Origin of the sequence: Ferroacidibacillus organovorans (genome assembly GCF_001642725.1) — a bacterium.
GTDB lineage: Bacteria > Bacillota > Bacilli > Alicyclobacillales > SLC66 > Ferroacidibacillus > Ferroacidibacillus organovorans.
The window spans coordinates 1-55329 of record NZ_LSUQ01000013.1 but is presented as its reverse complement, the minus strand read 5'-3'; the positions used below and the strand labels follow the sequence as shown (position 1 = coordinate 55329).

Sequence of the window (55329 nt, the reverse complement as noted above, 5' to 3'; positions counted from 1 at the left end):
TAATATATCACCCCTCGCGCATCATGTCAAACCTTTTATCCCACATTTTATACTGGAATTTGTATCCATTAACAAAAGTCTTTTTTAAAGCTTCTTCTGTGCGAAAACAGTGACTTGTCCAACCGATTGAAACCGCGCCGCCTGGCCTTCCCTCCGAAACGCTTCCAACGCATGATCATAACGCTCTGCATCCAAAAGGTCCCGCTCGATCACATCACTACGCACCTGTTCAAAACGCGCAACCGTCAGTTGCATGGAGAGATCAGAGAGTCGACCGTGATGCGCCTGATGGTCTACAAAAGTGCCAATGACTTCAAGCTCCCCAAATTCCGCGAGATAGTGCGCAAGTTTTCGCCCGACTTGACGATCACCGCCATTCTCCATCTGCAACGCTCGAAACGCACTATAAAGGAGTGTAAACGCAGAGGATTCTTCAGGATAAGATAGCGACAACGCCTCATCCACATCGACGAGACACGCCACACCCCCAACCTTTAAGACACGCGCAATTTCCTTTGCCGCGACAATAGGTTCGGATAAATGCTGAAAAACAAAGCGCGCCATGACCATGTCAAACGACCCATCAGGAAAAGGTAATTTTTGTGCATCCCCCAATTGAAACGAGAGCGTAGATCCAGGAATGAATCCATCTGCGCTGCGTATTTGTTCGCAGAGCACTGTCGCGTGGTCAATCATCTCTGGATTTTGATCGACGCCTACCACACGAACTGGATAAAGCGCCGCCACGTCAAACGCAAGCGCTCCAAATCCCACCCCGACGTCAAGAACGGCCGAACCTTCGACAAGCGGAATTCTTCGCAAAAGATTGCGTCGCTCGCTCCCCGTCGCAATCGTTTGTTCGAGCAACCAGCGATCCCCAGTAGCATCCATTCGCGCGCCGTGTTCTGTCATCACTGCATCCACCACGTGAAAGCGCCTTGTCACGGCGCGTTCACTCAGGAGTTCATTTCCAATCACAAATTCCCCTCCTCAGCATCCGTTTGCGAAGAGCGACGATGCAATTGCCATCGCAAATACGCATTCACAAACCCATCGAGATCGCCATCAACTACCCCTTGCGCGTTTCCTACCTCGTACCCTGTACGGTGATCTTTAACCATCGAATACGGATGAAATACATAGGAGCGAATCTGACTACCCCAGGCAATGTCCTTCTGTTCGCCTCGAATTGCAGCGAGTGCCGCCTCTTGTTCTTCGCGCTTACGCTCATAGAGGCGCGCCGCCAAGATCTTCATCGCAACCGCACGGTTTTGAATTTGCGAACGCTCACTCTGACACGTCACAACGACACCCGTTGGAAGGTGCGTAATGCGCACGGCAGAGTCTGTCGTATTCACGTGCTGTCCGCCAGCTCCCGTTGAGCGATACGTATCCACTTTGATCTCGTCCGTGCGAATATCAATTTCCACGCTGTCATCAAGCTCCGGCATCACATCAACCGACGCGAATGACGTGTGTCGCCGACCTGAGCTATCAAACGGAGAGATCCGCACCAACCGATGGACGCCTTTATCCGCTTTTAAGTATCCATACGCATTGTATCCCTTGATCATAAGGGTCACACTCTTTACGCCTGCCTCGTCACCAGGCTGATAGTCAAGCGTCTCGACTTTATAACCGCGACCTTCCGCCCACCGCGTGTACATTCGCAGCAAAATCGCTGCCCAGTCCTGCGACTCCGTCCCGCCAGCGCCAGGATGAAGCTCAAAGATGGCGTTGTTGTGGTCATACGGACCGTCGAGCAACAGCTCCAATTCGAACTCGTCCAACGCTAATTTAAATTCGTCCGCTTTTCTGTTCGCTTCCTTGAATAGTTCTCCGTCATCTTCTTCTTGCGCAAGCTCAAGCGTTAAAACAAGATCATCCATCCGTGTACGCATCTCGCCGAAATGCTCCGTGACACCTTTGATCTGATTCAACTCTGCGATGACTTGTTTAGCTCCATCCGCATCATCCCAAAACGTCGGGATCGACATTTGATGCTCAAGTTGTGCAATACGCGATGTTTTGGCAGGGACGTCAAAGAGACCTCCCAATGTCGACCAAGCGTTGGTCCATAATCGAAAGCTGTTGACGCAATTCACCAAACGTTTCTGCCATAAAAACCGCCTCCTGATTCTATTGAAAAGACCGCAAAATGCACGCGCACACTGCACGCGCATTGCGGTCTACCTAATTACTACCCCACGATTTTCACTTTGCAAAATCACGAAGAAGTATAAAGCGGCTCCGGCGTCTCAGGCGGCAAATCCGGCATGTTGACCTGCGCCTTAAACACATACGTAGCGACCTCTTCCTGAATGCTGTGAATCATATCCTCAAACATCTGGAAACCCTCTTGTTGATACGCCGTAAGCGGATCCAGCTGACCGTACGAGCGAAGATGAATGCCTTGTCTTAACGTCTCCATTGCATCGATGTGATCCATCCACTTCGAATCTACCGTGCGCAGCAGAACAATTCGCTCAAGCTCGCGAACGAACTCGCCCAGCGTTTCTTCGCGCAAGTTGTATTCAACGTCCACCTGATTGTACAAAAACTCCTGGAGTTCTTCTCGTTCAAAGCGCCGCAGTTCTTCTTCCGTCACTCTATGCGGCGTCAAGAAAGTGTGCTCCCCATATTCAAGAAGCCCCTTTAGATCCCAATCTTCGGGAACTTGATCTTGGAGGCAATACGTTTGAATCATAAAATCCCCCAGATCCCTGCACATCCCTTCAATAATAGGGCGCAGAACCTGCTCTTGCAGAATGCGGCGACGCTGCGTATAAATCACTTCGCGCTGCTTGTTCATCACATCATCGTATTTTAGAACGTGTTTGCGAACATCGTAATTGTTTGCCTCGACCTTCCGCTGCGCGCGTTCAATCGCTTTTGAGACCATTCCATTCTCAATCGGCTGGTCTTCCTCAATACCGAGCTTATCCATGAGCCCCATGATGTTATCCGATCCAAACAGTCGCATGAGATCGTCCTGCAGTGACAAATAAAATTGAGACGACCCTGGGTCACCTTGACGACCGGCGCGCCCGCGCAATTGGTTGTCAATTCGGCGGCTCTCATGCCGTTCCGTACCGATGATATGCATACCGCCTAATTCTGCGACACCTTCGCCAAGGTGAATGTCCGTTCCCCGTCCCGCCATGTTCGTGGCGATCGTCACCATGCCATGCCCGCCCGCGTGCGAGACAATCTCAGCCTCGCGCTCGTGGTGCTTTGCGTTGAGGACTTGATGAGGAATACCTTTGGCGCGAAGCATCCCGGAGAGTAACTCCGATTTTTCAATGGATGTCGTACCAACAAGAATCGGTTGACCCGTGCGATGTCTCGCTTCAATTTCAAGGACAGCCGCCTGAAATTTCCCTTTCACGGTCTTGTAGACAACATCTGACATATCTTTGCGCAGATTAGGGCGATTCGATGGAATCGTCACTACATCCATCGCATAGATATCGACAAATTCTTGCTGTTCCGTTTTGGCAGTCCCGGTCATACCAGACAGCTTTTCATACATGCGGAAATAATTCTGCAGCGTAATCGTCGCGAGCGTGCGCGACTCATTCTGTACCTTGACGCCTTCTTTTGCCTCAATCGCCTGATGCAATCCGTCACTATAACGCCTGCCCTGCATCATCCGCCCTGTAAACTCATCGACAATGACGACTTCCTCGCCGAGAACGACGTAATCCTTGTCCCGATGCATCAGTGCATGCGCCTTGAGCGCTTGCGTAATGTGATGATTTGTAGTGATGTGAAGTGGGTCAAACAAGTTTTCCAGACGGAAGTAGCGCTCCGCTTTATGCACACCTTGATCGGTGAGGTTCGCCGTGCGCGCTTTTTCATCAAACGTATAATCTTCTTCATGCACCAGCGAACGCACAAATAAATCCGCCATAAAATAGAGATCCGTTGATTTTTCGCCCGGCCCCGAGATGATCAAAGGCGTTCTTGCCTCATCGATCAAAATACTGTCCACTTCGTCAACAATTGCGTAGTGAAGCGGACGTTGAACCATCTCTTCTGTATTCATCACCATGTTGTCGCGCAGATAGTCAAACCCGAACTCTGCATTCGTACCATACGTCACATCAGCCAAATACGCTTCTTGCTTTTCAGCGTGCGAGAGACCATGCACATTCAACCCCACCGCGAGACCCAAAAAGCGGTGAATACGCCCCATCCATTCGCTGTCACGCCGTGCGAGATAGTCATTCACCGTAATGATGTGAACGCCTTTTCCCGTCAGCGCATTAAGGTAAGCGGGCAGCGTAGAAACGAGCGTCTTTCCTTCACCGGTCTTCATTTCAGCGACGCGACCTTGGTGAAGAACCATCCCCCCAAGCAACTGGACGTCGAAGTGGCGCATGCCGAGCACGCGTTTGCCCGCCTCGCGAACAACCGCAAACGCTTCGGGCAACATGGCGTCAAGTCGCTCACCTTGCTGGTAACGCGCTTTGAACAGATCCGTTTGCGAGCGCAACTCATCATCCGACATCGCTTCATAGGTCGGCTCCAGCCCGCGAACTTTGTCAACAATTTTAAGTAGTCTTTTGACTTCACGCTCATTTGTACTACCAACAACTCGTTTAATCAGCCCGATCACGTGGGCTTCACTCCCTCCGCTGCTGTCAGCGGCGATTTGCAAAACCGCAGTTGAGACATACGTCCCCTAATAATGCATTGTACCTTGTACGCCTAAGTGCGCGCAACCTAAAAGGGAGGGGCGCATGACCCCTCCCTTACCATCACACTGCATATCTAGGTCACGCGCTTCATCGTACTCACGGCGCCTCACGGTTCAACTCGTACTCTGCGTTACCGATTCCAAGAACAAACGCCGCAATCAACACGCCCGCCCAAACGGTGTGAAAGGCGTGAAACAGGATCACTGCCAACAACGCAATGCAAAACGTAACAAACATTGTCAAAAGCAGCGACCGAGAGCCAAGCAATTTACGCGCATTCCAATAAAGAAGATGAACAACCTTCCAGACGACGAGAAAAGCGATGATCTGCAAGATCCACACAAGCAGTCCCACGCCTCTCACTCCCTCACATTACACCGTCGATCACACGCGTCTCAACGACAAAGCCCCGTCGAAAAAACGCCCTGTTTTCTAGTTGTATGCAAGGAGCCTGTCAAGGTTTCACGCCTCTCGCGAAATCAAACTGCCCGGCAAATACCGTCTTACAGCGACTGGATCAATCCGAATTGTCCATCGCGTCGGCGATAGACGACACTCGTTTTCTCATCCTCTGCATTCGCGAAGACAAAAAAATCGTGACCGAGAAGATCCATTTGCAGAATCGCTTCAGAAACATACATCGGTTTCATATCAAAACGCTTCACGCGCACAACATCCGCTTCATCTTCTTCCAGTTGCTCATCCGTCACGCTTACGCGTGGACCTTCTTTTGCTTTGAAACCTTCTACTTTAAGGCGGTGCCCCACTTTCTGACCCGCGCGATGCCGATATTTCTCCAGTTGTTTTTCAAGTTTATCCATCACCAGATCGACTGACGCATACATATCGTCTGAGCGTTCTTCCGCCCTGAGCATAGCTTGTCCCAACGGAACCATGACCTCAACGGTATGAATACCGCGCGTGACACTCATCGTAACTGACACATCGTGCACTTGCGAAGCCTCAAGATAGCGCTCCATGCGCCCCACTTTTTTCTCAACATACTGCTTGAGAGCTTGCGTGACGTCCAAATGATGATCACCACGAATGTGAATGTTCATACGCTAGCCTCCCTGTGGAAGATGCACCTATTATACCACCGCACACCTCTCGCGCAACGATCGGCGGAATTTTTAGATATATATTATTGATTCCTTCAGACACTTCGTCCCCTTTTGTGATATGGTAAATCTTATAGTTTGCAATTCTATTGAAGCGGATCAACGGAGAGAACATCTATGGATCTATTTTCATTAACTGATGAACAAACCGCCTATATACGACGTTTATCGTACCGCTACACTCAGCTTCGCAAGAGTAGCATCATTGACGCGGACGACCTTATAGCGGTCGCAAAAAATCGTTGGTGGCAGTTTTGTGTGAGGCTAAATCAAGAAGGTAGTCCATGGGATTTTGACGCGCTGGCTATCATCTTCCGCCAACAAGTCAAATTTGCTATGCGCGACGCTGTGCGCAATTCGTATCCAGTAAAAGTCACACGCTCCTATCAACAAAAACTACAGGCTTATCAAATGCCAAATACGATCTCGATTGATCACGCGCTTGATATTACATCAGATGACGGAAACATTGATCAGGAACTGTGGATGGACGTTATGAATGCGTTAAAAGAATTGAGTCATGATGAACAACTCCTTTTATCTTTGCACATCAAGGATGGATACAATTTCACAGAAATTGCTTACGTTTTGGATGTGGCTGTCTCAACCATTACGCGTCGTTATCAAAAAACCATAGAAAAACTCAAAAAAAAATTGGATGTATCGCGATAAAGCGCAAAATCAGTCGAAATACGACCGATTATAGGAGTGAGGGGGTAGATCACCGATGACAAATTTTAATTCGTTATCAAAGTCGATCGCCACACCTGCTCAACACGGGACAAACAGCCAGACTAAAGCAGAACGTGGGAATCAAGTAAAACAGGAAAAGACAGCTCAAACTGTAGCGACTGAAAACTCAAAAAAGGTTTCGGCAACTCGTCAAAAAGAACTAGATCAATTAAAGCAGACGATCGCCCAAGGCGCCTATGTAATCGATTTGGGTCCACTCGCTCAAAAAATAATGAACACGAGCGAACTAACGAAATTCCAGATGTGAGGTTTTCACCATAATGACGGCGAATTTTGTAGAAAATAGCAACGCGATTGATTCGTGGATCGACAAATTGCGCACATCTTTGGAAAATGCGAAAGCTGCATTGATTGAAAACCGGCCAGATGTATTGCTGCATTACATTGCAGAACAATGCAGTTCCGTACGAATGATCGAATCACAAAACACGCAACTGACAGCATCTCAACGAGATGAACTTGGCAAACTTTATAAAATGTGTGATACCCAACAGCAGTTGCTTCAGCAGGCCGAAAAACTCTCAGAGAAAATGATGGGCACGATTATGGCATCCCGTTCCTTTCAAGAAAAAGCGTAGGAGGTGAAAAACGATGAACATATCAACATTTTACGCCCTAAATGTAGGAATGAGCGCGCTGAACAGCGCACAACAAACCGAAGATGTGATTGCAAATAACATCGCAAACGCTAATACCCCTGGCTACGTGCAGGAGACGGCTAACGCGACAGAAGCAACGCCTTTCCCGCCAGCATCCACACAGGTTGGATTGCTCATAGGCGGACAAATGGGACAAGGTTCCTCAATCACATCCGTATCGCGACAAATCAACGCTTTTTATAATGAGCAGGATCGAGCAAATCAAGGCACCTCTGCAATGTATAATGCGCATCAAACGATACTCACTCAAATTGAAGGTATACTCAATGAACCTAGTTCCATGAGTGTTCAAACATCGCTCGACCAATTTTTCGCATCTTGGCAAACACTCTCGACTGACCCTTCAAGCACAGCCGCGCGTCAATCTGTGATTACTCAAGGCCAAGGATTGGCGCAAACCTTGCAAACGATCACGAGCCAATTAGAAACCGTTCAAACCAACCTTCAGTCTCAAGTGACCCAGGAGTACACGCAGTTCAACCAGTATGCAACGCAAGTGGCAACACTAAACAATCAAATACTTGCAGTCCAAAAGAACTTACAGAGTCCAAACACGCTTCTTGATCAACGAGGCGCAATTCTCGATAAAATGGCTAAGCTCGCGAATATCACAATCACTCAATCCTCAAATGCATTCCCTTCTCCTTCCGGTACAGGAACGATACCAAGCGAAGCGGTTAACGTCATGATTGGCTCTGTAACCATCGTCAATTCGTCGACAGGGACGTCTACCACAACGATGATCAATTCGCCCACAACACCCGCTTCGGGGCAAACACCAGGTTCAGTAAACCTGTTGATCGGCAGCGGACAGATTGCCGGAGATAGTCAGGGATTGACGGATACAGGAAATTACTTATCGCAATTGAGCAGTATCGCAAATCAGATCAGTTCAACATTTACAAATCCAGGAACGACTTCGAGCGGAACAACGATTACAGGTTACCCCATCAATTCAGGCACACCGAGTCCGCAGTTCTTTACGGTCACAACAGACGCATTCGGCAATGCAATTCTTAGCGTAAATTCCGGAATTACACCTAACACAGTGCCGGCCTCTGACGCCCCACCTCCCGGCCAAACCGGGAACGGTAATTTTGCATCTTATTTAGCTTCACAACAAAATACGAGCTACACAATTTCTTACACGATCGCTTCTCCGAGTGGAACAAGCTCTTCAACAAGCGCAACAGGAACATTAGATCAACTCATTTCACAAATGACTTCTTCACTCGGAAACGAAACCGCAAATGTTCAGAATAACGCCCAGACCGCTCAGGCGCTCGCTCAACAGTCATCAACACTGCGTCAGTCCGTTTCTAGTGTTGATATAAACCAACAGGCGTCACTCATGGTTCAGTACCAAAACGCTTACGGAGCCGCCGCCAAATATATCACCGTGTTTAATGCGATGATGCAGACCTTGTTAGGAATCGTTCCATAAGGGAGGGAAAAAGATGCGAGTCACAGAGTCCATGATGCAAAGCCAATTTTTATACAACTTAACGCAAGCAAACGCAAACATGCAGACACTACAACTCGAGCTTTCAACAGGCAAAACGTTAAATCAGCCTTCCGACAATCCTTTAGCCGTTTCTCAAGATATGGCCATTCGCGCATCGCTTTCAGAGACGACAGCCTATTCAGGAACGATTGCAGCAGGTCAAATGTGGCTCAGCAATTCGAGTAACACACTTCAAACGATGATGACCACACTGCAATCACTGCAGTCTACTGTACTAGAAGGTTTAAACGCGCCAACAGCGAGTTCCTCTGCCCGTCAGGCGCTTGCCAACGTCGCACAAAGTGACGTGAGCAATCTCGGTCAATTGCTCAATACGAAAGTAGAGAATCGCTATCTCTTCGGGGGCTTTGCTGATCAGGTCCAACCTTCGAGTTATGCATTATCGACAGGAACCTCACCAAGTGGTGCGTCAGGATCGATTCAATACACGGTCGCAAACGGCATCCAGGTATCTATCAATGTGACGGCAACTTCGATTATGCAATCGACGCCAAGCGGGGCAACGCAAGACTTACAGACGACACTTTCAAACATCGCGAGCGACCTCGCGTCAGGAACAAACGCAGCTCTGCAAAGCGATCTTTCAAACCTGCAGGCAAACATCAGCCAGGTCTCCGACCTTAATGCTTCTGTAGGTGCCAGGCAGGATCGATTGACCGCTTTACAAAACCAGTTATCAACGTACGCACAAACACTGAGTACGGATAAGGGGGTGATCCAAGACGCGAACATGGCGCAAGTCATTACTCAATTCAACACAGACCAGACCGTCTATCAGGCTGCGTTGAAGATGGGCGCAAGCATCCTGTTGCCATCTCTCGTCACCTATTTGCCAAACGGTTAATTTTTTACCCCATTCTATTATACAGGAAGGTGTGTCTAGATGTCAGTCAATTTCAGTGTAAACAACAACTCGGCAGCATCCAATATTTTGTCCAACTTGAACTACGTTCAAAACAACATCAACACGTCCTACACCCAATTATCATCTGGCAACAGCATCAACTCGGCTGCTGACAATCCTGCTGGATATGCGATCTCCCAGCAGATGACCTCCCAGGTCAACGGACTCAACACAGCTGTGCAAAACGCTCAACAAGGCGTTAGTTTGATTCAGACTGCGACAGGCTCGATGAACCAGGTCGAAGGCATTCTGCAAACCATGAACAGCCTTGCTGTCGAAGCGGCCAACGGAACACAGAATACGGCGGATCTAAACAACCTGCAGTCTGAGATGAACGCCCTTGTCTCTCAGGTAGATAATACGGCAAACAGCACACAATTCAACACCATTCACCTGCTCAATGGATCCAGTTCCGCAGTCGTCACATTGCAAGTCGGGTTTGACTCATCTAGCCTGTCCCAACTCGCATTCAGTCTTTATAACATCACGTCAGCTTCACTCGGCGTATCTGCAGCATCTGTCAACATTACATCCCAATCGGCTGCGCTTTCTGCAATTTCCGCAATCCAATCGGCAATTTCCCTATTGTCGAGCAACCAAGCGAGCCTAGGCTCTGTTCAGGATCAGTTGAACTATCGCATTACCGGCCTTCAGAATGAATCGCAAAACCTTTCAAACGCGCAGTCCGTTATCACGAACACGAACATGGCGGCCGCCTATACGCAGTTCAGCCAGAACCAAGTTCTTCAGCAAGTTGGTCTTTCGATGCTTGGCCAGGCGCAACAACAGCCTGCAGCAATCCTCAAATTACTTAGCTAATCTTCGCAGACACGATGGACTCGGGCTTCACCGCCCGAGTCCTCCCTAAGACCTTAAGGAGATGAGCGTATGTCCGTCAACCTCTTGCAACAATTGAATACAATTCCGAATCCAGGTGGGATTGGCGTTCCCGTTACGCAGTATACAACGGACCTGCAAAAGGTTTTGACTGCCCAACTAACCGGTGTTTCCACTTCAGAGCTTGCCACACTGTCCGGAACGCAAACCGCATTAACATCGCTTCAGTCCGCGCTCAGCGCATTTCAAAACGCGAGTAATACATTGGCAAGCACATTAACGTGGAATCCTGTCAATGTTACCAATTCAAATTCAGCGGTCATTGCCGTTTCTGCTACAGCGGGTGCGCTTAATTCAAACTACACGATCGCAGTGACACAGCTCGCGCAGGCTCAAGTCAATGTAGCCACGGCAGGTCATCAGTCTTCTGCCACTGCAAGTTCCACACTGGCAAGCGGAAGTCTCTCAATCACGCCAAGTGGACAAAGCGGAGTCACCATTTCAATAACATCTGGTGAGAGTCTCTCAGCAATTGCAGCTGCCGTGAACAATGCGACGACCGCAGTTCAAGCAAGCGTAATCAATACCGGAAGTTCTTCAACGCCTTACGAGTTGATGTTTCAATCGACACAGACGGGTCTGTCAAATTCCTTTACACTGTCTGATTCAGCAACTTCAACAGGTGCAAGCCAGCTCTCCGCATCAACAGCAACCGTCACTGCCCAAAACGCAGCTGCCACAATCGATGGCTCAATCAATGTCCAATCGCAGACCAATACATTTTCCAATGCGATTCCTGACGTCACATTCACTGCACTGCAGTCAGGAGGGACATCGTCAGTTCAAATTTCCCAGAATACAAGCAGTGTGATTCAATCTGTACAATCGTGGATGTCCGCCTATAACTCTCTCATCGATCTTATACACAGTGGCACAGCGTATACTCCTGCTAGCGGTAATACAGCAGCTAGTGTTGGCCCTCTTTTTTCAGACGGGGTCACAAATCAATTACTTTTTGAACTGCCCAATTCGCTCAATCAATCTGTTGGGAGTGGGACAATTTCTGCGCTTGCGCAAATCGGAATTGTCACAGATCCCACAACAGGCCATCTCGAATTTCAACCCTCTGCAGGGTTTCAGGCTGGTGGCGCACCCCTCCAGAACGGACAGACCTTGTTTACACAAGCTCTCACTTCAAATCAAAATGCTGTTGAATCTTTCTTTGGCGTTGTGAGTGGTATTACCTCATCCAGTGCATATCCCGTAAGCGGTCTTCTAGGGAACGTATCCACGATGCTAAGCAGGTACGGAACGATCGCTGGTTCTGGTGAGATCGGAACCGAATTGACAAGCATCAGCGCGCAGCAAACGTCGATCTCAAACTATTTGACCACAGTTAATCAACAAATTACTGCGCAAGTCCAGAACTTCGCTGCCCAACTCAATGCGTTGAATACCGCATTAGCGCACAGTCAGTCACAGATGAGCTTGTTATCCTCACTTATGGGCGGAGGCGGCTCTAGCGCTTCATCCTCAAGCAGTGCACCAGCTATACCATGATCTCGGCGCATGAGATGGTTGAGCGAGCACACGCTTTATATCAAGAGGTACTTCTTGCAATCGATAACGGTAGAGTAGAGACTCTACCGTATCTCGCTTACGAACGTACGTCTATCCTACAGAAATTGGTGCTCTCTTTACAGAGTGATACAATTTCCGAGTTACAACTCAATAAACTCTATGACGAAACGCAGGAGATTGCCGAACGAATCTCGGTAATCATTAAGCAAAACAGTCAAGAGTTTTCGTCATTTGTAAAAGCGAGCCCTGCACTTCGCGCATACCAAATGAATCAATCAATGTCCAGCCGGAAATTTGAATAAGGAGTTTTACCATGCTGTTAACAGCCTGCCTCATTATTAAAAATGAAGAATTACTCCTGGATCGATGCCTCCGTTCGCTCAAAGGAATTGCAGACGAAATCATCATTGCAGACACAGGAAGTACAGATCGATCACTCGAAATCGCCAAAAATCATGAAGCACATATCATTCACTATACGTGGGATGGGAATTTCTCAAACGCTCGTAATAAAGCAATTGAAGCAGCTCAAGGTACCTATATTTTAACCATTGATGCGGACGAGTACTTTAAAGAAGAAGATCAGATTGAAATACGCACCTTTCTTGAAGCAAACTCCGCTGACGGTTACCTTGTCCAAATCGTCAACTATTTGGGTAGCGTAAATAAATTAACAAAAACGTCACCTATACAATCCGTTAGAATCTTCAAGCAAAAACACCGCTATACGGGTTCCATTCATGAGCAAATTGATCTGGGTACAAACCATGAGTTCCATAATATTATGTTCTCACCTATCACCATACACCATGTTGGATATATCAGCGAATTTGTTGCCCACAAAAGGAAACCCGAACGAAACATGGCCATGCTTAAAGAACAACTTGATCAAACTCGGTCTGACCCCTTTCATCTTGTAAACATGATTGTAGAGTATGCGCGAATCGGAGATTTTAAAAATGTCCTCCCACTTTATGAAGAAACATATGATCTGGTAAAAGATTTGTCTGCAGATGCGCTCCCTTTATATTTACCGAGGTTATTTAACATCAGTTCCTTAGCAGCCTCAGAATTAAAAGATTGGGATAGAGCGATCATGATCGCAGAGCAAGGCGTGACGCGCTTTCCTTATATCGCAGAACTCTATCGAAAAATGGCAATTGCCTATATGGGAAAGGGAAATTACCAAAAGGCAATTCAAGTCTTAAAGGAATGCAAACGAGTAGGTGAACCTAAGCTCAGTTTTGTCGATACATTGGAAGGAATGTCCACTTTTTATAGTTCCTTTGACATGGGGATGTGTTATATGCATCTCGGTGACCCTGTCACCGCACAGAAATGGTATTTGCAATCCTTTCTTGAAAATCCATCCTTTGACACCGTTATTCCGTATCTATTGAGTCTCATGCCCGCAAATGAAGACTTCCTCAAAACAAATATTGAGTCAAGAATTCAAGATGCGCTGTGCCTCTCTATCTACGCTGAATCGTACGCACTCTTTCGTTTGCCGGGCGCTGAAAACGTAATCGAACGAATTGCGGCACGCGTCGGTAAAACCGAATGGATTCAGCGAGGCATGTGGTTCACGGACTGCGAAGATAAGTACACACTGCTTCGATCTGCGTATGCAAATTCTGATGATGAAATGACACGTGTTATAAACGGGATCATCCACGTGGTGGAGGGCCGTGAAGAAGTTGGCTATTCATTACTTGATCATACCAGTCGCGGCCGAAACCTCGCAGCGTGGATCAGAACGCCCTCTCAGGGCGGCCTTCTCAGCGGCGTGATCAAGGATCTGATCGCCGCGCGCGCCTACCCACTCATTGCATTACTTTTTCCATACGCAGAAGACGCCGATCACTTTTATGGGTGGTTTAGACACACCTCGCGTAAAGACATTTTCAAAGGTTGCCGTCCCTTGCAAGAACACAGTCTATGGCTAGAATGGGATGCATTATCTTCCTTTCAAAAAGGACACTTTCCACTCGTCGAGGCACTCATCGTAAAAAGCCTCGAAACACCCGTGACCATTTCAAAAATCGCACTGGAGTGTGATTTATTATTGCAAAAAAATCAAACGGAAAAAGCGCTTAAACACGTTGAAGACGGCTTGACACTGTTTCCAGATTCGCAGCTATTACAAAATATTAGCAAACAGCTTGGACAAATGATCCAAACCAAGAAGGGAGAGCTTTTTATGAACCGTATCGCATCTTACCAAACGCAAAGTGTGATGACCACACCTTTACATGTGCAATTATCTCAACTACACGAAAAGGCAGCAATCCTTGTTCGCGGCATTCACACCGACGCGCTCAATCATCAAGTGATGGAGGGACGAGCCAAAATTGAACAATTGCAGGAGATTATCTCCTTTTTGCGCTCTTCGCTTGATCTTACGCTAGAAGCAGCCCAGAAAACGGATCAAACGTACGCCTATTTCTATCGACTGAGCATAAATTGGTACATGCAACCAAACATCATTGATGAACAATCAGAAGAGCGTGCAAGTGCGATTGAATTTTGGGAGAGCTGGGCCAAAACATGGGCTCAAGTGAAAGAGTGAGAAGAGGATTTTCCTCGTCTCACCCTTATTAATGAGAGCGACTATAATAGGATCCATTCGATGATTTTGAATTTGTACGCTTTAATCCACTGGATACTTGATCCATGATCAACTGTTTTTTCACTTGACAAATTTCACAATAGTTTCCTTTTGTTATTAACGTACTACAACCCTCACAAGGATAACTAAGAGATTCCCTCTGCTCAAGTCGACCCATTCTCAAGAATTTTAGAATGAGCCCTTTTGGCACTTCTAATGCATCAACAATTTCATTAATCGTTGCTTGTCGATTTTCTCGCAAGTAATGCGATACTCGTTCAAAATCGTCCTCTTCTTTTTTTGCACAATCCGGACACATAGGACTGACAGTTTGTGCAAATAGACGGTTGCATACTTCACAGTTGGCCAACATCACTTTCGCGGTCTCCCCTCATAGAAGATCTCTATTCATACTCTACTTCTCTATGGGATAATTTACAAGACTAGCGCGCGATCGTCAAAACTTCCACGGACTGTGCCCCAACCTCAAACAGTCGACGCGCGCAAGCGTCAGCCGTTCCACCGGTCGTCAACACATCATCAACGATCAGCAAATAGGGGTGCCTGCCAACGAGCGATCGCGCATCATCGACACAGCGAAACACGTGTTCCATCGCGTTTCTGCGCTCGCATCCGTGCAGCACCGTCTGACTCTTATCCTGCGCGATGCGCAAAAGCGGTTCGATCATCGGCAAACGGAACCGCCGCGCAACGGCGCGCGCCAGCTCATAGGAGAGGTTGAATCCGCGACTTCGTTCCTTTTCAATCGACATGGGGACGGGAACAAGCGCGATCATGTCGAAATAGCCATAGTGCGCGGCGTACGCGTCACAGATCCACGTCTGTAAGATGGGCAACACGCGAAAATCTTCCTGATATTTTAGCGCTTTGATAAGGTGCTCTGCCGTTCCGTCATAGGAAGCATAGGCTCTCGCAGCAAAAAAAGAGTGAACACCCTTGGCACACTCTCGACAGATTCCGTTCGCTGTTTTTCGACCGCACACGGAGCAAATTCCAGAGGTCAATGGTTCGACATCACGGTCACAGTCGCTGCACAATTGCGGAGCTGCCACATCCAGCGGAACGTGGTGAAACAGCTTCTCACAGCGCGGACATTTTGCCGCCATCGGGTAAAACAGTGTCATCGTCATCCGCTTCACGCGAAGCGCGAAATACTTTCGCCGAAATGCTCGACGCACCTGGCGAATCTGACGCATCCGACGCACCTGCCCCATCGTTTGAGGGCTGGCACGGTGGTCATCGCGGCTGGCACGGTGGTCATCGCGACTGGCGCGGCTCCTGCGCTCACCGCTCACTGCGCCTCACACCGCGCATAATAGATTGCTCCCAGTCCCCCAAATCCCACATGCACGCCAACGATCGGCGCCAACATGCGATACGATACACGCGCCTCAGGAAGCGCTTCTTTGACCGTATCCACCCAGCGTCTCACGACATCGAGATCAGTCACACTGTGAATCAACATGATTTCGCACGGCCCTGCGTTCCTCATCTGCTCGAACATCCGACTCATGATCGAGTCGACTGCCTTTTTATACGTGCGCACCTTTTCAAACACGCCAACCTGACCATCACTCAGCCAAATCACAGGCTTTATCTGCATCATCGAGCCGAGCAGAGCGGCAGCCGCCCCAATTCGGCCACCAAGTCGCAAGTTTTCAAGCGAGTCCATCGCGATGTACATATGCATCTCCGCGCGAATCTGCGCCATTCGCTCGACCAGTCCCTGCACATCACACACTGTGCCCTGTTCATCCGCAAGCCGCACGGCCTTTGCCATCTCAAGCACTAAAGCGCCGAGCGCATACTCTACGACCTGTGAGTCAATCACATGGATGCGCTCGGTGCAAAGAAGATCGCGCGCCGTCTCGGCAGAGTGCACCGTTCCACTCAGCTTTCCGCTCAACAAAACAGCGACCACACAGTCATGCGTCTTGAGAAGGCGCTCAAACGTCTCTAAAAATAGTCCGGGAGACGGTTGGGAAGTTGTTGGCAGCGTATTCTCGTCCTTCATGCGTTTATAGAATTCCTCAGAGCTCAATTCCACCCCATCAAGATACGAGGCACTGCCCAAATTCAAATAGAGTGGAACCACCGAAATGCCCCACGCTTTACACTCTTCTTCTGTCAAATTCGCCGTACTATCTGTAACGATCGCAATCTTCATCCCGCACACTCCATCTCATCGCGCTTCCGTGAGCATCCATCTATGCTAAACGGCACCCCGCGACGTCGCGTTCCCACACCATTTTTTCACAGATTAGCATAGAATCGCGAATGAAACGATCATCATTTTGGAGATCAACTAAACGCTCATCTTTATACTAGAGAGGAGTCGTCTCTTGTGACGTCGGAAGATCAAAGAAAAACTCGCTCCCCTGACCGAATTCAGAGGAGACACCGACACGCCCGCCGTGCGCCTCCACGATGTGCTTGACGATGGCAAGGCCCAAGCCAGTTCCGCCCGATCGCCTGCTGCGCGCCTTGTCAACGCGATAAAACCGCTCAAACACACGCCCCAAATCCTGAGCAGGAATGCCCGCGCCCGTATCGCGCACCCGAACAACCATCCGGTCATGCACCGCTTCGGCAGAAAGCGTAATCTGCCCTCCGCGCGGCGTAAATTGCAGCGCATTGCTGACCAGATTCACAAGTACCTGTTGCAAGCGGTCAATGTCAGCATAGACGCGCACATCTGGGATTGGAAGTTCCGATTGAATTGTGACGCCCTCTTGTTTCGCATCCGCGATGAAAACCTGCGTGACGCGCGCAAACATCTCGCGAAGGGACACATCCTCCATATGAAGCGGCACCTGTTTTGCCTCAATCTTTGAGAGATCCAGGAGATCGTTCACGAGTCGCGTAATGCGATCGGCTTCCGCGCGAATGATTTCGAGAAACTCACGCGCCACCTTAGGATCATCAAGCGCCCCATCGAGCAGTGTTTCCGCAAACCCTTTCAGCGCTGTGATCGGCGTTCGCAACTCGTGCGACACATTCGCCACAAAATCACTGCGCATGCTCTCAAGTCTGCGCCACTCCGTCACATCGTGCAGAAGCAGCACCGCACCCGCGACGCCGCCCGTCGAGTGCAGAATGGGGGTGACATGCACTTCAAGCGTCAAATCGTGCGGCTTATGCACCGTGACCTCGCGCTTTTGCGTCGTGCCAAGCGACAGCGACTCGTCAACGAGCGCCGCCACCTCGTACGGATACGCCGTTTCCCAGTGCCATCTGCCGATCCAATTTTCCGCAGGCAATCCAAACAGCGTCTCCATCGCAGGGTTCACGAAAACGATGCGTCCAGCCCGGTCAAGCATCATGACACCACTTAAGATATGTCCGAGGATACCGCTCAGTTTGCTCTGCTCTTGCACCGTCTTCTCTCGCTCTTCGCGTAACGCCACGACCGCGCTTTGCACGCGCAAGCGCAGCTCAGTCAACGCCGAGCTGCGCTCCGGCAAATCCGGCCACTCCAATTGATGATGCGCGCCTTCATAGAGGACGTCTTCGAGCGACTTGATCAGTTCACGCCCCATACTCCTGTACTGCGCCACGCGCAACCCCATAACGATGATCGAAAACAGAGACAGCACCGTGAGAACCAGCGCAAAATCGAGATACACCACACTCACTCACTCCGCGTAAACTTGTAGCCAACACCGCGCACCGTTTTAATATACCGCGGCGATTTAGGGTCACGCTCAATTTTTTCACGCAAGTGGCTCACATGCACATCGACAAGCCGCGTGTCACCCGCATAATCGTATCCCCACACGCGATCCAGAAGTTGATCGCGGCTGACCACCCGATCCGTATGCTGCAATAAAAAGTAGAGTAGGTCAAACTCGCGCGGTGTCAGATCAATCAGTTTTCCATCTACGGTCACTTCGTAACGCGACACGTCCAACCGCACCGTGCCAACCTGGAAAATCTCCTGTTGCTCCTGTTCGCGCTCCCCTTCGCCCTTGCGCCTGAGCACCGCGCGCACGCGCGCCACCAATTCGCGTGGGCTAAACGGCTTCGTAATATAATCATCCGCCCCCATTTCGAGGCCAAGCACTCGATCGATCTCTTCGCCGCGCGCCGTCAGCATGATGATCGGCGTATCTTTGTGCATCTGACGCATGCGCTTGCATATCTCTAGCCCACTCATGCCCGGCATCATCAAATCGAGGATCAGCAGATCAAACGTGTCCTGCTGAATCTGTTGAAACCCCGCCTCGCCATCTTCTGCGAGCGTAACGTCAAAGCCTGCCTGAACGAGATTGTAACGAACCAATGTACGAATCGACTCTTCATCATCGACGACGAGCAGCTTCTGGCTCACGTTCCGATCTCCTCTACCAAATGGGATGTCAGCGATCCTTCAAACGCCAGGATAGCCCAGTAAACCGTTGATTCATCTGTTCTTGCCGCACGGCGAGCTCCAACGCCGAGCGCGTCCCCACCAACACCAAGAGGGATTTGGCGCGCGTCATCGCCGTATACAGCAACTGCCGAAAGAGCATCACCGCGTGTTCGCGCATCACAGGCAAGATCACCGTGTTGTATTCACTGCCTTGGCTCTTATGAACAGAGATTGCGTACGCCTGGATCAGCGCGTGCGCCTCGTTTTTTGTAAACTCCATGCGTCTCTCCAGCGTTTCATCTGCAAAGCGAACCACCAGCGCGTCGCGCGTGACCGCTTCAATTCGCCCTGTGTCCCCATTGAACAACTCGCGGTCATAGTCATTCTTGGTATACATCACGCGATCTCCGACGCGAAACGTGCGCTCACCCACGCGCAGTGCTTCATCGCTCATCCGTAGACGCTCACTGATGATTTCGTTCAATCGATCCGTACCAGTGTGTCCACGCTTCATCGGAGACAAAATCTGAATCCCCTGGTGCGCGTCATACCCCACATAGCGCGGCAAGCGCTCCGTCGCGAGTTCGGCAATCCGTTCAGCCGCGTTCGCCGCGCGGTCTTCCTCGATAAAAAAGCACTCTTGTCGCTCACGATCCTGTTTAAACTGGGGAATACGCCCCATCCGCACCTCGTGTGCGACTCGAATAATCTGACTATGGAGTCCCTGCCGGAATACAAAAGATAAAGATACAATGGGAAACTGTGAAGAGTCTATAAGGTCTTTTAAAATCATGCCTGGTCCGACCGCCGGCAACTGCTCCGGATCTCCGACGAGCAAAACGTGCGCCTGATCAGGCAGCGCCTCGAGCACACTGTAAAACAGGGGCGCGTCAATCATTGAAGCCTCATCAATGATAAACAGATTCCCGTCCATCCGGTGACTCCGGTCGCGCCCGAAACCAAAGCGGCCTTGGGCGTTTTTTCCCATCTCAAGCAGCCGATGAATCGTTTGGGCGGGACGTTCCGTGCTTTGCGCCAAACGCTTGGCAGCTTTTCCTGTGGGGGCAGCGAGCACAACCGTTGCGCCGAGGGTTTCGAAAAAGGAGACCACGTGACGAATGGCAGTCGTCTTTCCCGTTCCTGGACCTCCCGTCAAAATCACAAGCGGGTGATCGTCAACCAGCTTAGAGACGCTCAACTGCTCCTCGGACAGCGCTTGAATCGTGTCATCCTCTTTCGCATTTGCGCATTCTTGCGCACCGTCGCCCACGGCGCCCTCTTGCATACTTTCGAGCGATGATCCCTCACGCGGCGCAGTTCCCTGCGAGAGCGCGCCAGAGAGACTCCCACCCTGTTTCAGGACGCGCAACAGCGACGCCGTCTGCGTTTCCAAGCGATAGTGACGCGCCCCATAAATGCACAACTCCGGAAGCTCGTGCTGTTCGGCTACCACACTCCCGCGTGCCAGGAGGCGTTGCGCCTCTGCCGCAACCGCATCCTTCTCAATGCCGAGAAGCGCGATCGCTTCTTCGAGCCACATGGAGTATGGGAGATAGATGTGCCCATTTTCAATGGATGCGTCGAGCACATGCAGCAGAGCCGCTGTGACGCGTGCAGGCGCCAAGCGATCAATGCCAAGCGCGGCCGCGAGTTGATCCGCCGTGCGAAAGCCGATCCCGCGCACGTCCGAAATCGTTTGGTAGGGATCCGTCTGAAGCACCTGCAGTGCAGCTTGTCCTCCACCATATACGCCTGCCAGCTTATCTGCGAGGTGGATTCCCATGCCATGCCCTGTCAAAAAGGCGCCCAGTCGAGACAGTTCACCTTTTTCCGCCAACGTTTTGGCGAGTTCTTCCGCTTTGGCGCGAGAGATTCCCGGCACCTTCTTGATCGCTTGCGGATCTTCACGCAAGATATCCAAGGTGCGCACGCCGAACGTGTCGACGATACGCTTCGCAGTCTTCGGACCGATCCCCCGAAAAGCGCCACTCGCGAGAAAACGCTCCATTCCGAGTGTACTCGTGGGAAGGACGACAGTGAAGGTAGAGACGCGAAACTGACGCCCGTGAACCGGGTGAAATTCAAAGGAACCGACCCAGTCACACTCAGCGCCCAAGGGCACTTCGTCAAATTGTCCAATGGCGGTGAGCGTATCGCCGTTTGGAAGCCTCAAGCGTAACGCGGCAAACCCACTCTGTCCGCCTGCCAAGAGCTTTTCAGTCGTCGCCCGCAGACGTTGCGTGGCCACCTTAAACGTTCAGGTCGCGGCGCACCCCGTCGACCATGTAGATAACCCACTCGCCGATATTTGTGGCGTGATCGCCGATGCGCTCAAGAAACTGCGCGACCATCAAAAGCTGCGTCGCCTGCTCCACAGACGTAGGCGTCGACAGCATGAGCACGAGCAGTTCACGAAAAATCTGTCCGTACAATCCGTCAACCTCGTCATCGCGTGTCGCGAGCGTTTCCGCCATCTGAACATCGCGGCGAATATACGCATTCAGGCCGTCTCTCACCATGCCCTGAACGATATTCGCCATGCGCGGTATGTCAATCAGCGGTTTTACCCACGGTTGCCGGTTGACCCGCAGAGCCACTTTGGCGATATCGACCGAGTGATCTGCCATACGCTCAAGATCGGTGACCGCTTTCAAGACGGTCCCCAAAATGCGCAAATCTCCAGCCATCGGCTGCTGAAGCGCAATCAAGCGTAGCGACCGCGTCTCAATCTCGATCTCCATGCGGTCGATCTGATCATCGCCTTCGAGAACTTCTTCAGCAAGTTTTGGATCCTGATCCGTGAGAGCGCGCACGGCTTTATAAATTGATTCTTCAACCAATGCGCCCATGCGAAGCAAATCTTGCTGGAGGGTTTCTAAGTCCTGATGAAATTGTCGTCGCGGTTCCATCTTAAACCCCTCCTGCTGTTTTCATCCTATCACGATATGATTTATTTTTTGTCAAGTTGTTGTAAAGATTCATGTTGCGATGCCACGATTCCATTATCTCTAAATTTGAACTCGAATCAAATCAAGAACGTGCATCCAATAGTCTGAGTGTCACATGTGACAAAAGTAAATCTCCAAAATAATAAGTAACATCCCCTTGCAACTTTCTGCATGGAAGATTAACCTGTTTCTATATCATAAACTAAAATGAATGAGGGACGGATCATGACTTCGATTGGTCAACGTATTCGCGAGTTGCGATTGATGCGCGGCATGACGCAGACGCAATTGGCAAAAGACATTGTCACCCCGAGTATGATTAGCCAAATCGAGGCGGGAAAAGCGCAACCTTCTTCTGCCCTCCTTAAAAAGATTGCGGAGCGGCTCGACGCAGTCGGTGAATTGGACGAGGTTACACAAGGTGAGGATGCAACGCGCACGCAGGGAATTGAAATTGCAGCGTTATGTCTGGCACTCGGACGCGTCACCGATGCAAAAGAAGTTTTAAGCAAGTTGGGAAGTGATATTCCAAACGTTGCAGCCGTCCACTTTCTCCTCGGGCAGATCGCTGAGACAAATCGCCAATTGGAACAAGCCTACGCCCGATACCATACTGCCCTCTCACTCGCAAAAGAGTATCACGTTGAACTTCTGCCGGAGATTCTAAAAAAGATCGGTGACTTACACATGATCCTGCAAGATCAGGATACGGCCGCCTACTTGTATCGCAAAACACGCTATGTGAGTGAGGAACTGCAGCTTTCTCAGGGAATTCTACAGTCTGAGGTAGACGTGTTGCTCTCATCGATTGAACCAGGAGTGTTGCCAAAAGCGTCTGCATCATCTCGCACAGACGATTCTGCATTCATTCGCGAAAGCCCGTTTCCGGCACACCCAAGCTTTACAACCTACGCAGACAAAATGCTACAAGACTCACTCGCTGCGTGGCGCGCAGAACCTTATTCAGCAGAATCCGCGAAGTTTCAGCAGATGGCTCACCTCAAAAGCCGACTGGATGCGCGAGCGTGGATTGCCTTGTCCCTCGACGCCACCATCCACGCTGCCAGGACTTCGATTCAAAACCGCAACCTTGAACAAAGCGAGACCTTCATGACACTCGCAAAACACCAATTGGAACTCGCAGGTACGCCGCAACAGCAATTGAGCTACGCGCTGCTTGAAGCACTTTGGCAGGAGACGTTTGGCGAAGGCGTCGCGATTGCCATACAAAATACGCTTGACACGTACGAGTTGTGGCCCGATGCATACGCAGAGCGCGCAGACCACTTAGTGAGATGGGTTCAGGAAAAGCCCATTCAAGATCCGCTGCGAAAAACGGTTTTAAAAGCCGCCTTTCAAGAACAACAAACGCTTAGACGGTACGATGACATGGCGAAAACTTCTGAACTACTCATTGAAACGCTACGCGCAACAGACGCCGTCGAAGAGATCGAAGAACTGATCGCGTCTATTCGCCGCTATGCATCCCTCGTCTGAATAGAGAAGAACTGCAACGCATCGCCGATGAGTGACTGCGTACCTGCAATGATTAATAAATCTCGTGTGCCCAATGTCTGACACGCTGCATGTACGCTCTCAGCAAGCGTAGCGCATTCAAGTGTCGTTCGGTATTGTCGGGCATACGCGCTTGCGTTGGGGGAGAATACCAGATGCGGATTTGCGGCGCGCGTGATGATAAAGAAAGAAGCAATCTCCGCGAATGCCTCAATGACACCTTCGTAGTCCTTATCTTCAGGGACGGCGAGTATGACGCCGACGCGGGATGCGAAAGCTGATTTGGCTAAACGCACGATTTCTCGGGCACTGTCGCGATGAATCGTTCCGTCGAGCAGCACCGCAGGCCTTCCCTCCGATGTCCCAGGCAACCACTGCGCGCGTCCCGGGACGCTCACCTCTCGCATTGCGTTGCGCCAAGATTCATTGCGCAACTCGCCTTTTAAAAACAGCTCGACAGCAAACATGGCAACAGACGCATTCTCAATCGCGTGTTCTCCAGGCATCGTGAGTTCAAAGTCAGACGAAACACCGCGTTTAGACCAATAGCGAATGTGCGACCCCGCAATAGAAGAGGACAGAATGTCTGTGTGAAAATCAATACCGCGTGAAAAGAGGGGCACGCCCTGCGCCTCTGCCTGTTGCTTGAGAAGCACCGTAACTTCTGGAAGTTGCGACGCAGATACAATCGCACTTGCGCCTGCTTGGATAATTCCTGCCTTTTCCCATACCACATCGTTTAGCGTTGGACCTAACTGCTCCTTGTGCTCAAGGCGAATCGGAGTAAGAATCGCCATGTCTCCCCGCACTTGATTCACATCGTCGTGACGTGCACCGCGACCAAGTTCAAACACATTAACGTCAGTATCATTTAAATAGAAATAACGCGCCGCGACGACGGCTAATATGCCGACAGGTCCAAGATATGCATGGTCAGGAAGTTCACGGCGAATCTGCTCAATCGCCGGAACAAGATCCGACAAAATGGCCATGAAATCATCCTCTGAAATCGCCTTGCCGTCAATTCGAATTCGCTCCGTAAAGTCGACCATGTGCGGGCTCGTAAAAAGGCCCACCTTATTACCTTGCGATTGAAGGAGACGGGCAGTAAAGCGCGACGTCGTCCCCTTTCCTTTACTTCCGGTGATCTTAATCGTTTTCGTGTGCTGATCAGGCGCGCCGATCGAATCAAGAAGGATTCTCGTATAGTGAGGTGTACGCGTTTCGCGGTCATAGCCAAAAACGAATTTTTTTTTTGCATCATTGTAGGATTGATAGAGATAGGCGACAGACTCATAAAATGTAGAAAACACAAAAAACCTCCATCACTTAACATTTCAAAGATCTAACATACCCAAAAAGAACGCAGTGCACAATCTTTATGCGTCATGTGTACCATAGAGTGCCACACGGTTTCTTCCACGCTGCTTCGAACCAACGTACATGGCTCGATCCGCATTTCGAAGCAAACTCTGCGGTACATCCGCCGTATCGGGATAGGTAGCCGCACCGATACTGACTGTAACGCTGAGTGGGAACATCACCGTGTTCCCCTGAGGCGGGATCAAAATTTTCGTCGAAGCGATCGATTGTCTCAGACGTTCAGCGATGTACATGCCAACTTCAGAGTTTGCGCCGGGTAGAATTACCGTGAATTCTTCTCCACCATAGCGGCATACGACATCCCCGTCACGCACTTGTTCGCGAATGATCTGCGCAACTGCTTTTAACACTTCGTTTCCAGGGAGATGACCATACTCGTCATTGATTGATTTGAATTTATCCAAATCAAGGACGAGGAGCGTCAAGGATTCCTTTTTCTCATCTGCACGCCTACACAACACAGGGAGCATGGTTTCAAAATAGCGATAATTAAACAACCCTGTCAATTCATCAATAACGGTTTGCTGCTCAGAGCGTTTGAGGCGCTGCGCATTGAGCCATCCGATCGCCGCCTGATTCGCAAGAATTTGAAGCATCTCGCGATCGCGCGTTGAGTAGTGGATGCGTTCTGCGTGTGTCACGACAAGCATACCGAGCATGCACTCATCATGCTGAATCGGAACGCTCAGCACAGAATTTGCGCGCAACGCAGGGTGCACAGGTTCGCGATACACAAGGGAGGCATCCGCCGTAGTTCGCAGCCAATTCGATGCGTCAGGCAATCGCTTCGGGTCTGCCCCAAGATAGGTCACATCCCGCATTTGATTCTCCATCTCTGCGGACGAACCTCTCACCACGATCGGAGTCAAGTATCCATTGTCGTGTGGTGCAAAGACGAAACTCGCAGATGCGACAACAAGATCCATGACACCTTTGAGCAGCGTATCCAACATTTCTTCTTCATTCAAGTCCTTGTTTAACTTTATGGTAAGGTCACTAATCAGAGAGAGTTGTCGATTTGCAATCACCAGATTGGAATACAGCCGAAAGATATAGATCAAGGCGATATAGGGTAGCACCGTATACAAAAGGGCAATGGGGCCAAGCGCGTGTTGCAGGCTAACCAAAAGGATGACAATCAGTGATTCAATCCCCAAGGCAGTAAGATCCCACAGCACGCCCATACTCCAGGCGCCGACTTTTCCATCCGTTCGCACCGCTTCCAAGATAAGTGTAATCAGATAGTTTGACAGGAAGTGGACACTCATAAACACGATAATCGGAGTCGCATAGCTGAGCGGAGAGACAGACCACGAAATAGGTGGCCCGAATCCAGCCGCAAGTCGAAATCCGAGATCAGAAAACATCGCCATGAGTGACATCATGCTCAAATTCGCAATCAAGCGATGAGAGCGCACCTGCCGGTTCATGACGAGATGGCTCAGAAACCAGGCGACATTCACAACAATCACCGTCGGTACCACGCCAAACTGAAGATACAGCGGCACAATAATTCCAAGGGAGACATTGATCGATTGTTCACCGAGTCGAACGGGAAAGAGCCACGTAAATAACAGGAGTGTCACATAGGCGAGCAAAAGCAGTCCATTGCCTTCGTGTGGAGAATTGACCGGAGCTGTCATCATGTTGTAAATAAAGAGGAGAGAGGCCACGGCCACCATCAACGCGAGACAAACTCGGTATCTGGTACCAACTTCGTTATTCAACAGTGTTCCTCCTCATGGTCGAGGAAACCTAGGAGTCTTGTCCTAGGATGTTTAGCTTAGTAAGAATACTAGAAGATTAACCTGTTTTTTACAATCTGGCAAGTCTCAACGGCAAAGAATTCCAATATTTTATCTGAATCTTATCGCGCGTGATTCTTTCACGCATCGCGTTCAGGTTTGCCATCGTGCACCCATTGCCGCAAGCTCGCTCTTCCACGCGCAAATGATCTCCAGGCGCTTACTTCACGACGCGACTAATCATCTGCACCGCCTGCTGAATCTCATCCTTTGTGTGAACTTCCAGTAAAAGCGCCTGTGTCTGTTTCGCCGTCTCAAGGATTGAAAGAATATCGCTCCAACGGCGATTCCGCGAACTGGGAACGTATGTGATGAATGGAAATGAGGATTGCATGCGTTCAATGATTTGCGCCGTCTCCCCCATACCGTCCAAATCAATAAGCACGACTTCCGACGCATTTCTCCCAAGCGCAAAACACTGAAGCGATAGCGTTCGAATGAACCATTCCACCCATAAATGCGCGTGTTCGACCACCACAATAACCTGCGCGTGACACCCATCGACCCTGTGACTTAAACGGTGCAAGAGTTGCCATATCAGCAAAATCGCGCCATAGAACGCGAGGCCATAAATGATCAACGCATCGATCATACATAACGTCCTCCCATCGCTTTCTCGCACTTGGGTTTCACAGTATGCTGAGGAGCGATTAGCGGTTACACATCTGTCCCGATAGGCAGATGATGGTAGACAGTTGGCGATAGTGCACCTCCCCTCTCAGTCTCTGACCCAGTCTTATCGCGACAGTCATCTTCAAGCAAACATCTTCAAACAAAAAAAAACGCCGCTTTCGCGGCGCCATAGGGGTTAGGGTTTTTCACCATTAGGTTTCGTACCATCCAGTTTATTTTTGGGGGTACCCAGAAACTTATGCGTAGAGAACTATGCGATGTCACCCATCACTCAGCGATGCACGCAGCGGCATCAACCACTCAGCGCAGCGCTGCCGCCCGCAAAGCTTCAGCGCGATCCGTACGCTCCCACGGTAGATCCAGATCCGTGCGGCCAAAGTGACCGTAGGCAGCCGTCTGGTGATAAATCGGGCGGCGCAAGTCGAGCGCGCGAATAATTCCCGCCGGGCGCAGATCAAAGTGCTCCGATACCAGCGCGGCAATCTGCTCATCCTCAAGCGTACCCGTGCCAAACGTATCTACCATGATGGAGACAGGGCGAGCGACGCCAATCGCATACGCGATCTGCACTTCGCACTTGCGGGCGAGGCCTGCCGCCACGATGTTTTTCGCGACATAGCGCGCCGCGTACGCGCCCGAGCGGTCAACCTTCGTCGGATCCTTGCCAGAGAACGCACCGCCGCCGTGACGCGCATAGCCGCCATAGGTATCAACGATAATCTTGCGGCCCGTGAGTCCCGCGTCGCCCTGCGGTCCGCCGATGACAAAGCGACCCGTCGGATTGATGAAGTACTTCGTGTTCTCATCAAGCAAATGGCGCGGCACGACTTCTTCCACGACAAGTCGCTTCAGATCCCGCTCAATCGTCTCTTTGTCCACCAGCGGATGGTGCTGCGTTGAGATGACAATCGTATCGACGCGAACTGGACGGTCATCCTCATACTCCACCGTCACCTGCGTTTTGCCATCCGGGCGCAAGTAGGACACCAGTCGCTGCTTGCGCACCTCGGAAAGCCGCCGCGCCAGGTTGTGAGCCAGTGAAATCGGCAACGGCATCAATTCTTCCGTCTCATCGACCGCAAACCCGAACATCAGCCCCTGATCACCTGCACCGATCGCCTCAATGTCATCATCAGACATCTCGCCCGAGCGCGCCTCAAGCGCCTTGTTAACGCCCATCGCAATATCCGGCGACTGCTCGTCAATCGACGTGATCACCGCGCACGTATCCGCGTCAAAGCCGTACTTGGCGCGCGTATAACCGAGGCTGCGGATCGTCTCGCGAACAACGCGTGGAATATCCACGTAGCCCTCCGTTGTCACCTCACCCGCCACCAAGACGAGTCCCGTTGTCACAGAAGTTTCACAAGCTACGCGCGAATATGGATCTTGTTTTAAGAACGCATCAAGCAACGCATCGGAAATCTGATCGCATATTTTATCGGGATGTCCTTCAGTTACGGATTCAGATGTAAATAAACGGCGTTTCGCCATAAAAGACACCTCCTGACTCTGCACAAACACTGTAACTGTATTATACGAGACAATCTGTGTCAACGAACAGATTTTACCCAGAACAAAATACAGCCCCGTTTGCGGGCCGTGTGGAACGCGATGACGATGCAGCATCCGCCCGCGCCATCCGGACGACGCTGCATCCACGCCGATATACCCCGTTTGCTCCTATTCCCCAGGCGGTCGGACGCCATCCAAAAGATCCCATGTATTTAGCCCAAAGGTGTGTTGGAAATGAGGATAATCCACGATGCTCTTAAAATCGCCGCCCCACTGCAATCCCACCTGCTTGCCAAGCTGACCCATCAGCCTAAACTTTGAGACATCCGTCGTCATCGCGCCGTTTTCAAACGGCGCCGCGTCAAACGCCAATCCCCAATTATGGTAAGAGTCTCCTCCGCGCGCATTTGTGACAATCGGCCCCGGCGTCCATCGCCCTTGTGCAAACAGGCGATCTTCATCATCCCAACTGCGAAACGCCGTGTAGATCCGCACATCCATGTGGTTCGCCCGTGTCAACTCAAGAAAGCGTCTAGCCATCGCCGCCACGTGCGGATTGAGCGAGTCAAGCGAGGCAGAGGTCGGCCGATTTTGGTAGTGATCCTTGTCGTGTGGATGAAACAGGGCTTGTCTCGTTCTCGGGTCAACAATCCCCGAAGGATAGAGACCGTGCGCTTTTTGAAACGCGATGACTGCCGCCGTCGTCGTCGCGCCAAACCAGCCGTCCGCGTAACCCGCGTGGTACCCATTTTGCTTTAACAGTCGCTGCACCGCCAACACATTATCCACGAGAACTTTCCATGTGCTGTTTCGGACGATGCCGTCGCGATTCAAAGAAAATCGATCCTGAAAATTCTTGACCGCGTCACTCGTCTTTTGATCAAAATGTCCATCCAGCGCAAATCCGTTATAATTGAGCGCCAAACCGTTTAGATCGGCCTGCAAAAGACGGACGTAGTGACCTGTGGACCCCAAGCGAATCGACGGAAAAACAGACATTTTCCACGCGCACCCTTTCCCAAGCCCTGTGTTTTAGGCCATTGCCTTCCCTCACGATATGAAGAAGGCCCGGTTCGGGTTCACGGTCACTCCTGGTTCGGAGTCAAACACACACGCTCCTAACTTGAAAAAGGCGGCCGCTCACGCAGCCACCCAGCCGTACCCTCGAACATTACTTCCCTTCCGGCTGACTCCCCTTTAACGCCAGTTGGCCAAACGCCACAAGCTTGCGCGTCATATGACCCCCCACCGTTCCCGCATCACGCGTCATCACGTTCCCCCAATAATCCTCACTGCCCTGATGGACGGGGAGACCCAATTCGCCCGCGATTTCGTACTTCAGATCATCGAGCGCCTTATGCGCGCCCTTTACCACTTGCGTGAATCCACTCGCCATCCGTGTGACCTCCTCACGCGTCGCGACACTTGATTGCGACGCATTGCATTCGGTGTACAGGTCTAGTGTGGCTCCAATCACGCAATTTAGGACGTCACATCTTGGGGCAAATCCCACCTACAGCGAGCGGTCGCGCCCGTCATCCGCGTCGCCGCGCGCCGCGCGCTCAAGCGGGTGGGAAAGGGCAGGAACGGCACCCATTTCTTCACTGCACTCATCGCGCCAAACCGCCATCGCGTCCTCATCGACCAGCCAATAGCTCGGACTCCCCACACTGAAATTGCCGGGTACGGTATGCGCGTGATATGCGCGGAGCCCCTGTAAGGCGTCATACAATTGACGCGTCGCACCCGGCGTCAGATCCGTCGTCGTCAGTTTGATACACGCCGCAAACACCGGATAAGGAAGCCCTCCCACATGCCAAATCAACGCGCGCAAAAACCGCGACTGCCGATGAATTCGTCCAATATCCCCGAGCGGCTCGTGGCGAAAGCGGACGACTGCGAGCGCCGCCTGTGGCGACAGACGCTGCCACCCTTTGCGCACGTGTACGCCCTCCGGCGAATCCACCGTCCGATCCACATGAAACGGCAAGGGCCCGAGGTGCGCCATCACTCTGCGAAATGAGGCAAAATCAAGCGACATCATGGCGCTTATCGGCTGATGCGTCAAGTGTTCCACCGCGCGCTTGAGTCCCCCAGAACCTGACGAGAGGAGCAAACTGTTGATCTTTTGGTACCTCCCGCGCGCGTCAACGACACGCGTATCGCGAGGAATATGTAACGCATCGACAACACCCGTCTCCGGACGCGCCGTGAGCAAGACGAGCGCGTCAGCCTGCATTTCCTGATGGCGCCACGCAAGCGGACTCTCCGGGTCGCGATCAATGCCGACGAGCAGCAGAGAAAAGGGTTGCGCTTTCATTGAAACGTCAAGCGCGCCGCCTGACAGTCCCGATCGCGCTTTACCCAAATGTGAAAGCGCAGTTTGTCCCCTGGACGAGTCATTTGCGGCAAATGCGTTCGGTATGCGAATAAGCAGCGTAGAGCAAAGCAGCGATAGTGTCACGACAAAGCGTGTGCATCGTAAAAAAAACTCACTCAATCGTATCTCAAGACCCCTTACGCAGCCGTTCTTGGTACGCCAGATACGCAAACTGGGGCAGCGCCAACTGTCGACGCCACCGTTTCGGGTCCGTGAGGAGCCGATAAAGCCACTCCAGATGCATCCGCTGAAACAGCGCCGGCGCACGTTTGACCGTGCCCGCTAGAATGTCAATGGTTCCACCCACCCCGATCATCAGTGGAACGGACAGCGCGTCGCGATGCTCCCAAATGAAGCGTTCCTGCCGTGGTTGTCCAAGTCCTACGAGCAGAATGTGTGGCTCAAAATTTCGAATCTGTTCTAAAATTGAAGGCAATTCCGTCGCGTCAAAGTAGCCGTTGCGCCCGCTCACGACAAGTTCCGGGTACAACGCTCTGACAGCATTCAGCGCTTTTTCGTTTGACTCCGGCGACGCGCCGAGAAGAAAAACACGAAAGTTGCGCGCGGCACTTTGCGCGAGCAGCTTTTCCGCAAGCGCGACCCCCGTCACACGCTCCAGGTCAGAATGGCCGTGAAAGCGCGCAGCGAGTACGATGCCGATCCCATCCGGCGTGATCAGATCCGCACCTTCAAGCAGCGGCAAAAGCGTAGGATCGCGCTGCGCGTGCATCACAAACTCAGGACCTGCCGTGATGACCACATGCGGTTTTTGATCCATGGCATAGTCTGTACAGCGCGCGATCACTTCATTCTCTGTATAGGTTGTAAATGGAACATTTAAGATACATAGCACCGTCTCGTCTGGCTGTTTCACGTAGCGACCCTCATCATTTTCCAAAGTGGTCGATCTCAGCGCGCACCTTGTACAATTCGCGTGGATCTACGTAAAAATACCACAAGCCGTCTATCGGGTCTACGGCATTTCGCCCGCGCATCATCTCCGTGACGACCGTGTGGTGCGGACTCAGCATCACATGCATGAGCGCGGTCACCGCCTCCCACACACTCGCGTCCGTGTGCAAGTGCGTCGGCATCGTCACCGCCGTCTTCGCCACCGCAAACCAATGGTCTGGCGGCACATTCGTCGTCACAATCGCCCGCAGCAGCTTTTGCTGGCGCTCCATACGACCCGTATCCGCAAGCGCGTCATGCCGGAAGCGCACATAGTCAAGCGCCTTTTTCCCATCGAGGATTTGCCGCCCCGGCCGCAAGTGAATGTGCGTTCCGTCGCTCGCGTCGTCATAATCCATCGCGCGCTCCACCGTCATCGGCACGCCGCCAAGCGCGTCGACCAATTCCTTGAACGCGTCAAAATCCACGGACAGCGCGTGATCAATATGGAAGCCAAACGTCTCATCAAGCGTTTTTCTGAGAAGAGGAAGATTGCCGTACGCAAGCGCGTGATTGACCTTTGTCATACCATAGCCGCGGATCGCGACACGCATGTCGCGCGGCACCGAGATAAGCAGCACGCGCGTCCCTGCCGCATTGCTCTTGGCCAAAAGCATTGTGTCCGAGCGGGCAGACTCACCCGCCCGCGAATCCGTCCCGACAATCAGCCACAGCGGAGCCGCCTGCCGCGGCGATGCGTGAAACAGCGACTGCAATAGCGCTGAACTCGATTCATCCGTTTGCGCAGGAGAAGCACCCGTCCCCGTCTGCGTTCGTGTCTGCGCCGTCCCCGCTCGCGTCTGTGCGGCAGGCGTATCAGGTGCGCCCTGCGCGTCGCTTGGCATGCCCACAACACCTGGCGCGCCAGACGATCCCGCTGCCCCTTGCGCTGGCTGCGCGACTCCCGTGCGCGGTGCTTCCCCGTTTGTTTGCGCGGCCGCCACGGCCGACGTCTGCGCCGGCACCATGCGGATCGGCGCTGGCTGGCGCGCCATCCATGCGTACCCCAGCAAAAGCGTCGCGCCAGTTACGCCAAACGCCATAAGACCTGATCGAAAAAAACGCTTCACGAGCAGATGCCCCCTCGTCACTTTTTCTTAGGATGTCCAAACATCGCTGAGAAAAAGAAAAACCACCCGCGAAGGGTGGTAAGGTCACGCCGAAGATCATACTCGTGGGTGCAGTCAAGGTCATCCTGACGAAACAGGCAATCCGCACACCGCGCAGTCATGCCGCGAAGATATAAGAATGAATCCATAAAAATTGCTATAAAGTTGCGCGTAGAACGCCATGGGGACATGCGTTCTAGGGGGGACTAGAAAACTACGCCCTACGCGCAGAAACTCTACCCAATTGCTTATTCTCCATGCTCTTGATTCTACAAGATACGACACGGTGTGACAAGCCTTTTTCAAGCATTTTTAAAGGATTTATCAAACGAATCGATTTCAGGCACCCGACAAGGGCATGACATGCCTCGTGTTTGATGGATTTGACCGAGATACCCATACCGCATTTAAGTAATTAAGGGGAGTGATCACTTGTTTTCTTCTGTGTATTATACTATTCGCATGTACACAACGGAGGTTGACCCCATGAAAACAGTGACACTGACTGGTCCGTATCCCTTCCAAAGTCAAGGATCGTTTGGAAGTCTTTTCAAAAGCCACTGACCGCACCCAGGCCGATCTGGCTAGCCAAGCATTCAAGACTATTTAGAGACGCAGGACCGGCAGATTCATGCCATTGTACAAGGTGTTAAAGCAGCGGAACGAGGGAACTCGTGATAATTGAGACTTCATTTGTTCTCCATTATCGAGTCCTGCAGGATCGGGTTGAGATTCTTCGTGTCCTCCATTCATCTCGGAAGTGGCCACCTATTGACGCATCTTGATTTCCGCAATCTTTATATTCTGCGATCTGAGGCGGGTGCGTACATGATCATCAACGCAAAGGGAAAAGTGTATATTGTAGGTATTGCTGTCGCCCTACTGATCACGGCAGGCATTGTCATTCATGGTTTACAATCCCCAGGATACGCCTCTCAATCGCTCTCGCCCAACCCGCAATTGGTTATTGTAACCCGCGTGTACGCATCCACGAATGTACAGTCACGCCTCTTTAATATCCACCAATCAAAGCAAATTAAAACGTTAATGGATCTCCTCAACAAAGAGTATGGGGTCATCCCGAGGGGTGCAATTTATAGCGGGCTTCCACTCCCGCCAATTGATTATTATATAAGCCTTCGCTATCAGAATACATCCGAAGATCAACTCATGATCGTCAATCTCCCTGGTCATTCCATGGAAAACGTTAAAACCGGGATCATCTATAATATATCTTTATTTTCGAATAAAAGGACAAGCAGGACCATGATCCATTTCCTTGACGGACTATTCAACAAAAAATAAAAAACCGATTCATTCCCTGCCGCATAGAAACAGCAGGGAACAAATCGGTTTCAGTCACCCGGCGCGAGCAGACCACACTCGCCACACGCCCGTCGACCTTCACGACGCCACAAGCCTCGCCACACGTCAGCCGCCGATCTGCGACATCGCGCGCCACGTCGGTGTGAGCCCATTCTCAAGCAATTCCCCCGCGCGCGCCATCTCGTGTTTCTCCGGCTTCAGCTTCAGCGCCCGATAAAAAAGCTCCTTGAGCTTCTCCGGATCGTGCGCGCAGTCCCGCACCGACACCTCGTCTTCCCAATAGAGACACGGTTTCAGCTTCCCATCCGCCGTAAGACGCAGGCGATTGCACGTCGCGCAAAAGTGATCGCTCACCGGGTGGATAAGGCCGATCTGCCCCGCAAATCCCGGCACGCGAAAATACTCCGCAGGCCCGTTGCCGCGCACTTGATCCCCCGACTCAAGCGTGAGCCCCGCCGCTTTTGCTTCCTCGAACACCTGCGTCAGCGGAACATAGCGCGCGCGCCACTGCTCTGCGTCCTGTCCGATCGGCATATACTCGATAAACCGCACGATCAGCGGCCACTCTTTTGTCAGGCGGATAAACTCGACGATCTCCGTCTCATTAAATCCTTTGACCAGCACCACGTTCAACTTAATCGGCGAGAACCCCGCCTCGATCGCCGCCTCAAGCCCCCGCCACACGCGCACATAATCCCCGTGCCGCGTGATCGCCTGAAACGCTTCCGGTTTCATCGAGTCAAGACTCAAGTTGAGCCGCGAGATCCCCGCGCGCTTGAGCGCGTGCGCCTGTTCCCGCAGTGTCATGCCATTCGTCGTCAGCGCGATATCTTCAATCCCCGGAATCGCCGCCAGCCGCTCGACCAGCTCCACCAAATTCTTGCGAACCGTCGGCTCACCGCCCGTGATGCGCAGCTTGCGAATGCCAAGCTCTGCGCCAGCTTTCACGATACCGACAATCTCATCATCCGTCATGACCTCCGACTCATCCAAAAACTGCATGCCTTCCGCCGGCATGCAATAGACACATCGGAGATTGCACCGATCCGTGACCGAAATACGCAGATAATCGTGAACCCGTTCAAACCGATCGACGAGCGCCAAGTGCCATTCCCCTCTCTCGCAACCTATGGATTTCTCTATTGTACACCTGCAGAGAACCCGCGGGAAGCGAGGGAAGGCCGCCTAACAATTTATTGCAATGCCGCGTTCATCAAATCGACAACGAGAATTGGATCCGTCTTCGAGCCGTCTGGATTGATCGCAGGCGGCGTATAGGTCGAACCCATCAAATGGATGTTGCCATTTGGCCCTTTGACCTCATACTGAATCTCAAGCGTCTGGACGCCCGCGACGGGCACCGAGAACGAGATTGGCTCCGTCCCACCGTGGGCCCAGCCCGTTTGCCCGATCGTTTTGCCGTCTCCCAAAAACACCAACTGCACCGCGCCGCCGTAATTTTTTGAAAGGTCATCAATCGCAAGCGTGCCGCTAAACGTCGTGTACTTTCCGTTGAGCGCATAATCGACGCCCGGAACCTGCGCAGCTGTCCCCGGAACGACGCCCCACTCCATCGTGTAGATCCCTGGGTACACTTGTCCTAGCACCGTCGCGTTCCAATAGCCAGACAGTTGCCCCTTCGGGTACAGGTTCGTATTCGCAAAGTCCCCATACAAATGCGTCGGCTGCATCGATAAGACAAGCGGCGTCGACCCTGTTGGAAACGCGGGAGGCGTCGATTGCTTGATATCCACATTGCCCGCGCTGTCAATCGTCGGCAAAAGCCCCGTCACCGAAGTGTACGCCGTCGAGGACGCAGGCACATCGAGGAACGTCGACCCATCCGTAATCCCCGACGGGAGCGCTTGTCCATTGTAATAGACCGAGACAGGGTGCACCGTGCTTGAAGGCGTCACCTTCACCGTCGCCGGGTTGTTGATCCACTGGACGTTCGCGCCGAGCGCATGCCCCACCGTGCTGATTGGAACGTACACATTCTTGTTATAGATAAACGGTTCCGCACTCGTCGGCACCGGTTTGCCGTTGACCTGGATCGAGATGTTCGCATAAGACGCTTCAATGTGCCGAAACGTAGCGCTTGCATACGCCGTTCCTCCGGCCAGCAAGAGACTCGTGACCGCCCCGAGCACAAACGGGCGTGGATTCATAGAACGTTTTCCCCTCTCGTTTCAAATCAATAAGCCAAGTAATCGACCAGATTCGATTCAGGCACGTCAGTGGACGCGCACATTTGCAAAGTCGATGTCCGTAATCATGCCAGATGGCAACGTCTGTCCCGCTTGATACACCGTACCCGCAGAACCGTTTTTCTGCAGCGCCTCCACACTAAACGACACGTTGACAAGCTTCATGCCCGTCAAATCCACGGAGACTGGCGTCGCCGCCACGCCGCGCTTCATCCATGGCGATTGATAAAGCGTCTTCATCGTCCCGTTGCCCGTGTCCCCAGAGATCGTGAGTTGCACCGCCTCATGCCCATCCGACGCGTCATCGAGCCCGAACATCCCCGTCATCGACGTGAAGTTTCCATTCATCGCATACGTGACGCCCGGAACCTGCGAAGGGCCGCTTGACGCCGTACCCCACACGAGCGAATCGAGGTTGTTATACGTCTGTCCAGCGATCTGCGGGGCACCCTGACTCCACCCGTAGATCGGCCCGATCCCACCGTTAAACGAGCGCGCATAATCGCCCACATCGTGCACATCGTAAAATGCGCTCAGCGGGAGACCAGACGCTGGCCCCTTCCCGATATAGACCGTGTTTGTGCGCGTATCATTGTAGAAAGGCAAGTTAGCAATCGCCGCCAGCGCGTACGCCGCGATGTCTTGCTGCTGATTGAGCGTGACCGTATGCGTTCCGCTATAAACGGGTAAACCATAGTACGTAAGCATTCCCGTCTGAACCTGCGGCACAAAAGGCGCGCCGACTTCAACACTCTTTTTCGGTCCGTTCCACGTTGCCGTCGCGTGAAGTCCAATCGCAATCGTGCTGATCGGGACGTACACGTTCTTGTTATAAATGAAAGGTTGCGCACTGGTGTGAATCGTGCGCCCGCCGACGTTGATGCCAATGTTCGCGTATTCCGCGAGAATCGAGCGAACACCCGTGCTCGCAAACGTGACGCCGCCAAACAGCGCGACACCCGCGATCAGTCCGGTCGAGTATCCGAGCGCGTTTTTCGTCAACTTTCGCATGAAAGAGAACTCCTTTGCACCATACTGTGTAATCTTCTTATCCATAACCTATCATAGGATAGTAGAAGGATGTTGAAGGATCAATGGAAATTTATTGGTTTCGGTAATTGACAGTATCTTGCCAAAATGATATGGTTTGTGAGAGACTACATCTAAATAAGTACGTAGGTTGTACTTTCCGTAGGGGGATTTCTTAGTGCAAGGTGTCGTTAAATGGTTCAATAGCGAAAAAGGCTACGGATTTATCCGTGTCGATGGCGGAAACGATGTTTTCGTCCACTACACCGCGATCAGCGGCGACGGATACCGCACGCTCGAAGAAGGTCAACAAGTCGAATTCGATATTGTTGAAGGACAGCGCGGTCCGCAAGCAGCCAATGTAAACAAGCTTTAATCCATCTCTTATGCAAATGAAATGTACACCCCGTCTTCGGACGGGCTTTTTGTTTTTTATGCCCATAAACTGACAGACCAAAACGCGCGCGCGACGTGCTAAGATCATCCTACTAGATGACTCGGAAAAGGAGGGGCGACCGTATGACCGCGCGCGTTCGGACACCAAGAAAAAATCACACCTTTATCTCTTCCTTCGCCGCGCTCGGCCTCGCCCTCGGCAGCCCTGTCGGCGCGTTTGCACAGACACTACCTGTGACTCGCTCGCACGCGGTCGCGCGAACAATGACCTACGCCCGCACGGTCACACAGCTGCCTGCGCACACGCATGCGACAACTCGAAAAATGCTCGTCGCTGCGCGACCTGTAATGCTGACCAAAGGCGCGTTCGTGCAGTGGGCGATGCACACCTTTGCGCACCGCACCGCAAAAACGGTACGCCCGTTTCACTTCGCAGATGTGCCATTCTCGCTCGCCGCACTCGTGACACAAGCGATCGAGGCGCACCTCACGCTGGCTGATCACGCGCAACACTTTGGATTTAGCGATCGCGTGACGCAACAGACGGCGGTAACCGGACTGATTAGAATGCTCGGTGTATCAACCAAGGGACTCGCGCCGCTGACGTTTGCCAAGCGCTCAGGCTGGATCACCGCGAACGCCCCGCTGTATGCGACACAGGCAGAACTTCCATTCCTCGCCGCGCGCGTTCGGCAGACAATCGCACAGCAGAAAAGGGTGGCTTACGTTCCCAAGAAAATCACAAAGCCGACCCCTTACGTGACACCTTATGCACTGCCCGGCACGCCGGCAAGCGGCGAGCTTGTCTTTTCGATTGCGCCGACAACGGCTGCGCTCACAGCGAACAAATCACTGCGCCAGGCGACCATCGCCGCGCCCGCGAAAGGGGTGCATCCGCTCGTCGATCTCACGAGCGTTTTCTACAATCCCGCGCTGCCGCAAGTCTACGCGACGGGACACGTTGTCGCGCACAGCGCGCCACTGACCTCTGTGTGGGTAGAGATCAACGAGTCGGGCGACGCGACAGGCCAATCCGCGCAGTGGATCTACGACGTTCCTGTCGCGGCAAACGGAAGCTTCAGCGTTTTACTGCACGTCCCGTTTCCCGCCGACACCTATCAAGTGCAGGCTGCACCGCCGCTGACGACCAAGATGACGTCGCTCACCTACACGTTTGACACGGCGCACCAGTCGGTCACGGCTCCGTTCACACTCACCTACAGCGGTCAGGACAGCGATCAACAGCTCGGCATGCTCGCCTCCGCGTGGGCAAACTGGCTCGACCCATCTGTGCAAGCGCTGGCAAAACAGATCACGGCAGGCGCCGCGACACCACTTGCGAAGGCGCAAGCGGTCTATACTTGGGAGATGAACCACATCGGCTACAACGGGCCGCTGCTCAAAAATGGCGGCTATGGCTGGAGCACGACAGAAGAAACGCTCGCGACGCGCTCAGGCATCTGCGTGGACTACGCGAACGTCGCAGACGCCATGCTGCGCGCGCTCGGCATCCCGACAGAGATGGTCGTCGGCTACGCGAACGACGCGGCGTCACCGCAGGTTGACAACGGCAACACCGGACACGCCTGGAATCGCTCGTGGATAAGCGGCGCGTGGGTGTACTTCGACCCGACCTGGTCGCGCGAGTACATCCTGACGTCCGCCGGCGAGCAGTATCCCGGCCCCGGCGATCTCTTTCTCACACAGCCGCAGTGGTTCAACCCGCCGGCGAGTCTGCTGAACAGCACACACCAGATGCTCGGCATTCAGGATCAGTGATCGCCGCACTGCGCGGCGGTCTCACTTCACCCTAACGGTTTAAATAGGTCATTGTAGGCATCGTCCTTTGCATAATCCCAGTCACGCAGTGAATATTGAAGAACCTGACGGTAAAATTCCTCTGCCTCAAGCTTCTCAATCATTTCCCGCTTTTCTTCGTCAGACAGTCTCTTGAATTCCTCCACAAGTCGATTGACAGTCGCGCTCATAGAACCTCCCCTTTAGAACACAAAATATGTACGTTCATTATATATTATTGCCCCCCTACTCGCACACGGAATCCTCAGTTTCTGAACTCAATGAGCATTAACAAGTGTATACTTAGCATTAAAAGTGATGACAAAGATGATCGGAGGAACCCACACTGGCATTGGACGGTCATGTCCCTCAAGAAATAAAGTTAACCATCGTCGACTATCTAGAGAAAATAAAACGTCAGATACCCGTGAGCAAAGCAATTCTATTTGGCTCCTTTGCGAAGGGAGATTTTAATTCAGAAAGCGATGTCGATCTCGCTATTTTCTCCAACCACTTCGAGTCCATGTCACGAGTAGAAGGAATTACCTATTTATTGCGGTACGCCATGGAATACCCAGTCGATATAGAACCCTTAGCTTTTACGAACAAGGAACTTGAGGAGCGTCTTGGCATCGTTGACGAAATCCTGCGGACGGGAATCGAAATTCATGATTTGATGTAATGTTGTGCATGTTCTCGTGAAGTTCGACACTCTCCCAATATCAGAGGATGGTTAGCCATGAAAAGGAACGACCTTTTGCTGTCCAATGTCATCGCGAATAACCTCATATTTTGATCCATCAAAAAAACATATCCGTTATAACTAAGAAACTGTAGCAACGAGAGAAAGGCCGTTCTTTTGTTTGCATTGTGAAAAGCATGATTTTGTGCGAGCGACGCAAACAATGCAGCCGCTTTTTCAAATATTCCAGGATATGCATCTTCACCGAAAGCTGAATGTCTAGGTCGATGGATCGCAGAATCGAGCATGTCTGGAAACGCTACACCACTCTGCTCACCCGGAGAAAATTCATGAATTACATAGAGATGAATCGCAATGACCTCTTCGGGGGTTAGATACTTGATCATCGATCCTTCAATCCTTCAATCGTCTGACGATAGCGATTTGCGTTTGTTTCCAGCGTTTCAAAGAATGCTGGATCAAGCCCTTGAGGAAGCGAAATCGCCTTGCGAATCACAATTTCACCTGCTTTTTCATTCACGATGATATCAACATCGTCCCCTAAGTTTAAATTCAGTTTTCGCAGTGAATCCTTTGCGAATGTAACGCCCAGGCTATTCCCAATCCTCGTTATTTTACGATGAACTCTATCCATAGGTTCAACTCCAGTTGACATCGCTCACTCCCCCTATTTCTATCCCCGTTTCAAACCGTTATACCCATTATATCAACCACACACTAAAAAGCCTGTGCGCTTGTTAAAAAGAGGCCCCCGAGCGATCTCGGGAGCCCCTTCCTGATCTACGCACTGCCATGCATGCTCACACGCACACGCACATTCGCTTCCTTTAATAGCTGAACTGCGCACTCGTGTTCGAGAGGTTGTTGTTCGTCGCGACGATGGTGTCAAGCAGATCGCCATCCGCGTCAGCCGTCGCGCTCGCCGTGTAGGTCACTGTTGCCTGGCCTTGCGCATTCGTCACAGCGCTCGGCGCAGACAGGCTGCCTGCCGCCTCGGTCACTTCATTGCTCGCCTCCGTGGTCGATCCGACCGCTTGACGCACCGCAAAGTTGATCGTCTGCCCGGAAACCGGGTTGCCATACGCGTCAAGCAACTGATACGTGATGAGTGGCTGCGCATTGTTCGCCTGAACAGATTCCACCGACGTGTCATTGCTTCGGAGGATCGCCGGAGCGCCCGCCGTCACACTCGCGACGTCAGCCGCCGTGCTGATCGTGCTGCCAGCCGCGACAACCGCTACCGCACTGTTCGTAACCGCCGCAGTCGGCGTCACCGATACTGCGTATTGGCCGCTCAGATTCGTCGTGCCCGTCGCCGTAATCCCGTCAAACGTCACAACCACAGGCGCATTGGCAACCACAGATCCGTTCGCGTCATACACCGTGCCCGAGACATTCACGGCTTGACCCGCCGTCACCGTTCCGGTCGAGAGCGTCACCGTGCTCCCGGACGTCGCGGTAGTCGTACCTGTCGTGGTACCCGTCGTGGTCGTAGTGCCCGTCGTCGTACCCGTCGTGGCCGTTCCCGACTGCCCCGCGTACATGGCGAGCTGCATGTCAATCCGCTCTAACATGCGCACATCGTTGATGCTGACACTGCTGTATTCGCGAAGCACACCGTACGCCTCGTGCAAGTCGCCGCGCGAGTAGCCGCCCGCTTGCAGACGCGCCAACACGTCTTTGAGATTCGTAAGCACCCGGACATACTGATCCTGCACATCCTGCAGACGCTGCGCATCCGCCTGGAGCGTTCCCGAGTTATCCTGGTTATCTTCCGATTGCACCATATCGTGGAGTTGGCTTGCCAATTGCTCCAACTGCTGTACATCCGCCGCGAGCGCCTGCGGATCCGTCTCCGTGCTGATCTGCGTTGCCAACTGTTGAATCTGCTGATTGACCGTGAGTTCCGACGCGGTTGCCGCCACCGTTGCCGACGCGCTCACCGTCGCCGAGATGCTCTGCAGTTCCGCCTGAACCTTCTGCACTTCTGCCGTCACGATCGGATCATAGTAGTTTTCCGCCCGCTGCATCAGACTGACCAGCACCGTCGCGTCATACCGTCCAAACCTGCCGCCCCAGTGGTTGTCCCCGCCGTGTTTCGGCGCCTTGCCATCCTCCACCCAAGCAAGGCCACCCGCGCCCAAGTTAACAGGTGGCGGCGTTGTTCCAATCGGTGGCGTCGGCCCCACAGGTGGTACTTGCCCAGCCGGCGGTGTCGGCGGTGTGGGGAGCGTCGGCAATGTGAGCCAACCGCTTCCATAAAAGCCTCCGCCAAAATTGCTGTTTCCATTTCCATTTCCATTTCCATCGCCGTGATCTTTCTTCGATTTGTGGTGATCCATATACTTCGTAGCGTGTGACTTAACCGTATGTTTTTCTTTTGCGAAAGCTGCGGTCGGCACTGCGACCATTCCGAGCACGAGCGTTGCCGCACTCAAACCTGATGCTAATTTGCCAAATCGTTGATTCATTGGTGACACTCCCTCAGAAAGATTCTTGGACTCTCTCAAGTCTCTACGAATGCTTTCGTGGCACCCCTATCCTTTTTTGGGGGTCGCCCTGCGGCAGTGACAATTTTCGGCACATCATAAAGCGTGCGCATCCACCTCACTGCCGCGAGCCTCCGCTCAATTCACCTGCGCCCCATTCGATTGATTGGCGAGAAACGCGTACGTTTGATCGTAGAGCGCGCGCACCGCCGGATTCGTCGAGTAGGCCGCCTGCGTCAAAACCTTCGATCCCGCATACATCGCGTGCGACACCGAGCCCGCCGCCCCCGCCTGCTGGAACTGTTGGAGACTGGAGAGATACAGATTCCGATAGAGGGGGCTGGTCAGCGCCGCCGTCGGCAGTTCAAGCTCCACGCCCATCCCGTTGTCTTTGGCGAGCTGCACCGTATTGGCAACCCGGCCTGCGGGCGCCGCCTTGCCTTGAATCGCATAGTTCGGCTGAATCCACGCGGCGTTAATGCCGAGACTCTGCCAGTCCTCGATCCCACCCGCGTCATAAAAGGGAATCCAAAAGAGCGGGTAGCCCGCCTTCTGCACCATCTGGCTCGTACCCTGAATCAGGTTCACCTCGCCGGGGAACGTGTAGTGCACCGTCTCATCGTTCAAATAGAATCCGGTGAGGGATAGATTGCTGAATCCAGCCTGCTTCCACTTCGCGAGGAACGTATTCAGATACCACTGGATCGCCGTCAGGCGGTTCGCGACACTCCCTGGATCAGACGGCGTCGGCGTAAACGAGAGGATCTGTCCGCCCAAAAGCCCCCACGCTCCTGAATGGTATGACGGATACGGTAGCGCGATTACCACTTTTTCCTTTGGGTATGGGTTGTACCCAAACTTGTTCATGCCCTGATCCGTCTTTACCATCGCTTGGTTGAGCGCGCTCAACTGCTCATTTTTGGCGAACAGATTATTGAGATAGCTCAGCCACGCCTGCTGGTTTTGCGCGAGGGTATACGGAAGAAAGAGTACCGTGTCAAACAGCCGCCCGCCGATCTGCCCGTTTTGCAGCAGGTACGATGTGACAGGCAGGAAATCTTTCGTCGTCCACGTCCCCATCTGTCCGTAGCTTCCGCTGTACGCGAGCATCATGTTGCGAATCCCCGCAGAGCGCGGATCAAAGATGGACATCATCTGAGTGAACGGTTTCGGCACTTGCGGCAGATTCGGCAGCGATTGCGACGTGGGGACGGAGAAGTCACTCCCCCAGATGCCGAGATTGCGCGTGAACACCCAGTTGGTCACGGGGAACACGATACGAAACTCACTCGCCTGCAAGTTGTGTGTCTGCACGGCGAACCACTGCGTCGAGTTGCCGCTCGCGCTCTGCGGAATCTTCGTCGGCACGGAGCCGAGCATGTACCACTTGCCATACAGATTGACCTCGAAGTCAACGTGGGACGGGTAGAAAATGCCCGCCTTTGGGTCCTGTTCCATCTGGATCGACAGGCCGTTGATCGTATGCAAATAATAGAGGTTTACCGTGATCGTGCGGCCCTCTTGGTTGAGAAAGCCGTGCCAGTGCGGATTGCCAAGCAACTTCGCGTCGTAGCGCTTTTCAAGCTTCTGAAACTGCGCGTCGGCCGGTCCATTTGAGGTCCACGAAACAGACCCGACATGCGCGAAATTGACGAGTGGCGCCGCGCCTGTAGAAGACGATAAACCATTTGCCGACGGGTTGCCCTGACTGCCGGAGAGAATCGGCGCGCCGGTAACCGGGTTGACAGGCGTGGACGGTGTGCTTGTGATCACACTTGTGCCGGACGAGGGTGGGGTCAAAGTCGACGACGGTGAAGTAAGCGTCGAACCCGAACCGCCAGGCGATGAGGGGGACGTGCCTGTACTACTCGATGACCCTCCACTGCTGGGCGAGGTCGTGGTCGTCCCTGTTGTCGTTCCTGTCGGCGCGATCGTCGGGGCGGGCGCACCTGTGGCCGTTCCGTAGGTGGCGGACGTCACAGAGGGAGAGGACGCAGAGGAATTGGCAAACGCGTTTTGCGATTGCATCGAGACGAGCGGGAGAGCGGACGCGAGGGAAAGCGCGATGGAAAGGGATGTAACGGTACGTTTATTTCGATGCATGAAATATCCTCCGTGTTTATGCTTTGGTTGAACATACCAAAAGGGAACACCAAGCATATGAAAAGACGATGAAAATCTTCGGTAGGTTTCAAGGCTTAGAAAATTTTAATCTTTTTTAAAGCTTGCAGGTTTAGGATAAGCTTGCAGGATCAGGATGTGTTTGCAGGTATAGGAAGGGGTTTATCACGCAGCCGCGCGAGTTCGCCGTTGCGCGATAGGGGAAAGGAAATCGCAGATGCCAAACGCCAAACAAAAGCTCATTCTCATTCTCGGGATGCACCGCAGCGGGACGTCCGTGCTCACCCACATGATTCACAGACTCGGCGTGCCCCTCGGCGTGACGCTAAAAGGGGCGGCAGACAACCCGGACGGCTACTTTGAGAATGAGAACCTGGTGATTGTGCAGGAAAGCCTCTTGCAAACGATAGGGCGAACCTGGCACAGCACGGAACCCATGCCCGACGCGTGGTGGGAGACCGACATAGCGAACGAAGCACTAGGGATCATGACCATGCTCATCGCGTATGAGTTTCAGAACACCGACGTGTTCGCGTTCAAAGACCCGCGCACCTGCCTGCTGCTGCCGCTTTGGGCGAGACTGATCGAGACGCTCGACCTCGACGCGCGCTACGTCGTCATGACCCGCAACCCCCACGAAGTCGCCGCATCCCTCGCCGTGCGCGACGGTTTCGCGCAGGAGAAATCCCTCGCCCTCTGGCAGTTACACATGAACGCGATCCACGCACACCTCGCCCTTGTCTCGCAAACGCGCGCCGATCAAGGGGATACCGCTTGGGACGAGGCCACGATCATCGATTATCACACGCTGCTCGACGATCCGCTGCGTACCCTGCATAAGCTATCTGTTGCACTCGAACTCTCCCCTGCGAGCGAAGAACAGTTGAGAAGCGCCGCCAGCGTCGTAAAGAGGGACATGCGGCATCATACGATCGCGAGATAGATGCGACTCCTATCCTTCATTGTTTATCTGTGACACCGAGGTATCGCTTAAGCGCATCCTGAAGCAGGTGAGAAAAATTTACGTGCTGATCAACCGCCAAGTCATCCAACCACTTCGGGATGGTCAGTGTCTTTTTAACGGCCTTCTTTTCTATTTCGTCCCGGAAAGGTGGCATCCACGCCTCAACGAGCACGATAGCCTGATTCTCGGCAGCTCGTAGTTTATGAATGGGTGTTGCCTCCGGAATTGCATCGCAATCTTGTTCCATTCCGTACAAGTGGAGTGCCATCGCTTCGCGCGCATTTTTCATTGCAACCTCCGTGCTCTGTGCGCATGGCAAACAGCCGGGGAGATCTGGAAACTGGATGGAAATACCATCATCTGCATAATCAAAAATGGCTGGATACACGTAGCGGTCTTTCGTCACGCAGAATCATCTCCTATGCACTTTCTACCGGACTGCGCGTATTCGATGGTATTGAAAGTCTTATTGAGGTATGGGCAATTTCGCCTGCTTAAATAGGCTTCTAACCGTCCCGAGAGGTACATCTTTCACAGGATGAGTGATGGTAACTTTGCCGAGTTTTGTTGGATGTTTGTACTGGTGGTGGTCGCCAACTGCTCTGACGAAATACCATCCGTCCGCTTCGATGATTTTTATAAGCTCTCTGGACGAATAGCTTTTCATCGTCTCCATCGCCCCTGACTCTCATTGTAACACGTGTAATTGAACGTATCAATTGATGGTTGGACACTGTAAGAAGATGAAATACAATACGCGCCAAATCCCATTTCATCCACATACAACTCTACATCAGCGCCTCCTTCACAAAGTAACAGCTTATTGATCAGCAAAAAATAAGAACAACGCATTGACGATCAACATCGCAATGATCATACCAATCACCATAGACCAATTGGTCATGTTTACGGCATATCCGATGATCGTTGTGAGGATCAGGCCAGCGGCTGAAAATGAGAAATTGAGGATGCGTCTTCTTTTTTTCTTGGAAGAGTTCTCTTCAATTTCCTCTAAAAAAGTGTCAAGAATACGATTGACTTCGCGATTGATACTGCCATCTGCGCGTTTATTATCTAGAATTTTAGACAATTGCTCGTCACTGAATTCTTTCACTGGGAACTCACTACGAAGCTGGTCTTCAACATGTCGAGTTACAATATCCCTCAAATCACTCACGCGAATAAATCCTGTTCATATCGAATGGTATCGGCAAGTCGCTTTGCAGATTCACGAATATGCCCCATTAAATGATCTCCCAGCGCTTTGGCCATATCATCAGACACACGCGAGATACCCTTTTGTTTTAAAAATTCCTGGATATCCTTATCCAAGTGCAACTTCGAAATGCTTACATCCTTGGCGTCCATATACTTACCATCTTGTTTCTCATAGGGTTTTAAGGGAATGGACGACAACGCAAAGAATCCGATCTGACAAATCTTGATACCTGGCGTCAGCCTGATCGGTACAGCAGAGTGGTTTATCGCCAGAAGGCCGATATTTCCGCGATATCCGGGAGTGAGGTAATGCGCCGGACTAATCATAAGGCCCAGTGATTTGATACTATATCGTTCATAAACACGCGCACTTAGCGACTCTGGAACGTTAATAAATTCATAGGTTTGTATCAAAACAGACTCTCCTGGTTCCAGGAAAAAATCATTCTCCGTGAGATCGATCTCCAAATAATCATCTTCGAAAACTTCTTTTCCGAGGATGATCGATTCATCCGAGATATACTTTCGAATCGTTTGTCCAAGCCTTAGATTGATCGTTGCACCTTCAAAATCATTAAGATCAAACGGAGTGATAAGTTCATGCGTAAGCGCCAGTCTTTTTAAATCTCGGTCACTGAGCAAGCTATCCCCTCCAATTTGATCGATTCAAACTCATTTTCCCACAGAGCGTCCTCAGTGACCATAAACAAATGGAGCGATTATGATCCTATCGTATCTCTGTCCGTGACCTCATTCTAAGAAACTCAGCATCGGCGACGCCGCATCCTTCGCAGACAGCACAGCTTCTGCCTCCGTCACGGGCCAGTCGATCCCAATCGCCGGGTCGTTCCAGCGAATGCCGCGGTCGTGTGCCGAGGAATAGTAGGCGTCGACTTTGTAGTGGATCTGTGTGTTTGGTTCTAGCGTGCAAAAGCCGTGTGCGAACCCTTTCGGAATCAAGATCTGCTGGCGGTTCTCCGCGCTCAAGGTCACACCGACCCATTTGCCATACGTCGGCGAATCGCGGCGAATGTCCACTGCTACATCATACACGGAACCTGTCAGTACTCTCAACAGCTTCGTCTGGGCCATCGACTCTTCCTGGTAGTGGAGCCCTCGCACCGTACCTTTTTGTGCGGACAGCGAGTGATTGTCCTGCACGAATTCGATGTCGACCCCGTGCGCCAAGAGAACGTCACGGCGATAACTCTCCATAAAGAATCCGCGCGCGTCGCCGTGCGCCGTTGGCGTAATCAAAAAGACGCCTGGCAATCCTAGCGGTTCCACCTTCATCGCTCTTCACTCCTCGCGCTCGACGTGGCGTAATGCTCGGCATACCACGCGATCGTCGACTGAATTCCCTGCTCAAACGTCACGTCAGGTACCCAGCCAAACACATCCTGCATCTTCTTTGCGTCAATCGCATAGCGGCGGTCATGCCCCAGACGGTCATCCACATACGAGATCAGCGATTCCGACTTCCCTAGCATACTTAGAATCAATCTAGCGATATCAATATTTTTCCACTCGTTGTGTCCACCTACGTTATACACCTGACCGACCGTTCCTTCACGCAGCACAAGGTCAATCGCGCGACAGTGATCCTCCACAAACAGCCAATCGCGCACATTCTGTCCGTCGCCATAGATTGGCAGAAGTTCATTCCGCAGTGCTTTTCGAATCAGCGTAGGGATCAACTTCTCGTCATGCTGGTAAGGTCCATAGTTGTTCGAGCAGCGCGTGATCAGCGTCGGAAGGCCAAACGTCTCGTGATACGCGCGCACCATCAAATCGGCGCCCGCCTTGCTCGCCGAGTATGGGCTGTTCGCGGCAAGCGGCGTTTCTTCCGTGAAGTGCCCTTTTGCGCCAAGCGTCCCGTACACCTCATCCGTCGACACTTGCAGATAGCGCTTCACGCCATGCTGTCTCGCCGCACAAAGCAGCACCTGCGTCCCCAACACGTTCGTCTTTACGAAAATTCCCGGATCGGCGATGCTGCGATCGACGTGCGATTCAGCGGCAAAGTTGACCACTCCGTCCACCTGCTGCATCAGGCGATCAACAAGTACCGCGTCGGTGATGTCCCCTTGCACAAACGTATAGCGCGGAATTCCGTCGAAAGAACGCAATGCCTCGCGATTGGCCGCATACGTAAGCGCGTCAAGGTTTACAATGTGCAGATCCGAATGCGTCTCAAGCATTATGCGAATAAAATGACAACCAATAAAGCCTGCGCCACCAGTCACCAACAGTCGCGAAACCATGCCATCCCCCGTTTCCAAGTCTACGCTTATGCACCTCACAGCACGCGTCGCTCTACAGCGTATTCTCCCTACTGCACTTCGGCGCGGCTGTTATCCCCGAGCACAAACGTCAGTGCCTTCGGCCGTTCAATCACCTTGGAGATGTGAACGTTCTTCCCGATCAGGCTGCTGTCGATCCTTGTCGGAATAAACTCGATCACCGTATCTTGCAGGATGATGCTGTTTTCAAGCTCGCTGCCTTCGATCCGCACACCCTCGCTGATGCTCGTGAATGGCCCGATATACGAATTTCTGATCACCGCGTTTGCCCCAATCACGACAGGGCCGCGAATCACACTATTCTCAATCACCGCGCCCGACGCGATGCATGCGCGACCGATCACCTGTGAATGTTGATCGACCTTTCCGTCACACGAAGGCGTGATGTTCTCGACCATCATGCGGTTAGCCTCCAGCATGTCTTCCGGCTTCCCCGTGTCTTTCCACCAACCGTCGATGATGTGCGCCTCGACGCGGTAGCCGTGATCGATCAGGTGCTGGATCGCATCGGTGATCTCAAGCTCTCCGCGCGCCGACGGCGCAATCTCGTTGACCGCGCGAAAGATCGAGCGGTCAAACAAGTACACACCCACCAGCGCCAAGTCGCTCGGCGGAACCTTCGGCTTCTCGATAAGTCGTGTAACCTGACCGCCTTGAATCTCCGCCACGCCAAACCTTTGTGGATTGGGTACGCGACTCAAAAGAATCATGCCGTTTGGCTTGCTCGTTTGAAACTGCTCAGAAAACGCGCGTACCCCGTCACGCACCAAATTGTCCCCGAGAAACATGAGAAAATCGTCCGCTCCGATAAACGGTTCCGCGATCTTGACTGCGTGCGCAAGCCCGAGCGGCGCCTCCTGCGGTATGTACGTGATCTTCACACCAAACGCTTGTCCATCACCAACCACGCGCTCAATCTCGGCTCCCGTTTCTCCGACGATCATGCCGATCTCCGTGATGCCGGCCTCGCGGATCGCTTCAATCGCATAAAACAAGATCGGTTTGTTCGCCACAGGGATCAGTTGCTTTGCGCCCGTGTACGTGAGCGGTCGCAAACGCGACCCTGTACCTCCACTTAGAATAAGCGCCTTCACGAGGTGTGATCTCCTCCCTGAATCTCGTCCGTCTCCCGCAAATAGGCAACGAGTGCCGCGCGGTAGTGGCGAAGCGACGCATGGCCGCTTAGTCGCCACATCATGTTGTCCATCACCGAATACGCCGGGCGTTTTGCGGGGCGCGGAAATTCGTGTGTCTTGATCGCCTGAAGGTTTACATCGACGCCCGCCAGCGTAAAAATATCCTCCGCGAACGCGTGCCACGAACAGGCGCCCTGATTGGACAGATGGTAAACGCCGTACTGCGGCGTCTCGACAAGCGTCCGAATCGCCTGCGCCAGATCGGCCGTATACGTCGGACTCCCCACCTGGTCATCCACGACGCGCGCCGCACCCTGTTCTCTCCCTATCCTCAACATCGTTTTCACGAAATTCGGGCCGTGTTTTCCATAAAGCCAAGACGTTCGCACAATATAATGTTTTTTACATAAGCTTCTCACGAGCTGTTCTCCGGCGAGTTTGCTCCGGCCATACTCCCCGATCGGTCCCGTTTCGTCTTCCTCGCGATACGGACGGTCACTGACCCCTGGAAACACATAATCCGTGCTCACATGAACCAACCGCGCACCAATCTGCTCGGCGGCGACCGCCACATTGCGCGCGCCGACCGCATTCACCGCGTATGCCTGATCAATCTCCGTCTCACAGCGATCCACATTCGTGTACGCCGCCGCGTTTAGAATCACGTCCGGACGATGCATCTGAACCGCCTCGCGCACCGCAAGCTCCTGCGTGATATCCAGTTCATTGCGCGTGAGCGCGATGCATGGCGTGTCTGCAAACGCCTTCTGCAAATCCGTGCCAAGCATACCGCCCGCACCTGCGATCAATACCTTCATGCCATCACCACGTCCAAGTCATTCTCAATGTTGACTTTATCATACTCCTACTACACACAAAAGAAACACATGGCACAACTCCATGTGTTTCACTGTCAAAGCTAAATCACTATTTATTGTGCATAGCCCGATCTCGGAACAACGAAGAAATTCATCTTCTATTTGGACGCATACGAAAACGAAATGACGACACCCAATACAGTTACTTTCCCTTTCACGCTTACGAACATGCCACTACTGAACAATGCTGTCGGGATTCAAGGGTAAGTTTTAGCACGACAATTATCACCATTGACCCCGATAAGACGTCCACATTTACCGGCTACCTGAAGTTACCGAATTCAGATTGACTTATTAACCAACTTTAATAGTTGCGATGTCCGCGTTGGTGGAACTCAATTCGTTTTGAAACCAACACACTCCTTCGTCAACGAGGGTAAACACATAGGTATATTTTCCTGGAATGCTTGGAGTAACAAAATGAAAGTAAATCTTTATACTTTTACCAGGCTGCACGGAGTGGAGCAGGGCTGAGCGTAGGCCTGAAACTGACGCAATCAGTTTTCTATGTTGCCACACGTTATAGCTAAAATGGACGACATCGCCCCCGGATGACGACGGATACGCAGACCATCCTTGGCTACCAGCGTTCTTTACCACAACGGTACCGACATATGTTGTATTAGGAATAAAAATAGATGGCATGATTCCTTTTTCGTAAATATACGGTTTGTATAACAATTGCATATTCGAGAAAATGGCATCTGGTTTAGTAATTGGCGCTGCTGGCAACAACGATGACTTGAGTGTATTGAAATAATATGCCGCTTCACTTCCTCGAATTATCCATAGCGGAGTAAAGAAATTATTCGGACTGTATGCATCATTCCACGCAGAACCGCCAGGCACATAAGTTCCAAGAAGTTGCAGCGCAATACTCCATGCTATTACTAGCCCAGTCAATGCACGAAACGTGTTGAGTTTTAGTAATGTTAAATTAGCTATATTTAAGTTAGTCATATATCCGGATCCTAATATTGCTAACAGCGGTAGTACATCAGTCATGTATCTAGGTCCGTAACTGGCCCCAGCTGACCATTGATAATAAAGAGCGTACAGTACGATGTAAGGAAAAAAAGAGAGAAGCGCAGGGAAATAAATTGAATTATTAAATCGTTGTGAGCGAAATCTGGTGATCCACGCAAACGATATGAGAGCCCATGGCATGAACACGAACAGGCCTTTGCTAGGGCTGAAGAGATTTCCTAGCAGACCGGGAATGAGAGGAAAACTGAACAATGACAATTCTTTAGCCACCGATCCATATCCAGTTGAAACTATGTGGCCATGGAAATAATGATCATAAGCCATGTTAAAAGCAAGAAAAGGAACGAATGTAGCCACTGTTATCCATATGTTTTTCCTAATATGCTGATTCCTAAGTAAAATAAGGAAGGGAAGAATTAAAAGTAAATCTACGGGACGCGACAGCAATATCATACCTACCGATATTCCGGTACAGATATAAATCCAAGCTCGTGCTCTTTCTCTATCATAGGCCATGACCACAAAATACAAGAATCCTACTATCCAAAATTGTGCAGGACCGTGTTGCCACAAACCTTGACTGCTTATAGACATCGTCTCGGATCCCAAGCCGTAGAGAATAGCGAAAACAATTTTTACTGACCGCTTGATCGATAGACGTTCCATAGTCCAATAAAGCCAAATGACTGATGCGCCAGAAATAATCGACGCACTAATCTTTCCCAGAATCGCGCCCGTGATAGCAGTCGCATGACCGCCAAAGAGCAGAAATATTAAATAAACTGGGAGCGCCGTGATGGCAGAGCCTATGGGATATGCAGAAATAAAATGATTTTTGAAGGCATCCAAATAATAGGGGCTATCTTGATGAGAAAACATAAGATAGCGTCCGATATAAAAATTATGATGCAGTATTATGGAAAATGGAAGCACAGATGCAGGTACGACGTCACCTGATGGGTTAGTAAATATACCATTAGCTAAATATACGACCAAAGAGATAAGGCCGAGCAGACTAGATTCTATCCAAGCCCATTTTTTAAAATTGCCCAAACGGAAAATCTCCTTTTCAAGTTTTCCTTTTATTATCACACAGCATACATTCTCTATCAAATTGATTCACAACCTAATTCCTACTCTTTCCTCTTACCCGTTCTCCGCTGTTACCACTCGAACAACGTCATCCGTGTGCTCAGTTTTGAGATATCCATAACATATTGTCCTCTGATATTTTCGCAGAGTCGGTCAATACCGCGCTAATGCTGAGCTATCCTTTTTACCTTTCTCTTAGCGCACCCACGAAAGCTGTTAGATTTGACATAATACGTTTGATTATTCATAAATATATATGGAACGACCAATAAATAGCCAAAAATTCAAGCAAGGCAAGTATTCCCGAAGATTTTCGTTTCACTTAAATCCCATATTGTAAACGTGAAATTACACCATCTGATTGATGATCTCCTGTTTCAATTCATCGAGCTATTCTGTAGCCGCTCACGCTGTTTGACCGCGGATGAGCGGTTTTTTGTCGCCCCGTTTGACGAAGGATTTTGTCAATGATTGTCGTATGCAGATCATCGTTGAAACGACAACCATCAGCGGGAGGGTAATGGCATAAAAGAAGAGAGACCTCAGGTTTTGGCGGCCTGGTCTCTCTTCTCTCCACAAGGTCGTGCTTACGCACGCCTGAATATGCCTACATAATACATGGATCCGTTATCAAATGTCCATTCTTATTTGGAGTTTTGTGAGCATCCAGATCTATCCATAATTCGTCCACAAACGTGTACCCGTTGTGGGAGGCAACATCCCTTAAGTAAGCACGATCAGTTCGAGCGGGATGTGTGTTGCGGGAAGCACAGAGACCGCATTCGTTTGTTCCGGTTCAGGTGTGAAGCCTGCGGTAAAACCGTAACTGTATATCCATCTTTCATTGGCCGTTACCAGCGATGTATATGGGATTTGCAAGAAAATGTATTGCTTGAACACGAAAACGGGCAGTCGCTGGAGCAAGTGGGCGAATCGGTCCCCTACCCTTCCGGCCCCATTTCCTCCAAAACCGTTTGGCGATGGTATAAACGGTGGAAGGCGCGGATGGATTCGATGGAAACAGGGTTCTGGCAGTGTGTCCTCGTCGCCAAGCCCTCCTTGGAGATACCCCGTGGCAGAGACCGTCCTGTGAAGCGGATTGGGCTGTGGAAACGGATTTGGCGCGAAGCACTGCCAATGGGAGTGAGCGTTGGGTTGTTTCACGGCCTATCCCGCCTACGCCACTCAAATCAATATTTTGCAAACTGAACTTCCCCACAAAATGTGTCTATGGAGCCTTCCTCCGATTGCTATGAAAATGGGTTCATAGCCCAAAAAGGAGGAGGAGGATCCCAATGATACAGGGGTCAAGTGAATATTTCAGTGCCGTAGGACCACTAGGTTAATAGTTTAGAGCCACCTCGTTAATCGAATAGAGCCA

53 protein-coding genes are annotated in these 55329 nt (G+C 51.7%); 14 read left to right on the top strand and 39 right to left on the bottom strand.

What is annotated here, in order from left to right; genetic code table 11:
* Nucleotides 1–84: 84 nt before the first annotated feature.
* The 5 genes from AYW79_RS06530 to hpf form a co-directional block, all read right to left on the bottom strand.
* Nucleotides 85–978 (bottom strand): class I SAM-dependent methyltransferase, encoded by an 894-nt coding sequence (locus AYW79_RS06530; RefSeq protein ID WP_067952719.1) that lies wholly within the window; start codon nt 976–978, stop codon nt 85–87.
* Nucleotides 975–2121 (bottom strand): peptide chain release factor 2 gene (gene prfB, locus AYW79_RS06525; protein WP_197460905.1). Its coding sequence is split into 2 segments (ribosomal slippage): nt 975–2042 and nt 2044–2121, totalling 1146 coding nucleotides; the frame shifts between segments, so codons are not numbered across the junction. The genes AYW79_RS06530 and prfB overlap by 4 nt, the downstream gene beginning before the upstream one ends.
* Nucleotides 2122–2227: 106 nt before the next feature.
* Complete coding sequence (gene secA, locus AYW79_RS06520) at nt 2228–4621, bottom strand: preprotein translocase subunit SecA (RefSeq protein WP_179123022.1); 2394 nt, start codon at nt 4619–4621, stop codon at nt 2228–2230.
* Nucleotides 4622–4799: 178 nt separating this feature from the next.
* On the bottom strand, nt 4800–5057 hold the full coding sequence (locus AYW79_RS06515) for a hypothetical protein (protein WP_067563450.1): 258 nt from the start codon (nt 5055–5057) through the stop codon (nt 4800–4802).
* Between the two features lie 149 nt (nt 5058–5206).
* Complete coding sequence (gene hpf, locus AYW79_RS06510; protein WP_067563448.1) at nt 5207–5764, bottom strand: ribosome hibernation-promoting factor, HPF/YfiA family; 558 nt, start codon at nt 5762–5764, stop codon at nt 5207–5209.
* A 177-nt stretch (nt 5765–5941) separates the two neighbouring features.
* Here hpf and AYW79_RS06505 point away from each other — a divergent pair, with 177 nt between their 5' ends.
* From AYW79_RS06505 to AYW79_RS06465, 8 genes are all read left to right on the top strand, one after another.
* Nucleotides 5942–6496: a sigma-70 family RNA polymerase sigma factor gene (locus AYW79_RS06505; protein ID WP_067563446.1), complete on the top strand. Its 555-nt coding sequence runs from the start codon at nt 5942–5944 to the stop codon at nt 6494–6496.
* A gap of 55 nt (nt 6497–6551) precedes the next feature.
* Nucleotides 6552–6824 (top strand): flagellar biosynthesis anti-sigma factor FlgM, encoded by a 273-nt coding sequence (locus AYW79_RS06500; RefSeq protein ID WP_067563443.1) that lies wholly within the window; start codon nt 6552–6554, stop codon nt 6822–6824.
* A gap of 13 nt (nt 6825–6837) precedes the next feature.
* On the top strand, nt 6838–7155 hold the full coding sequence (locus tag AYW79_RS06495) for a hypothetical protein (protein WP_067563441.1): 318 nt from the start codon (nt 6838–6840) through the stop codon (nt 7153–7155).
* A gap of 13 nt (nt 7156–7168) precedes the next feature.
* Nucleotides 7169–8680 carry a flagellar hook-associated protein FlgK gene (flgK, locus tag AYW79_RS06490; protein WP_067563438.1) on the top strand — a complete coding sequence of 504 codons (1512 nt, stop codon included), beginning with the start codon at nt 7169–7171 and terminating at the stop codon, nt 8678–8680.
* Nucleotides 8681–8693: 13 nt separating this feature from the next.
* Nucleotides 8694–9605, top strand: coding sequence for a flagellin N-terminal helical domain-containing protein (locus AYW79_RS06485; protein WP_067563435.1), 912 nt, complete (start codon nt 8694–8696; stop codon nt 9603–9605).
* Between the two features lie 39 nt (nt 9606–9644).
* Complete coding sequence (locus AYW79_RS06480) at nt 9645–10484, top strand: flagellin N-terminal helical domain-containing protein (RefSeq protein ID WP_067563432.1); 840 nt, start codon at nt 9645–9647, stop codon at nt 10482–10484.
* Nucleotides 10485–10553: 69 nt separating this feature from the next.
* Entirely contained in the window at nt 10554–12062 is a 1509-nt protein-coding gene (gene fliD / locus AYW79_RS06475; RefSeq protein ID WP_067563430.1) for a flagellar filament capping protein FliD, read from the top strand.
* 334 nt (nt 12063–12396) lie between these two features.
* Nucleotides 12397–14652 carry a tetratricopeptide repeat-containing glycosyltransferase family 2 protein gene (locus AYW79_RS06465; protein WP_067563423.1) on the top strand — a complete coding sequence of 752 codons (2256 nt, stop codon included), beginning with the start codon at nt 12397–12399 and terminating at the stop codon, nt 14650–14652.
* Nucleotides 14653–14680: 28 nt separating this feature from the next.
* Here the strand turns inward: AYW79_RS06465 and AYW79_RS15820 are convergent, their stop codons facing one another.
* The 7 genes from AYW79_RS15820 to phoU all read right to left on the bottom strand — a co-directional run bounded on the left by AYW79_RS15820 (nt 14681) and on the right by phoU (nt 21972).
* On the bottom strand, nt 14681–15067 hold the full coding sequence (locus tag AYW79_RS15820) for a hypothetical protein (protein WP_156481770.1): 387 nt from the start codon (nt 15065–15067) through the stop codon (nt 14681–14683).
* Nucleotides 15068–15134: 67 nt separating this feature from the next.
* Entirely contained in the window at nt 15135–16007 is an 873-nt protein-coding gene (locus AYW79_RS06460) for a ComF family protein (RefSeq protein ID WP_156493889.1), read from the bottom strand.
* Nucleotides 16004–16879 carry a DegV family protein gene (locus AYW79_RS06455; RefSeq protein ID WP_067563416.1) on the bottom strand — a complete coding sequence of 292 codons (876 nt, stop codon included), beginning with the start codon at nt 16877–16879 and terminating at the stop codon, nt 16004–16006. Before AYW79_RS06455 ends, AYW79_RS06460 begins: the two co-directional genes overlap by 4 nt.
* Before the next feature lie 157 nt (nt 16880–17036).
* The gene (gene pnpS / locus AYW79_RS06450; RefSeq protein ID WP_067563413.1) at nt 17037–18341 is read right to left on the bottom strand and encodes a two-component system histidine kinase PnpS; all 1305 of its coding nucleotides are present in this window, start codon (nt 18339–18341) and stop codon (nt 17037–17039) included.
* A 2-nt stretch (nt 18342–18343) separates the two neighbouring features.
* The gene (locus AYW79_RS06445) at nt 18344–19042 is read right to left on the bottom strand and encodes a response regulator transcription factor (protein WP_067563410.1); all 699 of its coding nucleotides are present in this window, start codon (nt 19040–19042) and stop codon (nt 18344–18346) included.
* 28 nt (nt 19043–19070) lie between these two features.
* Nucleotides 19071–21311: an SF1B family DNA helicase RecD2 gene (gene recD2 / locus AYW79_RS06440; protein ID WP_067563406.1), complete on the bottom strand. Its 2241-nt coding sequence runs from the start codon at nt 21309–21311 to the stop codon at nt 19071–19073.
* A gap of 1 nt (nt 21312) precedes the next feature.
* Nucleotides 21313–21972: a phosphate signaling complex protein PhoU gene (gene phoU, locus AYW79_RS06435; protein ID WP_067563404.1), complete on the bottom strand. Its 660-nt coding sequence runs from the start codon at nt 21970–21972 to the stop codon at nt 21313–21315.
* Between the two features lie 264 nt (nt 21973–22236).
* Between phoU and AYW79_RS06430 the strand changes: the two genes are divergently transcribed.
* Nucleotides 22237–23508, top strand: coding sequence for a helix-turn-helix domain-containing protein (locus AYW79_RS06430; RefSeq protein WP_067563401.1), 1272 nt, complete (start codon nt 22237–22239; stop codon nt 23506–23508).
* Here AYW79_RS06430 and AYW79_RS06425 read toward each other — a convergent pair.
* The 9 genes from AYW79_RS06425 to AYW79_RS06385 all read right to left on the bottom strand — a co-directional run bounded on the left by AYW79_RS06425 (nt 23490) and on the right by AYW79_RS06385 (nt 33263).
* Complete coding sequence (locus AYW79_RS06425) at nt 23490–24839, bottom strand: bifunctional folylpolyglutamate synthase/dihydrofolate synthase (protein ID WP_067563398.1); 1350 nt, start codon at nt 24837–24839, stop codon at nt 23490–23492. The genes AYW79_RS06430 and AYW79_RS06425 overlap by 19 nt on opposite strands.
* Nucleotides 24840–24905: 66 nt before the next feature.
* Nucleotides 24906–26636, bottom strand: a complete 1731-nt coding sequence (locus AYW79_RS06420; protein ID WP_067563395.1) for a sensor domain-containing diguanylate cyclase — start codon at nt 26634–26636, stop codon at nt 24906–24908.
* 238 nt (nt 26637–26874) lie between these two features.
* Nucleotides 26875–27306, bottom strand: coding sequence for a hypothetical protein (locus AYW79_RS06415; protein ID WP_067563392.1), 432 nt, complete (start codon nt 27304–27306; stop codon nt 26875–26877).
* Nucleotides 27307–27647: 341 nt separating this feature from the next.
* On the bottom strand, nt 27648–28841 hold the full coding sequence (gene metK / locus AYW79_RS06410; RefSeq protein WP_067563458.1) for a methionine adenosyltransferase: 1194 nt from the start codon (nt 28839–28841) through the stop codon (nt 27648–27650).
* A gap of 189 nt (nt 28842–29030) precedes the next feature.
* Nucleotides 29031–29861 (bottom strand): peptidoglycan-binding protein, encoded by an 831-nt coding sequence (locus tag AYW79_RS06405; RefSeq protein WP_067563389.1) that lies wholly within the window; start codon nt 29859–29861, stop codon nt 29031–29033.
* Between the two features lie 172 nt (nt 29862–30033).
* Nucleotides 30034–30258 carry an alpha/beta-type small acid-soluble spore protein gene (locus AYW79_RS06400; RefSeq protein WP_067563386.1) on the bottom strand — a complete coding sequence of 75 codons (225 nt, stop codon included), beginning with the start codon at nt 30256–30258 and terminating at the stop codon, nt 30034–30036.
* Between the two features lie 117 nt (nt 30259–30375).
* Nucleotides 30376–31362 carry an LCP family protein gene (locus AYW79_RS06395; protein ID WP_067563383.1) on the bottom strand — a complete coding sequence of 329 codons (987 nt, stop codon included), beginning with the start codon at nt 31360–31362 and terminating at the stop codon, nt 30376–30378.
* Nucleotides 31363–31369: 7 nt separating this feature from the next.
* Nucleotides 31370–32116 (bottom strand): WecB/TagA/CpsF family glycosyltransferase, encoded by a 747-nt coding sequence (locus AYW79_RS06390; RefSeq protein WP_067563455.1) that lies wholly within the window; start codon nt 32114–32116, stop codon nt 31370–31372.
* 13 nt (nt 32117–32129) lie between these two features.
* A complete protein-coding gene (locus tag AYW79_RS06385) occupies nt 32130–33263 on the bottom strand; it encodes an LCP family protein (RefSeq protein ID WP_067563380.1) in 1134 nt (377 codons plus the stop codon).
* A gap of 867 nt (nt 33264–34130) precedes the next feature.
* Between AYW79_RS06385 and AYW79_RS06380 the strand changes: the two genes are divergently transcribed.
* Nucleotides 34131–34607 carry a hypothetical protein gene (locus AYW79_RS06380; protein WP_143216122.1) on the top strand — a complete coding sequence of 159 codons (477 nt, stop codon included), beginning with the start codon at nt 34131–34133 and terminating at the stop codon, nt 34605–34607.
* Between the two features lie 126 nt (nt 34608–34733).
* Here AYW79_RS06380 and moaA read toward each other — a convergent pair whose 3' ends face one another.
* The 3 genes from moaA to AYW79_RS06365 all read right to left on the bottom strand — a co-directional run bounded on the left by moaA (nt 34734) and on the right by AYW79_RS06365 (nt 37846).
* Nucleotides 34734–35732 carry a GTP 3',8-cyclase MoaA gene (gene moaA, locus AYW79_RS06375; RefSeq protein WP_067563375.1) on the bottom strand — a complete coding sequence of 333 codons (999 nt, stop codon included), beginning with the start codon at nt 35730–35732 and terminating at the stop codon, nt 34734–34736.
* A gap of 89 nt (nt 35733–35821) precedes the next feature.
* Entirely contained in the window at nt 35822–36796 is a 975-nt protein-coding gene (locus AYW79_RS06370) for an NPCBM/NEW2 domain-containing protein (protein ID WP_067563372.1), read from the bottom strand.
* Between the two features lie 66 nt (nt 36797–36862).
* The gene (locus tag AYW79_RS06365) at nt 36863–37846 is read right to left on the bottom strand and encodes an NPCBM/NEW2 domain-containing protein (RefSeq protein WP_067563369.1); all 984 of its coding nucleotides are present in this window, start codon (nt 37844–37846) and stop codon (nt 36863–36865) included.
* Between the two features lie 196 nt (nt 37847–38042).
* On the opposite strand from AYW79_RS06365, the gene AYW79_RS06360 reads away from it, so the two are divergent.
* Both AYW79_RS06360 and AYW79_RS06355 read left to right on the top strand, forming a co-directional pair.
* A complete protein-coding gene (locus AYW79_RS06360; protein ID WP_067563365.1) occupies nt 38043–38240 on the top strand; it encodes a cold shock domain-containing protein in 198 nt (65 codons plus the stop codon).
* 143 nt (nt 38241–38383) lie between these two features.
* Nucleotides 38384–40039 carry a transglutaminase domain-containing protein gene (locus tag AYW79_RS06355; RefSeq protein WP_067563362.1) on the top strand — a complete coding sequence of 552 codons (1656 nt, stop codon included), beginning with the start codon at nt 38384–38386 and terminating at the stop codon, nt 40037–40039.
* A 26-nt stretch (nt 40040–40065) separates the two neighbouring features.
* Here the strand turns inward: AYW79_RS06355 and AYW79_RS06350 are convergent, their stop codons facing one another.
* Nucleotides 40066–40248 carry a hypothetical protein gene (locus AYW79_RS06350; protein ID WP_067563359.1) on the bottom strand — a complete coding sequence of 61 codons (183 nt, stop codon included), beginning with the start codon at nt 40246–40248 and terminating at the stop codon, nt 40066–40068.
* A gap of 161 nt (nt 40249–40409) precedes the next feature.
* Between AYW79_RS06350 and AYW79_RS06345 the strand changes: the two genes are divergently transcribed.
* The gene (locus tag AYW79_RS06345) at nt 40410–40739 is read left to right on the top strand and encodes a nucleotidyltransferase domain-containing protein (protein WP_067563356.1); all 330 of its coding nucleotides are present in this window, start codon (nt 40410–40412) and stop codon (nt 40737–40739) included.
* Here the strand turns inward: AYW79_RS06345 and AYW79_RS06340 are convergent.
* The 4 genes from AYW79_RS06340 to AYW79_RS06325 form a co-directional block, all read right to left on the bottom strand.
* A complete protein-coding gene (locus tag AYW79_RS06340; RefSeq protein ID WP_082806595.1) occupies nt 40724–41146 on the bottom strand; it encodes a type II toxin-antitoxin system death-on-curing family toxin in 423 nt (140 codons plus the stop codon). The two genes, AYW79_RS06345 and AYW79_RS06340, sit on opposite strands and share 16 nt — an antisense overlap.
* Nucleotides 41143–41415 carry an AbrB/MazE/SpoVT family DNA-binding domain-containing protein gene (locus AYW79_RS06335; protein ID WP_231877747.1) on the bottom strand — a complete coding sequence of 91 codons (273 nt, stop codon included), beginning with the start codon at nt 41413–41415 and terminating at the stop codon, nt 41143–41145. Before AYW79_RS06335 ends, AYW79_RS06340 begins: the two co-directional genes overlap by 4 nt.
* A gap of 172 nt (nt 41416–41587) precedes the next feature.
* Complete coding sequence (locus AYW79_RS15815; RefSeq protein WP_067563351.1) at nt 41588–43231, bottom strand: carboxypeptidase-like regulatory domain-containing protein; 1644 nt, start codon at nt 43229–43231, stop codon at nt 41588–41590.
* A gap of 156 nt (nt 43232–43387) precedes the next feature.
* Nucleotides 43388–45352 (bottom strand): DUF4855 domain-containing protein, encoded by a 1965-nt coding sequence (locus tag AYW79_RS06325; protein WP_067563348.1) that lies wholly within the window; start codon nt 45350–45352, stop codon nt 43388–43390.
* Nucleotides 45353–45587: 235 nt separating this feature from the next.
* On the opposite strand from AYW79_RS06325, the gene AYW79_RS06320 reads away from it, so the two are divergent.
* Entirely contained in the window at nt 45588–46313 is a 726-nt protein-coding gene (locus AYW79_RS06320) for a sulfotransferase family protein (protein WP_067563347.1), read from the top strand.
* 16 nt (nt 46314–46329) lie between these two features.
* Here AYW79_RS06320 and AYW79_RS06315 read toward each other — a convergent pair whose 3' ends face one another.
* From AYW79_RS06315 to AYW79_RS15485, 10 genes are all read right to left on the bottom strand, one after another.
* Nucleotides 46330–46740 carry a type II toxin-antitoxin system HicB family antitoxin gene (locus AYW79_RS06315; protein ID WP_067563344.1) on the bottom strand — a complete coding sequence of 137 codons (411 nt, stop codon included), beginning with the start codon at nt 46738–46740 and terminating at the stop codon, nt 46330–46332.
* Nucleotides 46741–46800: 60 nt separating this feature from the next.
* Complete coding sequence (locus tag AYW79_RS06310) at nt 46801–47010, bottom strand: type II toxin-antitoxin system HicA family toxin (protein WP_418251483.1); 210 nt, start codon at nt 47008–47010, stop codon at nt 46801–46803.
* Nucleotides 47011–47154: 144 nt separating this feature from the next.
* On the bottom strand, nt 47155–47511 hold the full coding sequence (locus tag AYW79_RS06305; RefSeq protein WP_067563342.1) for a hypothetical protein: 357 nt from the start codon (nt 47509–47511) through the stop codon (nt 47155–47157).
* Complete coding sequence (gene dcd, locus AYW79_RS06300) at nt 47508–48194, bottom strand: dCTP deaminase (RefSeq protein ID WP_067563340.1); 687 nt, start codon at nt 48192–48194, stop codon at nt 47508–47510. Before dcd ends, AYW79_RS06305 begins: the two co-directional genes overlap by 4 nt.
* A 108-nt stretch (nt 48195–48302) precedes the next feature.
* Entirely contained in the window at nt 48303–48845 is a 543-nt protein-coding gene (gene rfbC / locus AYW79_RS06295; RefSeq protein ID WP_067563338.1) for a dTDP-4-dehydrorhamnose 3,5-epimerase, read from the bottom strand.
* Nucleotides 48842–49816 (bottom strand): dTDP-glucose 4,6-dehydratase, encoded by a 975-nt coding sequence (gene rfbB / locus AYW79_RS06290; protein WP_082806600.1) that lies wholly within the window; start codon nt 49814–49816, stop codon nt 48842–48844. Before rfbB ends, rfbC begins: the two co-directional genes overlap by 4 nt.
* 68 nt (nt 49817–49884) lie before the next feature.
* The gene (locus tag AYW79_RS06285) at nt 49885–50949 is read right to left on the bottom strand and encodes a glucose-1-phosphate thymidylyltransferase (RefSeq protein ID WP_067563334.1); all 1065 of its coding nucleotides are present in this window, start codon (nt 50947–50949) and stop codon (nt 49885–49887) included.
* Nucleotides 50946–51809: a dTDP-4-dehydrorhamnose reductase gene (rfbD, locus tag AYW79_RS06280; protein WP_067563332.1), complete on the bottom strand. Its 864-nt coding sequence runs from the start codon at nt 51807–51809 to the stop codon at nt 50946–50948. The genes AYW79_RS06285 and rfbD overlap by 4 nt, the downstream gene beginning before the upstream one ends.
* 354 nt (nt 51810–52163) lie before the next feature.
* Nucleotides 52164–53909, bottom strand: coding sequence for a hypothetical protein (locus AYW79_RS06275; RefSeq protein ID WP_067563329.1), 1746 nt, complete (start codon nt 53907–53909; stop codon nt 52164–52166).
* Between the two features lie 762 nt (nt 53910–54671).
* Nucleotides 54672–55112, bottom strand: a complete 441-nt coding sequence (locus tag AYW79_RS15485; RefSeq protein ID WP_156481768.1) for a hypothetical protein — start codon at nt 55110–55112, stop codon at nt 54672–54674.
* Nucleotides 55113–55329 lie beyond the last annotated feature (217 nt).

Excerpts from the sequence above, each read along its gene's own strand:
- AYW79_RS06350 (WP_067563359.1), bottom strand. The coding sequence starts at position 40,248 with ATGAGCGCGACTGTCAATCGACTTGTGGAGGAATTCAAGAGACTGTCT.
- metK (WP_067563458.1), bottom strand. The coding sequence starts at position 28,841 with ATGGCGAAACGCCGTTTATTTACATCTGAATCCGTAACTGAAGGACAT.
- flgK (WP_067563438.1), top strand. The coding sequence starts at position 7,169 with ATGAACATATCAACATTTTACGCCCTAAATGTAGGAATGAGCGCGCTG.
- AYW79_RS06480 (WP_067563432.1), top strand. The coding sequence starts at position 9,645 with ATGTCAGTCAATTTCAGTGTAAACAACAACTCGGCAGCATCCAATATT.
- AYW79_RS06405 (WP_067563389.1), bottom strand. The coding sequence starts at position 29,861 with ATGTCTGTTTTTCCGTCGATTCGCTTGGGGTCCACAGGTCACTACGTC.
- AYW79_RS06485 (WP_067563435.1), top strand. The coding sequence starts at position 8,694 with ATGCGAGTCACAGAGTCCATGATGCAAAGCCAATTTTTATACAACTTA.
- rfbD (WP_067563332.1), bottom strand. The coding sequence starts at position 51,809 with ATGAAGGTATTGATCGCAGGTGCGGGCGGTATGCTTGGCACGGATTTG.
- hpf (WP_067563448.1), bottom strand. The coding sequence starts at position 5,764 with ATGAACATTCACATTCGTGGTGATCATCATTTGGACGTCACGCAAGCT.
- AYW79_RS06310 (WP_418251483.1), bottom strand. The coding sequence starts at position 47,010 with ATGGAGACGATGAAAAGCTATTCGTCCAGAGAGCTTATAAAAATCATC.
- AYW79_RS06505 (WP_067563446.1), top strand. The coding sequence starts at position 5,942 with ATGGATCTATTTTCATTAACTGATGAACAAACCGCCTATATACGACGT.
- AYW79_RS06335 (WP_231877747.1), bottom strand. The coding sequence starts at position 41,415 with ATGTCAACTGGAGTTGAACCTATGGATAGAGTTCATCGTAAAATAACG.
- AYW79_RS06320 (WP_067563347.1), top strand. The coding sequence starts at position 45,588 with ATGCCAAACGCCAAACAAAAGCTCATTCTCATTCTCGGGATGCACCGC.
- AYW79_RS06365 (WP_067563369.1), bottom strand. The coding sequence starts at position 37,846 with ATGCGAAAGTTGACGAAAAACGCGCTCGGATACTCGACCGGACTGATC.
- phoU (WP_067563404.1), bottom strand. The coding sequence starts at position 21,972 with ATGGAACCGCGACGACAATTTCATCAGGACTTAGAAACCCTCCAGCAA.
- rfbB (WP_082806600.1), bottom strand. The coding sequence starts at position 49,816 with ATGGTTTCGCGACTGTTGGTGACTGGTGGCGCAGGCTTTATTGGTTGT.
- AYW79_RS06495 (WP_067563441.1), top strand. The coding sequence starts at position 6,838 with ATGACGGCGAATTTTGTAGAAAATAGCAACGCGATTGATTCGTGGATC.
- fliD (WP_067563430.1), top strand. The coding sequence starts at position 10,554 with ATGTCCGTCAACCTCTTGCAACAATTGAATACAATTCCGAATCCAGGT.
- AYW79_RS06500 (WP_067563443.1), top strand. The coding sequence starts at position 6,552 with ATGACAAATTTTAATTCGTTATCAAAGTCGATCGCCACACCTGCTCAA.
- AYW79_RS06340 (WP_082806595.1), bottom strand. The coding sequence starts at position 41,146 with ATGATCAAGTATCTAACCCCCGAAGAGGTCATTGCGATTCATCTCTAT.
- AYW79_RS06430 (WP_067563401.1), top strand. The coding sequence starts at position 22,237 with ATGACTTCGATTGGTCAACGTATTCGCGAGTTGCGATTGATGCGCGGC.
- AYW79_RS06455 (WP_067563416.1), bottom strand. The coding sequence starts at position 16,879 with ATGAAGATTGCGATCGTTACAGATAGTACGGCGAATTTGACAGAAGAA.
- rfbC (WP_067563338.1), bottom strand. The coding sequence starts at position 48,845 with ATGAAGGTGGAACCGCTAGGATTGCCAGGCGTCTTTTTGATTACGCCA.
- AYW79_RS15815 (WP_067563351.1), bottom strand. The coding sequence starts at position 43,231 with ATGAATCAACGATTTGGCAAATTAGCATCAGGTTTGAGTGCGGCAACG.
- AYW79_RS06325 (WP_067563348.1), bottom strand. The coding sequence starts at position 45,352 with ATGCATCGAAATAAACGTACCGTTACATCCCTTTCCATCGCGCTTTCC.
- AYW79_RS06355 (WP_067563362.1), top strand. The coding sequence starts at position 38,384 with ATGACCGCGCGCGTTCGGACACCAAGAAAAAATCACACCTTTATCTCT.
- AYW79_RS06370 (WP_067563372.1), bottom strand. The coding sequence starts at position 36,796 with ATGAATCCACGCCCGTTTGTGCTCGGGGCGGTCACGAGTCTCTTGCTG.
- AYW79_RS06380 (WP_143216122.1), top strand. The coding sequence starts at position 34,131 with ATGATCATCAACGCAAAGGGAAAAGTGTATATTGTAGGTATTGCTGTC.
- AYW79_RS06465 (WP_067563423.1), top strand. The coding sequence starts at position 12,397 with ATGCTGTTAACAGCCTGCCTCATTATTAAAAATGAAGAATTACTCCTG.
- AYW79_RS06415 (WP_067563392.1), bottom strand. The coding sequence starts at position 27,306 with ATGATCGATGCGTTGATCATTTATGGCCTCGCGTTCTATGGCGCGATT.
- AYW79_RS06400 (WP_067563386.1), bottom strand. The coding sequence starts at position 30,258 with ATGGCGAGTGGATTCACGCAAGTGGTAAAGGGCGCGCATAAGGCGCTC.